The sequence below is a fragment of the Indolivaga capnocytophagoides DSM 22835 genome, from assembly GCF_000426485.1.
GTDB lineage: Bacteria > Bacteroidota > Bacteroidia > Bacteroidales > Dysgonomonadaceae > Dysgonomonas_A > Dysgonomonas_A capnocytophagoides.
This window is the reverse complement of sequence record NZ_AUFL01000021.1, coordinates 1-57,671: the sequence shown is the minus strand read 5'-3', so window position 1 is coordinate 57,671 and position 57,671 is coordinate 1. Positions and strand designations below refer to the sequence as shown.

Genomic DNA, 57,671 nt, shown 5'->3' with positions numbered 1-57,671 from the left:
GAATACTTCCTGATTCCTAACGGATCGAGCAACAATATCAGCTTATCTCTTACTCTGTCAAGAAATTCAATGGACCAACCTATATATACACGCCGTGGATCGCAATTCTCATTAAGCGTACAGGCTACTCCTCCTTACTCTATGTGGGATGGAAAAGACTATAAGGCTTTAGGGAAAAATGCGGATGGAACAGAATCTGGCGAAAAATACCGTTGGGTAGAATATCATAAATGGAAATTCAAATCAAAAACATTCGTTTCTTTGATGCCGTCTGTAACAAAAACACCGGTGCTGATGACCCGTGCCGAATATGGTTTTGTAGGTTATTATAACAAACATAAGAAATCTCCATTCGAAACATTCTATATGGGGGGTGATGGTATGTCGGGATATTCTTCGGGATATGCAACAGAAACAATCGGACTTCGTGGATACGAAAACGGATCTATCGGTTACTACTCGAGTGCTTACTCTCGTTTAGCTCTTGAGCTGAGATATCCGTTGATTCTGGAGCCAAGTTCAACTATATATGTCCTTTCTTTTGTTGAGGCCGGTAATGCTTGGGATGACCTGAAAGACTTTAATCCTTTCGACTTGAAACGTTCTGCCGGAATCGGGGCACGTATCATGCTTCCTATGATCGGATTGATCGGTATCGACTGGGCATACGGATTTGATAAAGTTCATAACAGCCGTCAATACGGAGGCAGCCAGTTCCACTTTATCATCGGACAAGAATTTTAACACTATTTGACTGTGTTATTGTAAACTATTTGAAAGAATAAGCGTCTTTTATGTATAACACACATAAAGAAATTGGAATTATGAAAAAGTTAGTTTTATTATTTAGTCTGTTCATAGCTTTTGCAGCAAGTAGTTATTCTCAGAAGTTTGCATTGATAGACATGGAATATATTTTGAAAAATATAAGCAGCTATGAAACTGCAAACCAACAGCTCGAAGCCGTTTCCAAGAAATGGGAATCGGAAGTGAATACAGCTCAGACAGAAGTTCAGAATATGTATAAGTCTTATCAGTCAGAACAGGTATTTTTATCTGCAGACCAAAAGACTAAAAAAGAGAATGAAATTGTAGAAAAGGAAAAAGCTGCTCAGGAACTGAAACGGAAATACTTCGGTGCTGACGGAGAATTGTTTAAAAGAAGAGAAGCATTGATCAAACCTATTCAGGATGATATCTATAATGCGGTGAAAGAAATATCAGATGCTAAAGGTTATCAGCTTGTTTTAGATAGGGCTTCAGCTAGTAGTGTTATTTTCGCATCGCCGAGAATTGACATAAGTAATGAAGTCTTAGCGAAACTCGGATATTCAAAATAAATTATATACATTTGTGCGTAAAGAATTGAAACTAAAATTATAACAAGAAACACAAGAGATTATGTTAAAGAAACTCGTTATCCTTTTCATCGTTTTGGCTCCGATGGCTGCGTTTGCTCAAGAAAAGCTTGCGTACATCAACACTCAGGAAGTGTTTACTCAGATGCCGGAAATCAAAGACGTTGAAACTAAGCTTGGTACTAAGCAAGAGGAAATTAAAAAGAACCTTTCTGCAATTCAGGCTGAGTACGATAAAAAAATTGAAGAATTTAAAGCTGCCGGTCAGGCTACAGATGCTGTTGCTCAGGATCAGGCTAAACAATTGCAACAAATACAAGAAAGATACGAAACTTATCTTCAAAACAGCGATAAGGAATTCTCTGATCTTCGTCAACAATTGTTAGCTCCCCTACAACAAAAAATGCAGGCGGCTATCAAAACAGTAGGAGACAAAAACGGATATACTTATATCCTGGAAGTCGGAGCTGCTCCTTATATTTCAACAAGTGCTGTAGATGCCGGTAAACTCGTAAAAGTAGAGTTGGGCATCAAGTAAGTAATATTGATATAATAATCTTACTATAATAAATAATAAGGGTGGCCTATGCAGATAGCCATCCTTTTTTTTCTAATCGTATATTACAATTATGAGTTTAAAGAAAATTCTATTCACGTTATTAGTTGCGGTAACTGTGTTTTCTTCGTGTAATCAGTCTTCTGATCTGAGTAATGCGATTCCGGCCGATGCAAGTTATGTTGTGCATATAAATACTAAATCTCTAATCGAAAAATCACAGTACGATATTTTCAGTAATCCTACTGTGAAACAAGGTATAAATATGTACAAGGTTATGCTTAAGGATGACTCTAAAATAAAGTTTCTGGATGATTTTCTGAAAGACGCCAATTCTTTAGGTCTAAATCTGAAGAATGAAACCTATATTTTTACGAATTATAAAGTATATGGTGTGGTTCTGGGGGTTAATGATGCAAAAAAAGTAAAAGATGCAATCTCAAATCTGGCTTCTGTTAAAGAAGAAACTATTGTAAAAGATGGTGATTTTTATCTGATATCTCCCGAGTCGGAAGTTTGTATTGCATGGAATAATTCTAAATTGATCTTACTTGCGGATATCCGTAAAACATATAACGATCCGGGTAAAGAGTCTCTGGATGTAGTCCAGATGTCGAAAGATTTATTGGTGCAAAGTGCCGATAAAAGTATCAACTCGAATAAATCGTATGTTGAATTTGCCAAAGACCAGAAAGATTTTTCTGCATTTATTACAATGCAGGGGCTTGATGAATTGGAATCGTTGAGCAGTTATCTTCCATATGGCGGATATATGGCTTTGAATCCTTTGAAAAAGGCGTTGTCGCAATTTGAAGGGGTATCTACCGGTGTGACTGCATCTTTTGAAAAAGGAGAACTGGTATTTAATAGCAAATATTACTTCACTACTCCCGAAGTAGAACAGAAGTTCAAAGAGTTTGCTTCAAAAATGTCAGGAACTATTAAAGGAGATCACTTAAAATATCTTGCAGCTGATCCTGTTATGTTATTTTCAACAAATATCAAAGGAGCCGGTATATACAGTTATATAGAAGAGTTGGGGCTGCTGAATAAGCTTGAATCTACAACCGAAGATATTTTGACTAAAGAGCAACTTGGTTCTTTGATTAAAGGATGTAATGGTGATGTGACTTTTGCTCTGACTTCTTTCAAAAAAGGACAGAATTCAACGAATGATACGGAAATTGATGAATTTGAAGTAAGCCAAAATACAACACCCGAATGTTTCTTTATGATGGATATTGAAAAACCGTCTGATGTTACGGATCTCATCAAAAAACAAATTACTGAAGGTGGACTCCAATGTGCTGATTTGGGTGATGGTAAATACTCAACTAAGATAGATGACAAAGTTACTTTGTATTTTGGTGTGAATAAGAATACATTTTTTGTAACTAATATCGAATCGGTATTTGCTTCTCTTAGTAACAGCAATCAGACTAACAGATATGCTGACCTGATTAAGGCTAAATCGGCTGTCCTTTATGGAGATTTGGGATTAATTAAAGATGCTCTTGGAGATACTCCCGATATGGCTGCTTATAAAAATATGCTTTCATTCCTGAGTAAATACGAATATACTGTTGATAATTCAAATTTTACAGGAAAAGGTAAACTTGAATTTGCTGATAAATCTCAAAACAGTTTGGCGGTTATCTGCAAGCAAATAGATGCGGCTATATCTCAATTGGGATCAATGTTTCAATAACCGGAATGGACAAGATCTATCTAAATAACACACTTCCTGATATTTTTTTATCGGATAATAAAATTTGTTCCGAAATCTGGAAACAGGATATCTGTTTTGAGCGTGGGCAATATTATCTGATTGAAGCTAATTCGGGAACAGGAAAAAGTTCTCTCTGTAGCTATTTGTATGGCTACAGAGACGACTATTCCGGCACTATCCAGTTCGACGACAGCAGTATCCGCAACAGGAAAGCGTCTTTTTGGGATGAAATAAGATGCAGACATCTGAGCCTTCTTTTTCAGGAACTCTGTTTATTTCCCGAACTGACAGCGATGGAGAATGTTCTGCTTAAGAACAACCTCACTCATCATAAGTCCGAGGCCGAAATAAATTATATGTTCGAACAATTGGGCGTCAGTGAAAAGAAAAATGCATTGGTAGGGAAAATGTCATGGGGGCAACAGCAAAGAGTCGCTCTGATACGTTCGTTGTGCCAGCCATTTGATTTTATTATACTCGATGAGCCCATTAGTCACCTCGATGATAAAAATGCCCGTATAATGGCTGATTTGCTCTCGAAAGAGGCACGGCTTCGCGATGCAGGTATTATCGCAACATCTATAGGTAAGCATTTACCTCTTGATTACACAAAAACTCTATCCTTATGAAATTAGTCTGGAAGCTGCTTCGTGAAAATATAAGCAAGGCTCAATTGATCGGTTTTGGTATAGCCAATCTGATAGGACTTATTATTGTGTTGCTGGCCATTCAGTTTTATTTAGATATCAGCCCTGTTTTTACCGAGAAGGATAAGTTGTTTAAGCGTGATTATGTGACGGTATCTAAACAAGTAGGACTTATAACCGGATTAACTGCTAAATCGAATGGATTTAACAGTGCAGAGATAGAAGACCTGAAGAAGCAGCCATTTGTAAAAGATGTAGGAGCATTTACTCCTTCTCAGTACAGTGTTTTCGCAGGCTTCAATAATCAGAATATGGGAGTAGGTTTTAATACCGAAATGTTTTTTGAAGCTGTTCCCGATAATTTTATTGATGTTAAATCGGAAGATTGGAAGTTTTCTCCGCTCGACACGAGTATTCCCATAATTCTGCCTAAAAATTACCTTGATCTGTATAATTTCGGCTTTGCAGAATCGAAATCAATGCCTAAGCTGACCGAAGGTCTTATAGGCATGATAAACCTTGATATTACTATTTTTACCAAACATAAAGAACCCAAAGAGATGAAAGGGCGTATTGTCGGTTTCTCGAACCGGATCAATACTATATTAGTCCCCGAATCTTTCATGAGTTGGGCGAATGAACACTATGGCAATAATACACAGGTACAGCCTGCCCGCCTGATCGTAGAGATCAGTAATGTGGCAGATCCTAATCTGGCTAATTATTTCAAAACAAAAGGTTATGAGATAAGCGGTGATAATACAACTGCCAGTAAAATGGCTTTCTTTCTGAAAATAATAGTAGGTATAGTTGTATCGGTAGGTATTGTTATATGTTTGTTGTCGTTTTTTGTTCTTGTTCTGAGTATATTTTTACTGCTTGAGAAGAATATGGGCAAATTAAAAACTCTCCGTTTGATAGGCTATACAAAATCGTATGTGGTGCGTCCTTATGAACTCTTAACAGTGATACTAAATGGCGTGATATTGGTTATATCATTGCTGATAGTGCTTGTTCTCAGAGGAAAGTACCTTGATGCCGTAAATAAAGTCTTATCGATTGGGGAAACTGTTTCCGCAGTATATATCGTAGGTTTGGGTATTCTGATCTTCGTCTTACTGTCTCTTCTGAATATATTTATTATCCGTCGTAAAGTTAAATAGGTCTTATATCTTTAAATGGTACCTGTTAAATGATTTACAGCCACTTCTTTCGCTTAAAATAGAAGAGGATAACGGCAACGGCAAATACCATGAGTCCTATCGAAAACTCATAACCAAACTTCCATGACAGTTCGGGCATAGAATCACCGAAGTTCATACCGTAGATACTGGCTATCAAAGTAGGCGGCATAAAGATTACGGAAATTACCGTAAACATTTTGATTATCTTATTTTGTTCGATATTAACAAAACCCAGAAAAGTATCCTGTAAGTAGTCCAGACGGTCGAAGCTGAAACGGATATGTTCAAGCAGCGAATTAATATCTTTAACAACAATAGTCAGTTTACTGTGTAACTCGTAAGGAATAAGCTCACTTTTCAGCATGTTAGATACAGCACGTTGTTTTTCTATTATATTTTCCCGAAGGAGCATAGTCTTTTCCTGTAAGTCTTTTATTTCCATCAGAAGCTCGGCATCAGCTGCTTCGTCCATGGTAAGGCTATTACTCAAAGTGGTTATTTTCTGAGTCATTTCCTCTATCATATCGGCATCTACTTCTACGCGGGTTTCAAGCAGGGCAACAAATACATGGTATCCGGTGGGATAATTCTTCGGACTTGCAGATATCTTCTTTACAGTCTCCTGAAAAGAGGTCAGATCTTCGTCACGAACAGTTATCAGTATATTGTTTTTCAGAATAAACGAGACGGGTTCACGCTCAAAATTAAGACGAAGGAAATTGAAGTTTACTACAAGCGAATCGCTCGTTTCCATATAACGAGACGACATCTCGATCTCGATCATCTCTTCCTCTTCCTGTATATATATCTTCAGGTAGTCTTCGAGCTCGTTTTCGATTTCTTCATCCACATTATTTAAGTCGATCCATAAGAAATTCTTGATCGGATTCGTTTTCAAGAATTCTATACTGCGGCTTATACGAATCACATTGTCTTTGTGATAAAATAGTCTCACTTCTGACATAACGCTCTGTTTTTCTTCGTTATTTTATTCCTTTCTTCTTATCCCTGCGTTTTCAGAACCGGTAGGCATGTGCTTTTGCGTAAGGTTGGTAAGATATACAAACTCTTCCACCGATAATTGTTCGGGTCTTTTATCGAATATTGAGTCAGAGTATACTTCATTATCTTTACCCAGCATAGGTTTCATCGAATTACGCAACGTTTTTCTCCGTTGGTTGAATGATGTTTTTATAACTGTTTTAAACAGCTTTTCATCACAATCGAGCGAAGTCCTGCTGTTTCTTACCAGTTTTATGACAGCCGATTTCACTTTCGGAGGCGGATTGAATACAGTTTCACTTACTGTAAACAAATACTCAATATCATACCAAGCTTGTAAAAGGACACTGAGTATTCCGTATGCCTTTTTTCCCGGTTTTGACGCAATCCGTTCTGCTACTTCTTTTTGGAGCATTCCGGAACAGCATGGAATATGATCTTTATAATCAAGTACCTTGAAAAATATCTGAGAAGATATATTGTAAGGATAGTTACCTATTACAGTGAACTTATCAGGACATATATCGGTAAGGTTTAATTTCAGAAAATCGCCTTCGATAATCTTTCTGTTCAGACCCGGAAAATGTTCTTGCAGATAAGGCACAGATTCGCGGTCAAGTTCAACGACTGTGAGGTCGATGTTTTTTTCCAGAATAAATTGAGTGAGCACACCCATGCCCGGACCGACCTCGATTGCAGGAATCTCGCTGAAATCATCTAACGTATCAGCAATTCGCTTAGCAATTTGTAAGTCTGTCAAGAAATGTTGACCAAGAAATTTTTTCGGTGTTACTGCTCCCATTTACTATTAATTAAAATATCGTTATCTTTGTGCGGTGCAAAGTTAATCAATTTATCCTATAGATAAGTGAAATAAGGTATTCGACACAGTATTTTTTGAGTAGCCTTAGAGTATTGCGTTTTGTATAACAAAAGAGTTTTCTTATTCTAAAATAACAGTAGATGGATAATAATACCATTCAGACGGAAGAGACGGAAAAAAAACAATCACTGATATCTCAGATTCTTAAAATAATCATACCCTTGGCTCTAGGCGTACTTATCCTTTGGTTTTTATATAGGGATACTGATTTCGATAAGATGTGGGTAACTATAAAGGATGCTAATTGGGGGATACTTGCCCTTTCTTTGATATTCGGACCTTTGGGTAATATAATACGGGGTGTACGCTGGAAGATGCTGATAGAACCCTTAGGTTATAATCCGTCAAAACGGAGTCTTATTTATTCCGTTCTCGGAAGTTATGCGGTAAATATCGCTATTCCCCGTGGAGGAGAAGTCTGGAGATGTGCCATGGTTGCTAAAGGAGAGAAAATTCCTTTTACCAAATTGATCGGTTCGATGTTGCTCGACCGTGTATCCGATACCTGTACTGTAGCATGCATTATTTTACTGGCATGTTGTTTCAATGTGGATGTTTTTCTGTCTTATATCAGAGATAATCAGGCATTATCGGCTACTATTCAGAATTTGTATTCTTCTCCTTGGATAATAGGAGGAGTTATTGTTGCTGCCATCTTTATCGGACTGATATTTACGGTATTCAAAGAGAATAAGATTGTGAAAAAGGTTCTGAGTATTATTCTCGGATTGTTGAATGACATGAAAACCATTTTCAAGATGAAGCATAAAGGTCGTTTCCTGTTATATACTATTGGAATCTGGGTTTCTTATTTTCTGTATTTTTATATTACATTCTACGCATTTGATTTTACCCGTCATTTGGGTATAACTGCAGCCTTGATTGCTTTTGCTCTGAGTAGTTTGAGTATGGCCATTCCTACTAATGGCGGGATAGGAGTCTGGCATGCGGCTGTGGTGTTATCATTGGGCTTGTATGGTGTGACCAAAGAATCGGGAGAAGCATTTGCATTTGTAGTATTTGCCGTACAAAATCTGTGGATTGTGATTATCGGGCTGTTCAGTATGTTTGCTTTGTCGTTAAAGCCTTCTACAAAATAAGGCTTATTTACCCAATAATCCTTTCGTTACGTTCCATCTGAATTGCAGCAGTCTGAATCCTTTTGATGGCTGTAAGCCTAAAGTATAACCAGCGAATAAGACTACCGATGCTCCCCATTTGATGCCTTCGGATAATAAACGGTTCCGAAATTCTTTTTCTGAGACAGCCTTTGTGCGTATACGCTCGCTTTTTCCTATCGAATAGGTGAGTTTATGGAAAAACTCATCGGTCATTTTATTTGGCGGTATGTGATGATATATGGGTATATCGGGTAGATAATAACAGACAATATTGTTATTCTTGAGTCGATTGAACATATCTTTATCTTCGGCTCCGATCAATGATGTGCCTTTGCGCCCCAACTCGGTATTATAGTTCCCATACCGTTCATATAATTCTTTCTTTATAATTGTATGTCCTGTTCCCGGATAATTTTTAGCTTCGAGAATCTTAACCTCTTTTCCCTGATCAAAATAACCGCCTATCAGTCTTTGTGTAAAACGAGACATCCATTTAGGTTCGGGTATTTCATAAACGGGAATAACGGGAGTTCCGCATAATACAGCTTCGGGATAAGTTCTTAGGTGATTATCGAGCCTTTCGAGATGTTCGGGGATAATTGTTTCATCATCATCGACAAAGATCAGATATTCTCCCTGAGCTTCTTTAATCCCCCTGTTCAGGGCAAACGATAGTCCCTGATTCATTTCTTTGAAATACCTGAAATTTTTGTTTGGGTATTCTGCTCTGAATTCTTTACAGATACTAGCGGTATTATCCGTGCTGTTATTATCTATGACGATGATTTCGTAATTATTATCAGGATATTTCTGATCGCAGACCGATTGTAAGGTCTGTCCGATATATTTGTCCCGGTTGTATGTACAGGTAATAAATGAAAATCTCATTAGTATGATATTCCTTAATTACTTAATTCTGTCTTTTCTGATAAAAGCAGATGCAATTCCTCCAATCAATAACAACAGCAATGCCGCAGTACTTATTGAAGCCACAGTACGAGCTGTATTGTATTTGTGAGGAACGAATTTGAATTCTATCTCATGTTCTCCTGCCGGAACACGTATTGCTCTTAATGTCCAGTCGGCACAGTATACGGGGGTTTCTTTTCCATCTACATAAGCTTCCCAACCATTTTGGTAATATATCTCCGACATAACGGCCAGTTGCTCGGTTTTAGCCGAAGATTTGTATTTAAGCAGGTTTGGCTTGTATTCAGTCAGCTCGATACGTGCAGTAGAGTCCGGCACTATTTTAAAGCCCGACAAATCAGCCTCGAATTTTTTATTCAGCACAGCTGTTTTCAGGGGATCAATCGTGTTGATAGATTCGATTTCTTTGTCTGCATTATCAACGAATGTATAATCTTCGACAAACCAAGCATTTCCCATTGCATACGGATTTTGTAATGGTGGTTGTTCCGGATGGAAGATAATATATTTAGCATTCAGCATATTCAAAGCTGTGTTCGCTTTAAAAGTACTGGTGATGCTGTCGATATTCTGAGAATCGAAAGACTTAATGATACGGTTGATCTCCGGTTGAAGGCGGTAATCTATCAACTCCTGATAACGTTTCAGTTTTGCCGCATGGTATCCTCCGATCGACTTATGGTAATATGATGTTTTGGTTTCGTTAAACGGATTATTCAGATTCAACACACGGTATGATACACTTTTGTCTTGTAATATCGCATGATCTACCGCTGTTTGCGGAAAAGGCTGATTGGTATTATAAGCCAGTTTGCTTTGGAATTTATCGTTATCCAGATATCTTTTGTCTACATTCCATAAGTCTATCAGAACTAATACGATAAGGCCTAGTGTAGCATAAAAAGCAACTTGTTGTTTATTACCCTTCATTTTAAGAGTAGCCAATAGAGTTGCGCCTGCTAATAAGATAAAGAAGAATGATCGTATGGCATCCGACGATAACAAGTCTTTACGATCGGCTATCAAGGCTGTGTAATACCAGTCCGGAACCTGAGTCATCCATTGCTGGTCGTTTTCAGAAGAGAATGATAGCCCGAAAATTCCGGGAGCAATCCAGAGCAGTAGGCTTATTCCGGCTGTAATACCAAATGAAATACATAACGATTGCTGTAATTTTTTCTTCTCCTCCGTTTCTTCCAGAAACTCTTTGAGTCCCCATACCGCAACGATTATCATAGTGAGAGCCGGTATGACTAATGCCGTTGAAACAGCCCTGAACTTGTTGTACATAGGGAAATGGTAAAAGAACCAATCGTTGAAGCCTTCGAAATTATGTCCCCATGACAAGAATATGAAAAATATGGTTGAAGCAAGCAGTACCCATTTGATTGGGCTTTTGATAACGAACATACCTAATACGAATAAGAAGCATATGATGGCTCCGAAATACACAGGACCCGATGTAAAAGGTTGGTCTCCCCAGTATGTCTGAGCCTGAATTCCTTTTGCTTCTAATTGAGCTTGAGGTGCGTTGGTTTGGATGGCTTTATATAGATTAGAATTTGGAGATAACCATCCTCCCGAAGCTCCGCCGTTTATATCCGGAACGAGCAATGATAGAGTTTCTGCTTTTCCATAACTCCACGCAAAAGCATAATCCTTATCGAGACCCGATGATTGTTTTTCGCTGTTTGTAGGCTTCGATAATTCCGATTGCCCGCGGGTACTCTCTTTCGACATCTCATAATTTGCATAGATATTTCCCAGATTACATAAGACAGCAATGATAACACCTGCCGCCAAAGCTCCTGTGGCTTTTGCAAACCCTGCCAAGTTCTTTTTTATAATATCATTAATCAATAATCCGATATATAAAAAGGCACAGAGAATTGCTGTATAGTATGTCACTTGCAGGTGATTATTTTTGATTTGCAGAGCAAGTCCAAGCCCCATCAAAAGACCATTCAGCAAGTACTTCCTTTTGAATGCCGCAGCCATGCCCGCAATAACCAATGGCATATAAGCTATACACCAGGCTTTGGTAACGTGTCCTGCATCGAGTATAATAATATTGTAAGATGAAAGAGAATATGCTATTGCTCCTAAAACCGCAGGTAAGAAACCAACGCCCATGATACAAAAGAGGATGTAAGCCATCAGCATACCTGTAAATACAGCTCCTGCACTACTGCTGCCTAAGGCTTTGACCGGCATTTCCAGATAATCCAGAAAGTTAGGAGATCCGCCCCAGACCCCGATTTGATACGCCGGCATCCCGGAAAACATCGATCCTGTCCATGCTGATGACTCGCCTTCGTTATAGTAGTAGTCACTCAGTTCTTTAGACATTCCTTTGTATTGCTGAACATCACTTTGAGGTAGGACTTTACCTTCGAGCATAGGACTGAAATAGACAAATGTTACAGCTAAAAAGCACACGATTGCAAATACATGAGGCAATATTTGCTGCATAGCCGTTTTCTTTTGTTGTATCATATTTTTCCGGAGTTATGGTTTTATTAAGGTCTCAGACCTATTAAATATCTTCTTACATTAATTATTTCTTCTTCAGGATATAAACAAGAGAACTGTTTTTATTCAAATTAAACAGGCTTTGCAGAAAGAACCACCCACCTTTAAACAGTCCCGAAATTGAAGAAGTCTTCGATCCGTTGTTCTTTTCGCTTAACATCGAAATGTAGAATGGATCAAATGGCATGCCTTTAGTTCTTATCAATTCGAAGTTATGTTTGTTTGCGAAAAGTTCAAAATCCGCAGGCGAGAAGTGCCATAAATGGCGGGGAACATCGTATGCAGCCCAATTCTCTTTATAATAGCAAGCATCCGCAGACTCTTTGTTCGGAAGGGCAATAAATAAGGTTCCGTTATCTTTGAGTATACGGTGGAGGCTCTCCATTGTTTCATTCAGCTTTTCGAGATGTTCCAATACATGCCAAAGGGTGATAACGTCTTTGGTGTTTGCTGGTATATCGAAGAGATAATCCGAATCCTGAATGTTCAGACCGAATTTATCATGAGCATAAATACGTGTCTGTTCCGATTTTTCGATTCCGGTTACGACCCATTTCTTTTGGCGCATCGCATTCAGGAAATATCCTGTTCCGCAGCCTATATCTAGCAGGGTTCCTGTGGATGCCGGAGCATACTTGGATACAAATCCGGTCTTAGACCGCAGAGCTATCTTTCTTGCCTGATGATATAATGAATTGATTATGCCCTTATGTGAATCGGTATGTGATATGTATTCGGGAGCATCGTAGTAGATTCCTATTTCGGATTCGGCCGGGAAATCCTGAGTAAAAGCAAATCCGCATTCGGGGCATTTAAATACTGAAAATACCTCATTTGTTGCCAAATGATCTTTACATTCAAACATCCCGGAACATTTTCTGTTCGCACAAACCGGACAAAACTCAATATGTATTGTGTTCATCAGCTACAGGTAAAATAAACTCTTCAAAAAACGTGTAATAATCGGATAGACAGTCTATCCATCTCTATTGTATTTATGTATCCCGCAAAGGTACTAAAATACCGTAACAAAACAATTTGTGCTTAAGAGAATAGGGTGTGCGTTAAATATTTTTCAGATAGTATAAATCGCAAGTCCTGTTTTTTTTCTGCATTTGTCTCTGTTCCTTTTGCCTTCTTGCGGGTATCATATCCTTTATTAGTTAGTTTTTCGTTTTTTTTGCTTTTCCTTTATCATTAAATGCTTAGTTTTGCAAGTTGAATGCATAAGGCTGTTTCATTTTTAAGGTCTCAGGCCTATTTGTTAACTTGCCAAGCATAAAAGCAACAGTTAGTTATCATTTTAGAAATGTGTCATCAAATGCGTGCTGTTATTTATTAATGAAGAAGGTTCATTTCTGTATATACACATTTGTTTTTCTGTTATTTTCATCACCATTTTGGGGTTCCCAATTGTCTAGAAGTGCTGGAAACAATAGGAGCGGTTTGCTCTTATCTGACTCTGTTGTTGCTGATTCTGCAAAAAAACAGTTGACTCCTGTCGGCAATGTAAAGGCAGATTCTTTAGCTCAGGACTCAACCGCTCAGGATTCTGTTCCCAAGAAAGCGGCTTTGGATGCTCCGGTTGATTATACGGCAAATGACTCTATCGTGTTCTCATCGGGCAATATGGGATATTTGTATGGAGACAGTAAGGTCGATTATCAGACCATGTCTATCAAAGCCGAAAATATTTCGATGAGCATGGACAGCAGTATTGTACATGCAACATATGGACTTGATTCTATCGGTAAGGAGTTCGGTTATCCTGTTTTCTCTGATAACGGTACCGAATACGAAATGAAAAACGTAAGCTATAATTTCAAATCGAAGAAAGGATATATCCGTCATGTAATCACGCAGCAGGGCGAAGGATATATCGTAGCGGACAAAGCAAAGAAAAATCCCGATGACACATTTTTTATGTGTGACGGAAAATATACTACTTGTGACGATCATGAGCATCCTCACTTTTATATGATGCTCACCAAAGCTAAGGTTCGTCCAAAGAAGAATGTTATTACCGGACCCGCTTATCTAGTGATAGAGGATCTGCCGTTGCCGTTGGCAATCCCTTTCGGGTTCTTCCCTTTCTCTGAAAAGTATTCATCGGGTATTATCATGCCTTCTTATGGTGATGATATGGACAGGGGTTTTAACCTGAGGGACGGAGGATACTATTTTGCTATAAATGATAATTATGATCTGGCTCTTACCGGAGAAGTTTATACCAAAGGCTCATGGGGTATTTCGGCTCGTTCGAACTACAAATACCGATATCGTAGAAGCGGCTCTTTTAACTTGAGCTACCTGTACACAAAGATCGGAGACAAGGATATACCCGAATCATTTAGTGAATCAAAAGATTTAAGCCTGAACTGGACACATTCTCAGGATCCTAAAGCTAATATGTACCGGACATTGTCGGCTAGTGTAAGTTATCAGACTTCGACGTATAGCCGTAATAGTCTGAATCAGATTGCTAATATGGAAACCAACTCGACGCGGAGTTCAACTGTAACCCTTACTCAGACTTTCCCTGATTCGCCTTTCTCTATATCGCTCAATGCTACAGCAAACCAAAATGCACAAGATTCTTCGGTGTCTCTGACATTACCTGATTTGACAGTTACTATGTCTCGTATATACCCATTTAAACGGAAGATGGCAGCGGGTGCAGAGAAATGGTATGAAAAAGTTTCTTTGGATTATTCGTTCCAATTCAAAAACAGTATTTCTACAAAAGATGATAAGCTGCTGAAATCGAATCTGGTCAAAGACTGGCAGAATGCAGCTAAACACAGGGTGAGCGCAGGGGCAACATTTAACTTGTTCAATTATTTGAATATTTCTCCTAATTTGACGTATAACGAGCGATGGTATACCCGAAAGGTGTCGAAAGCATGGGATCCTGCATCGAATAAAATGGTTGCTGCTGATACCACGTATGGTTTTAACCGTGTATATGATTTCAGCTACTCGATAAGCCTTCAAACAAAATTGTATGGTTTTTATGAACCGGTTTTTAAAATAGGAAAATTACAAAAGATCAGACACGTGTTTACACCGTCTATCAGTTATAGCGGTAGTCCCGATTTTAGTCAGTCTCGTTACGGAGCCTACGTGGGATATAGTTATTACAATGCGGACGGAGAGCTTGTTCAAAATAAATATTCTCCATACGAAGGCGGAATATTCGGATATCCTTCTTCCGGAAAACAGGGGAATATTAACTTCAGTTTCGATAATAATATCGAAATGAAAGTGGCTACAGATAACGATTCTACTAAAATAATCAGTCTTATCGATAATTTGGGAATCAGCTTTAGTTATAATATGGCTGCCGATAAGTATAAGTGGAGCGATATCGTCACTAATACCCGTTTGAAACTCAGTAAAAATCTTACAGTAAATATTAACGCGGTATTTGACCCGTATGTATATGGGTTGGATTCTAAAAATACTCCGGTAAAACTTGATCAGCTGCGTATTTCGAAATATGGAACGATAGGACGCTTGAAAAGTACAGGATATTCAATCTCTCCTTCGATAAATCAGGACACATTTAAAAAATGGTTTGGAAAGGGAGGCGATAAAGATTCTAAAGGAAAAAAAGAACCTCGTCCGGGAGATGAAAATCTGGATGAGAACACAGAAGATACGGAAGAAACAGGACCAAGACAAAGCCTGTTCAGCAAGAAAAAAGAATCCGGAACTTATGATGATGACGGTTATCAGAGAAATGAAATCAAATGGAACCTGTCATTCAGCTACAGTATGAATTATGGTTATGGTGATTTTGACTATGAGAAACTTGAATATAAAGGAAAAATCAGACAAAATCTGAGTTTTAACGGTTCTATACAGCCAACCAAGAACTGGAACTTCTCATTTACATCGGCATATGATTTCGATGCAAAAAAGGTAACTTATATGAACTGTAACATCAGTCGTAACTTACACTGTTGGAATATATCGGCATCATTAGTTCCTTTCGGGGATTACACATCTTATTTTGTAACACTGAGAGTAAATTCTTCTATGTTGCAGGATCTTAAATACGAAAAAAGAGGACGTAAAACAAGTTATGATCCCGCATGGGATTGATAAAAGGGGATTAGATATTTCAAATCTGAGGTCTTATGCTTAGGCGATAAAACGACCAAGGACTGTTATAAACAAAAGTATATCATTAAATACTTTCTTTTACTTAGAACCATTCATGAAGATTTTATTGCTGGGTGAATATAGCGGATTGCATTTGACTTTAGCAGAGGCTCTTAAGATTCTGGGACACGAAGTGGTTCTGGCATCTGATGGAGATGGTTTTAAAAACTATTACAGGGATATTGATTTGTATCGGCGGAGTTCGGGCTTATTCGATACAGCTGATAGTTTTGGGCGTGTTGTGGCTAACCTTCTCAATTTCAGAGGATATGACATTGTTCAGTTGATCAATCCTTGTTTTACTACACAGAATATTCATGTCAATATACACTTATACCGATATCTGAAACGCAATAACGGAAAGGTCTTTTTAGGAGCTTTCGGAGATGATTACTTTTGGTTGAAGGCGTGTCTCGATAAAAAGTTCCGGTATTCGGAATTTAATATCGGAAACAAAGAAAATGATCTGGACTATAATCGTAAAGTTAAATACAACTGGCTGCATACTAAACGCAAAGAAGCGAATATAGAAATGGCCGAAACGTCGGATGGTATTGTGGCGTGTCTATACGAATATTTCGCCGCCTATGAGGACGAATATGCGGATAAACTTGCTTACATACCATTACCTGTAAATACCGGCTCTATCAAATACAGCAGCATTGATATACAGGATAAAATAAACTTCTTTATAGGTATAAATAAAGCCCGAAGCGAATTTAAGGGTACAGATTTATTGTCAGAAGCTTTGACGCACCTGCAACGTACATATCCCGATGATGTAGCGATATTTAAAGCCGAATCTGTTACTTATTCCCGTTATCTGGAGCTGATAAATAATGCTCATGTGGTGCTCGACCAGATATATTCGTATTCGCCTGCAGTAAATGGATTATTGACTATGGGTTTGGGTAAGGTGCTAGTCAGTGGGGGTGAACCCGAAATGTACAGATTGCTGAATGAAACGGACAACTATCCCATTGTAAATATATATCCTACGGAAGATAGTATTTACGGCAATCTCGAATCTTTGATACTGAATAAATCAACCTTATCGGACAGGGGGATGGCAAGCCGTTCTTTTGTAGAAAAGCATCACGATTATATCAAAGTAGCCCGTCAGTATCTTGATTTTTGGAACAGCAAGTAATATGCTAGGGTTGCATACCAATTGGTTCTATGTGGTAACCCATGAGGCTTAATTTGTTTAGCAAGCCGTCTTCTCCTACCAGATGCAAACAGCCAACAGCTATAAAGGAGGTTTTGTCTTCCATGATTCTAGGTAATTTCTCCAGCCAGTCGTCGTTTCTGTTTTTGTATATTATTTCTCTTTCTTCGGGACCTGAAGAACAATCGGAATCTTCATTCATTAATCGTTCCAGATCAATAAGGTCTCCGTTTTGATAGCTTTGGTCTAATTCTTTCATTTCTTTTTCAATCGTCTGACTCGAAATAACGCATAGTAGTTCGTTTATCTGATCATTAAGTGATTTGGAGTAGAAAAGATATTGTATTTGTTGGTCAAGAGTTTCCAGAGCAACAACCTCTTTGCTATTTGTACGTGCATACTCCTGAAAGTAATTATCCATATTTTCCGAATATGAGCCTCCATCCGATATTTTATTGTAGAGGTTTACGGTGTACATTGTCAGGATTGTAACAGGGCTGATATTTTCGACCTGAGAGATCCTTATTTTTAGGTCTTGTTGTAAGACAGAGTCCAGCTTATTGTAATCAGTTTTATCAAGAAGTTGGCTATAGGTTTTTCCTTCAGGCAGTAAAGATGCTTTGCGGACGGCCGATAGATCAAGAGTAGCTTCATTCATATCTATTTCGCCGACAACTTGTTGACATGAATTGAGAATGTCGTCCAGTCCGTCTATTCTGCTAAGAAAGGCTTTAGATAAAATATGATTTGTTCCGAATATATATGAACTTTCGGTCAACCCGTTTCCTGATACCTTCCAGAGTACACTGCCTGTAAACTGATGGGTTTGTGCGAACATGCACGAACATGATCCTATAAGATAAAGGGCAAGTATTATTTGTATTTGTCTGAATTGTTTCATGGGGGATCAATTATCTTTTTCAAAATCTTGTATTTCCATTATCGATTCTTCGATCTTTCTGATTTGTTTCCTGTAGAATTTTTTGTAAACAAGCCACATTAAAGCCAGCATTATAACAAACCAGACGCTTACAATAATATATATAAGGTATCTTTTTTCATCGGGGATAGAGCCCGACAACGGATAAAAGAAGGAGATCATAAATACAGAGATAAAAAGAAGTGAGACAAAGACCTCAATATTTATACATAGCTTATACCTGCAAATGTACTTATAACTCATAATGATAGAATTGTTTTTGAGGTCTACCTTTTTCAGTATCAGTATTTTGTATAATTGCCATAGAAAACCCAGTATACAGAAAGACATTAGGAAATACTGCGAAAACTTCGAATATTGAAAAAGAATGAAAAATTTATTATGTATAAATGGAGTTATTATCAGCGGAAGAAAGATAATTGCTCCTATCAGTTCCCATATATATAGCTTGTAGAGAGCAGTCTTACCCTTACCTTTTAGTATAGAGAGTATCTTATCATCGGATACCGATGGTAATTCTATCTGATTCTCATTCCATACTTTTTTTAAATTATCCAGATCCATAAAAATGGTATTTTTTGGTAAAATGCTATAGCACTATTCGTTTGACATTTTTTTTAGTTTATCCTTTATACGGTTCAGCTTTGTAGCCACATTGGTCACGGTAAGACCGGTAATTTCGGCGATCTCTCTATACGGTTTCTCATCCAGATAAAGTAGAACCAGAGCCTTTTCTATCTTTCCCAGCTTGTTTATCAGTCTGTATAATTCTTTGATATTGTCATCTTCGTCGGGAATATCCGAAATATCGATAACCAGATCGGTATAAGAAATAGAACGTTTGCTTCTGCGGAAAAACGTAATACATGTGTTCAAAGAGATCCTGTATATCCAGGTCGAGACTTTGCTTTCTCCTCTGAATGAAGGATAGGCTTTCCATAGATTCAGAACAACCTCCTGATACAGATCGCTGACACTCTGGTCGATATCCGCATAAAAGGAGACGACTTTGTAGATGATACGCTCGTTATGTCGTACCATATCCATAAAGTCCTTTTCCAAATCCTGATTGTACATTTCCTATTGTAAGGTCTGAGACCTTTTTTATTGGCTATTGTTTTTAAACTGTGATATTACTTACTCTTGTATAATAAGTCGTAGAGTTGTGTTTATAAGTCACACTTTGTAGTCAAAAATAATAATATTTTATAAATAAAATAGCTGAAAATACATTGATGGCAGGTATTGGCCTATATTTAATGTATTTGTTTACAGTATATTGGAAATAATGTATATCTTTGTCGGCGTTCAGTATAGCAACTCTCCCTTATGGATATGCCTAATCCATCCAAATAATGAGTTTTCATAAAAAATGCTAGTTATTTGTTTTTTTAAGGAAAAAAAAAGCTATATATTTGCAGTCCAAAAAATTAGTAATTAACAATAAAAGGAAATACAAAAATGACAAAAGCAGATATCGTTAACGAAATCGCAAAAAACACAGGTATTGACAAAGCAACCGTGTTAACAGCTGTAGAATCTTTCATGGAAGTAGTAAAGGATTCTCTTAGCAAAAGCGAAAACGTTTACCTTAGAGGTTTTGGTAGCTTCGTGGTGAAAAAACGTGCACAAAAAACAGCTCGTAACATTTCAAAAAATACGACAATCATCATTCCAGAGCACAACATTCCTTCTTTCAAGCCCGCTAAAGTTTTTGTCAATCAAGTTAAGAAATAACTGAGTATTAATTTATAAAAACTATAGATCATGCCAAGTGGTAAGAAAAGAAAAAGACATAAAATGTCTACGCATAAGCGTAAAAAAAGATTAAGAAAGAATAGACATAAAAAGAAAAAATAAATTCTTCTGAATCTTATTTAAAGAATTACAAGAACAAACTTAAAGGTTATAGAATGGTTTAAGTTTGTTCTTTGTGCATCTGATAGGAATAACTCCTATGACAGGAGTTGTTGGAAACACAAATACACAGTAGTATAAAATGAATAGCGAACTTGTAGTTGATGTTCAGCCGCAAGAAATCTCTATTGCTGTACTGGAGGATAAGAAATTAGTAGAACTTCAGAAAGAAGCAAGAGATGTTTCGTATGCGGTTGGCAACATTTATGCCGGCAGGGTTAAAAAACTGATGCCGGGGTTGAATGCTGCATTTATAGATATCGGATACAAGAAGGATGCTTTTCTTCACTACTTAGACCTGGGACCTCAGTTCAGATCTGTAGATAAATTCTACAAGCAGGCATTGGGGGATAAAAAGAAATTTCCGCAAGTGTCGAAGATGACACTGGAAAAAGATATCGATAAAGACGGAAGTATAAGCGATATACTGAAAGTGGGACAGGAAATATTGGTGCAGGTGGCTAAAGAGCCGATCTCGACCAAAGGTCCCCGGCTTACATCCGAATTATCATTTGCAGGACGGTTTCTCGTGGTAATACCGTTTAATGATAAAGTATCGATATCGCAAAAAATAAAATCGAAAGAAGAGAGAGCGCGTCTCCGCCAGTTAATTCAAAGTATAAAGCCAAAAAACTTTGGGGTAATAGTCCGCACCGTTGCAGAGGGGAAGAAAGTCGTTGAATTGGATAACGAACTGAAAACTCTGGTAAAACGCTGGGAAGAGAATTTACCCAAAATACAAAAAGACAAACTGCCTACTCTGGTTTATGAAGAGACAGGCCGTATCGTAGGGCTATTGCGAGATGTATTTAATTCATCGTTTCATGATATCCACGTAAACGATAAAGAGGTTTGCAGCCAAATTAAGGACTATATAAGTATTATAGCTCCTGAAAAGAAAGATATTGTAAAGCTTTATACAGGCGATCTTCCTACATTCGATCATTTTGCTGTCACTAAACAAATGAAAGCTCTTTTCGGTAAAACCGTTACTTTCCGTAACGGGGCTTATCTGATTATAGAGCATACCGAGGCTTTACATGTTATTGATGTCAATAGCGGAAACCGAGCCAAAGTAAAAGAAGCCGGACAGGAAAACAATGCATTCGAAGTAAATTCGGCAGCCGCCGAAGAGATTGCAAGGCAACTGCGCCTGCGTGATCTGGGAGGAATTATCGTAATCGATTTTATAGATATGTCGGAAGGTGAACACCGCAGCAAGCTGGTGGCACGAATGCAGGAGCTGATGGCCAGCGACAGAGCCAAACACAATATATTGCCGTTGAGCAAATTCGGGTTGATGCAGATTACCCGTCAACGGGTACGTCCCGAGATGGTGGTTGATACCACTGAAACATGCCCGACATGTTTCGGAAAAGGAGAAATCAAACCATCTATCCTGTTTACCGACTCACTCAGATCTAAAATCAGCTATTTGGTAAATAAGCTGGAAGTGAAAAAATTTACCCTTCATGTACATCCGTATATCGCAGCATATATTAACCAGGGATTCCCATCCCAAAAATGGAAATGGAAATGGCGGTACGGATTCGGTTTTAAAATAATTCCTGATCAAAGCCTGGCTTTTCTCGAGGCTCATTTTTATGGAGCAGATAAGGAAGAGATAGACTTGAAGCAGGAAATCGAATTGAAATAATAGAAAAACGGATGTAATTTTAATATTGCATCCGTTTTTTAGGTCTCAGGACTTTTTGTTGTAGGGCAAACACATGAAATTAGAACTGATTATTTGAGGCCTGTAGGGCCTTTTTTTCTATTATTACCCATTGACTGCCGAGTGTTTTTATCTATACTTAAAAAACACATTCGATTATGGCAAAGTACACAGAAGATTTAGGAAAGAAGATTGCTGATGCAATCGAACAAGACGAGTATACATTGGGGGAAATCTGCATGATGCACAACATCAGCCGTAAAACATTTTATCAGTGGGCACGGAATCATTCCGATTTTAAGGAAATGATAGATGATGCCCGTGCGGGACGTGACGAACGTTTGGCTCAAAAAGCACGAAAAATACTCAAGCAGAGATTAGAGCATGGCTATACCGTAACTACAACCCGATATAAATATGCCGTAGATGATTACGGCGAAATATACCTGACCGGAAAAACAGTGACGATGAAAGAATATTCCGCAGACGAAAAAACGCTGAAAATGGCAATGGCAAAAGAAGGTGAAATAGAAGAAAAAGTAGAGAATATGCCGAGCCCCTGGGAGATCACAGTACTTAACCCGGAAACAGCGGATCAGATTGAATTACTCCGTTTCTCCGGAACCGAAGAAGAAAAAAGAGAAAGGTGCCAGCAAATCGAGCGGAAGTATGCAGCAGCAGGACAGAAATCGGCTACTGATGCTTATGATCCCTCATTGGACAGTCGATATAATGAGGTAATAAAATGACAATGAAAAATATGCAGATTCGGTGTGACCTTTGTTACCTTTTATGATCGGTTGTTTTCTGTTCACTGATTTTTAAGCACTCACAAACTTTATCAACAGGAAATATTGTTTTAAGACTTTTTCGGAGGGTTATTTTAAACAAAATCTCTTTCTTTGTACATCATGAATGATGCTGTATTAGAGAAACTTAAAGTTTTAGCAGAGTCGGCTAAATACGATGTTTCGTGCTCCTCCAGTGGTACCGTCCGTAAGAATAAGGCGGGTACTTTGGGTAACACGGTAGGGGGCATGGGTATTTGTCATAGCTTTACAGAAGACGGACGTTGCGTTTCGCTGCTAAAGATTATGTTGACTAATAACTGTATCTATGACTGCGCATACTGTATAAACCGCAGGAGCAACGATATACGACGGGCGACTTTTACGGTAAATGAGTTGGTGGAACTGACTATCGAGTTTTACCGCCGTAATTATATCGAAGGGTTGTTTCTCAGCTCCGGTGTTATCAGTAATCCCGATTATACCATGGAGCGTATGGTGCGTGCTATAAAGGAATTGAGGGTTGTTCATCGCTTCAATGGCTACATCCACATGAAAAGTATCCCCGGAGCCAGTCAGGAACTGGTAAACGAGGCGGGATTGTATGCCGATCGTATGAGTGTAAACCTCGAAATACCTACCGAGCAGAATCTGAAACTGCTTGCTCCGGAGAAAGACCACATCAGTGTTTTTCAACCGATGAGGTTTATACAGCAGGGAATGCTTCAGAGTATTGAAGACCGCAAACGGATGAGATCTGCACCCCGATTTGTTCCTGCCGGACAAAGTACACAGATGATTGTAGGAGCCACCAGCGAAACGGATAAGGATATTCTCCGTCTGTCGTCGCTTTTGTACAAACGGCCAAGTATGCGGCGTGTGTATTATTCGGGATTTATACCTGTCAATAGTTACGATAAACGGCTTCCTGTATTGACGAGTGCTCCTTTGGTGAGGGAGAATCGTCTGTATCAGGCCGATTGGCTGATGCGTTTTTATGAATTTAGGGCTGATGAGATTGTTGATGACCGTTTTCCTAATCTTGATCTTGAAATTGACCCGAAGCTGGCATGGGCATTACGGCATCCCGAAATGTTTCCTGTAGATATTAATCGTGCGGACTATTCGATGATTCTGCGTGTGCCGGGCATAGGGGTTAAATCCGCAAAATTGATTGTTACATCACGCAAATACGGAAGGTTGAATTCATCACAACTCAAAAAGATGGGAATAGTAATGAAAAAGGCTCAATACTTTATCACTTGCAACGAGTTGCCGATGTATACGGTGAATGAGGCCACACCCGATTATATTCGAAAAATATTGACTGAGCCTAAAAAACGAAAAGGGGAGGATGACCGTCAGATGAAGATCATTTTTCCCGAATAAGTAAAAATCAATGCTTGTATTCTTTTACGATAAAACATTTGAGGGATTGCTGACTGCCGTATTCGATGCGTATAGCCGCAAGACTTTTCCTGATCGGTTATTGGGAGAAGGAGACATTCCCCCGTTGTTTATGGAAGACAGTTATACGGTATTGACTCAGGAGGATAAGTCGATGAGGGTATGGACAGCCCTCGAAAAGAAATTATCGAAACAGGCTTGCAATATGATTACTTATGCATGGCTGTCGGAAGAGGAAGGCTGCGATGACTTGTTGTTCCGCTACATGCGTAAAACAATAGACAGTAAGGTTTCCATTGAAACTAATTTTGGAGATAAAGATGTGTTGGAATTACATCAGATTGCTCGTAAGGTGAGTCACGAAGGTCATTATCTTGAGATGTTTGTTCGTTTTCAGAAGGCTGCCGACGATATATTCTTTGCTCCCGTTGCTCCTGTTTATAATGCGCTGCCTATTGTGATCAACCATTTTTCTGATCGTTTTTCCGATCAGAAGTGGGTTATATACGATACAAAGCGCAGATACGGGTATTTCTATGACTTGCATACTGCATCTGAAATAACACTCGAAGATGATAATCATCTGCTGAACGGAAAACTTGACGAGAGCCTTATGGCTGAGGATGAGAAACTCTTTCAGGAACTATGGAAGGGTTATTTTAAGGCAATGACCATCAAAGAACGGATCAACCTGAGATTGCAGCGGCAGCATATGCCGAAACGTTTCTGGAAATATTTGACGGAGAAACAATGATTAGTAACAGTAAGTGTTTGGTCTTTCTTTCGGTAAAGCTTAGAAGTTCTGATTATTGATATATTGAATCGCTTTTCTATATACTTTATCTATATTTGCCCCGTCAACTCAAACTATGTTATGAAAAAGAAGAGGAAGAATAAATTAGCTACCATATTTGTAGTGCTTGTTATCGTACTTGCGGCTGCATTCGTATTCAGAGGAACCCTTTACAGAGGAGTCACCGGTTATAAAGAAGACGGGGGAAGGAAGAATTATAAAGTGAAGGATAAGAATCTGGCTGTATTTATCGAAAACAATATTGATAACCCGGCTGATGATATAGAATCTATCATCGATCTGTCGCTCAAAATTACGGGGCGAGCTTTGGATTATTCGACCGAAGCGACCGAGAATGATCCGAATAAGACTGTCTTGCTTCGTCGGGCAAGTAATGCCGGATATGCTGCATTTACGGCATCTGCGGGAAATTACCTTATCGATAAGTATAAACTGTCAAAAATATGGGAGGCACAACCGGTAAAAGGTAAGCTTTTTGTATTTGGACAGGATATGCAGAAGAGAACAAAGAACAAGTCGTTTAAAGATTACGATTTTGTTATATTCCGCAATAAGATCACTAAACGAGAGATATGTGTTGATCCTGCTGCCTATGATAAATTTGGAATTAAACGTATCTCCAAGTATTGAGTGCTGAAATATCATATAGCGATAAAATAAAGGAGCATGCCCTCAGTCTCGGATTTGATGCATGCGGAGTTTGTCGTGCCGAACCAATCGGAAATGAAGAAAAAGTCCGTCTGGAAAGGTGGATAGCGGATGGATATCAGGCTGATATGGATTATCTGGCACGTAATACCGAAAAGAGGATCGATCCGACAAAACTTGTAGAAGGAGCCCGTTCGATAATCAGTCTTGCTCTCAATTATTATCCACAAGAACGTCAAGCGGAAGATGCTCCGCAGTTTGCCTTTTATGCTTATGGTAAGGATTACCATGAAGTAATGAAGGAAAAACTCAATCAGTTATTCGACTTTATTAAAACGTTGGTTCCTGATGTTCAGGGTAGGGTATTTTCAGACACAGCACCTGTGATGGAACGGTATTGGGCAGTAAAGGCCGGACTAGGGTTTATCGGTAAGAATACACTACTAATTATCCCGAAAAAAGGATCGTATTTCTTTCTCGGAGAGATTATGATAGATCGGGAACTCGATTATGACAGTCCTTTAAGTCTTTCGTGCGGGAAATGCACAAGATGCCTTGATGCTTGTCCTACAAATGCGCTTGAAAAACCTCATTTGTTGAATGCTAATAAGTGTATATCGTATCAGACTATTGAGAATAAAGGAGAGATTGCAGAGAGTATTAAGCCGTTGTTGAATAACAGAATGTACGGATGTGACATTTGTCAGCTGGTATGTCCTTGGAACAGATATGCTAGACCTCACAGGACAGAAGAATTTAATCCGAAAGCCGAATTCTTGTCTCTGGATTATGATTCGATGGCTAACATGCAGGTCGAAGATTACCAACGGATATTTAAAGGGTCAGCTGTAAAACGTGCAAAATACAGCGGACTTATGCGAAATATAAAAGCATTGGCGGACAATAAGAAATTGTAGTGCAGAATGCTGTCTTAGATGTAATATTCCGAAACATCTACAATTCCTGCCCGCATAGCGTATTTGGTCGCTTCGTGAACGTTGTTGACTTCCAATTTGCGGAAGATGTTTTTGCGGTGGGTTATTACAGTATGGAAACTGAGATTGCGGTCTGCCGCTATTTCTTTGGTCGTTTTGCCTAAGGCTATTTCTTTTAATATCTCTTTCTCTGTTGCAGTAAGATGGTTGTCGGACAGATCACTTAGAGATCGGGTTAATGTTTTGATATGATTGTCGACCCGTTTGCAGAAAAACTGATCACCTAATGAGGTTGAGATAATGGCATCCTTTATTTCGTCTAATGTATTCGATTTAAGGGCAATGCTGAAAGGTAAGCTGTAAGTGACCATTTCTCGCAGAAAAGTATCGCTCAGCTCATCCGAAAAGAGCAGCCATGTAACGAGAGGGTATCTTTCGTGCAGAATCTGGAGCTCATTGATGGAGGCGAAGTCTGATAATGTATAATCTAAAATGACCATACAGCCGTTGTTCTCCGAAAGCATATTGAGTAATTGAGGTTTATTTGAGGCGTCAAGTACAACTCCAATTTCTTTAATCTGGCTTACGAGCGATTTTAATCCCTGTCGGGTTATATCCTGGGCATCGGCTATAATTAAGTCTTTCATTTTTTTATCGGAATAAGGATTCAAACCTTTTGCATATCAATTATCAACACGTTAAGTGTTTTCTGTTACTAAATTACAAATCTAATAAAATTTAAATAGACTTATTCGTGTTTTTGCCAATTAAGGTTTTAGACTTATTTATTGCCTGGGGAGCAAATTGTATTTAAGATGCTAATGTGATATGCGTTTTAACAGTTGGAGACTATTGATCTTTGCTGGAGTTTTATCTGTATTCTGTGTGTTAGAGGGTTCTCTTTCAGAAGTAAGCGAAATTATTACTTGTATTTTATCTATATAGAAAGGCGATGAGGCAATATTGAAATAGCAGATATTTTAATAAAATCATGTTGAATCTCGAAAGGAAAAATAACTGATATAAGATGAGAAGTAGAAGAAATATTTCTTGTGAAATATGATTGTTTTCTCATCTTTTTCTAATTGTGAATTTTGATTTTTTTAGCCCTAAAATATTCTATAAAACATGTTTTTTTTAGTGTAACTATTTGTTTTATTGTTAATTGTATGGCGATAATACAGAAAAGACCTTAAAAATAGTTAAGTATGTGAACTGTTCAAAAACATGTTTCTTTGACAATTTGATTATGTTTTTATAAATCAAACGTTTAGCGATGTGTCAAATTTTGAGACATTGTTAAATACATGAAAACAACCACATTTACACTTGTTATTAACAAAATAATTGTGTTATCTTTGAATATTTCACATCTCAGAGAGAAACAGTATTTTTTATAAACGTAGTATCACTTTATGGAGAAGACCCTTGTTATATTAAAGCCTTCTGCGATGCAGAGAGGACTGATAGGAGAAGTAACCTCACGGTTCGAGCGCAAAGGTTTAATACTGGCAGGGACGAAGATGATACAGCTGGACGATGCGATTCTGAATGAACATTATGCGCATCTGAAGGATAAACCGTTTTTCCAAAGAGTAAAAAATTCCATGATGGCATCGCCGGTTATAGTACAATGCTGGGAAGGTATTGACGCTGTATCGGTAGTAAGGGCTCTGGTTGGAAAAACAAATGGACGGGAAGCAGCAGCAGGCACTATCAGGGGAGATTACTCAATCTCTTTCCAGGAAAATATTGTGCATGCATCCGATTCGGTCGAAGCGGCAGAAGTTGAGCTTTCCAGATTCTTTGAAGAAAATGAAATCTTTGCATATAAGAAGGCTGTATTATCATTCTTATATTCAAATGATGAAGTATAATTCAGTATATAATCAAAAAGTTATTTAACGTGAGTTTGAAAACAATCAAAGTCTGTACTTTAGCTACAATGCTATTTATCCCTTTGTGCTCTTTTGCGCAGACCAAAGAACACAAAGACGATGCAGCAAGAGTGGAGCTAAACTACAAACAAAGGCACAGCAAACCGTCGAATGACCTCTACGCGGACGGTATAAAAATTAAGCGAGATTTATCACTAATCAAAGAGGCGCAAGAAGAACGTATTATGGATGCAGATGAAATCCCATCTGATGACCTATACGGCAGTATCTGGAATAACCGTTATGTGAATATATACGGTTCATTAGACGACATCCCCTCGACGTACACAGTCGACCTTTCAAACTTCACAATGCCCACAATGGGTTATACCACTTCAAATTACGGACACAGAGGCAGAAGAATGCACCATGGAATTGACCTGAAAGTTCAGATCGGCGATACAATCTATGCTGCTTTCGACGGAAAGATACGTGTTTGTGAGTACGAAAGAAGAGGATATGGTAATTATGTCGTAATCCGTCATCCAAATGGATTGGAAACGGTTTACGGTCACCTTTCGAAATTTTTGGTTTCGGATAATGATGTCGTTAAATCGGGAGATCCTATCGCTTTGGGTGGTAACACTGGGCGTTCAACCGGATCGCATCTTCACTTTGAACTGCGTTTCTTAGGTCGTTCTATCGATCCGATAGATGTAATAGACTTTGAAAATAAAACCTGCCATAAGGATAAATATCTGGTCGTTACTAATTCGTTGGGAAGACCCGGACGTAACTTCAAAGCAGCGAATACAAGCCGTTCCTCTGCGAACAGCACAAACAAATACGCAACAGGAACAGTTTCGTATTATCGGATAAAGAAAGGAGATACACTTGGTAAGATTGCCAGACAGCATGGTTTATCTATCAGTAAGTTGTGTTCTCTGAATAATATGTCGAAAACAGAGACTCTTCGTTTAGGCAAAACATTGCGCGTTTCGTGATACATCGAAAATACTAACATACAGAAAAGCATAGGGTTTTCCTTATGCTTTTTGTTTTTTTTCATACCTTTGCATAGAAGGAAAGACCTCCAGGCTTTTGTTTGATTGGTCAAATGTGACAACAGCAGATAGTTGCTATTTTGAATAGAGTATCAAATGCTTTCTGCTGATTAAGACATGGTTTCAATTAATTTATCTATATAGAAAAGATGCCAAATACCGAACAACAATTTGAACACATTATCTCGATATGCAGGGACTTATTCAAAAAGAAACTGACTGATTACGGAGCATCGTGGAGAATACTTCGCCCGCAATCGGTAACTGACCAGATTCTTATAAAAGCAAAAAGAATCAGGAGTATCGAAGAAAAAGGTGTGACTAAAGTAGATGAAGGTATTGCTTCCGAATTTATAGGTATTGTAAATTATGGAATTGTAGCATTGATCCAACTCGAATTAGGGCATAACGATGGGATTGATATCACAACCGATCGGGCAATGGAGTTGTATGATAAGCATATGTTGCAGACTAAAAATCTGATGTTTGCTAAAAATCATGATTATGGAGAGGCTTGGAGAAGTATGCGTATCAGCTCGTATACTGATCTTATCTTGGTGAAGTTGTTCAGAACAAAACAAATAGAGAATAACGAAGGACAAACTATTGTGTCTGAAGGTGTAGATGCCAATTATATGGATATGATTAATTATTCGATATTTGGGCTTATCAAACTAAATTATCCGGAAGACGAAGAATAATTATTCGATATTTTGCAGGTATTGATGGGTAAGACTAAATCACTTATAGAGAAAATTTTAGTAGAGATAGCTCGGGTTTTGCTTGGGGCTACCTTTATATTTTCGGGTTTTGTCAAGTCGATAGATCCTTTGGGAACAGCCTATAAAGTACAGGATTATCTTACTTCATTCGGCTTTTCGGATCTGTTGTACTTATCGTTACCCATATCTATTATTTTGTGTGCAGGCGAATTGTGTCTCGGCATATTTATGCTCTTTGGACTCTATCGCAAATGGACATCACGTCTGTTGTTTCTCGTGATGCTTTTTATGACCCCTTTGACTTTGTATCTGGCAATAGCTAATCCTGTAAAAGATTGCGGGTGTTTTGGAGATGCCCTGATTATTACCAATTGGGAAACATTTTTCAAGAATATTGTTTTGATGGCATGTTCTGTAGCCACTCTTTTGTGGTATGAAAGAATTACTAATCTATTTACCGGCAAATTCTATTGGCTTGTATCATTGTATATTATTATTTGCGGGATCGTTTTTTGTATATACAATACAAGCAATGAGCCGATGATCGATTTTCGTCCCTATAAGATCGGAGCGGATATTCCTAAGCTGATGACTGTGGAAGGAGATAAAGCTCCTGTTTATGAGAATACTTTTATCTATGAAAAAGACGGGGTGAAGAAAGAATTCACAGAAGATAATTATCCGTGGGAGGATTCTACCTGGGTGTTTGTAGATCGTTATAATAAAGTCATAAAAGAAGGAGAAGAACCTGTTATTCATGATTTTTCGATAAACAGGCTTTATCTGAATAGGCAGAAGACAAAGATAGAAGCCGAAGAAGATATAACCAACGAGGTATTGACCGATACAAACTATACCTTTCTGATGATTGCGTATTCTTTGCCTGAAATGAGAATTAATAATCTGGGTAATTTTGAAGATGTCAATAATTATGCGAAAGATTACGGTTATAAATTCTATTGTCTGACATCATCTCCACGTGATACTATTCTAAGCCAGGAAAATAAGAATATTACCAATTTTGATTATTGCCTGACTGATGAACGTACGCTCAAAACGATAACGAGATCAAATCCGGGACTTTTATTAATAAAGAATGGAGTTATCATAAACAAATGGGGAGATAAAGATGTGCCCGAAGAAAGAATGCTGAACAAACCGATTGAAAAATTGTCAGTAGGTCATCCCGAAAAAGATAATTTTCCTAATACCCGGGATATAACAAAGATAATCCTCTTGTTCTTTGTACCTTTGGTTATAGTTAAGATTCTGGATGCGTTATTGTACCATAGGAAAAGTGTAGCTCCTACAGAGATAAAGGAGCCGGAGGAAAATAAGAATTGAGAATATTGTTAAATTTTTTATATTATATAATATCATACCATTATGAGAAAGAATATCGTTGCCGGAAACTGGAAGATGAATAAAACTCTTCAAGAAGGTTTAGCTTTAGTAGATGCACTTAAAGTAGCTCTAGCTGATAGAGATAAAGTAAATTGCGATGTGGTACTAGGTACTCCGTTTATACATTTGGTTAATGCAGTAGCTTCTATCGGTGATAAAAAAATCGGTGTTGCAGCTCAAAACTGTGCAGATAAAGTATCTGGAGCTTATACCGGAGAAGTTTCGGCTGCAATGATAGCATCGACAGGTGCTAAATATGTGATTCTTGGTCACTCAGAACGTCGTACTTATTATGGAGAAACTGATGCTACTCTCAAAGAAAAAGTAGTTTTGGCTTTGGCTAACGGACTTACTCCGATCTTCTGTATAGGTGAAGTATTGGAAGAAAGAGAATCTAACAAACAAGAAGTTGTTGTAAAATCTCAAATCGAGAATGCTTTGTTTGCGCTATCTGCCGAAGATTTTTCTAAGATCGTATTAGCTTATGAGCCTGTTTGGGCTATCGGTACAGGTAAAACTGCAACTTCTGCTCAGGCTCAGGAAATGCATGCATTTATCCGTAAAACTATCGTTGATAAATATGGTAAAGAAGTGGCTGACGGTATCTCTATCCTTTACGGCGGTAGCTGTAATGCATCAAATGCAAAAGAATTGTTTGCAAATCCTGATGTAGACGGTGGTCTTATCGGTGGAGCTTCTCTTGAAGTTGATAAATTTATGCCTATTATCGACGCATTCTAAGAAATAATATGAGTAATACGGAGTTGGAGTATACTCTCTCTCCGTATTATCTTTAGATAAGATAGCAGAATCTATTATTTAGCAAAAACAGGTCTGTCGACCTTAGTAAATTATGAATAAACTTACTTGCATATTTTTTATATTGTTAAGCTGCAGCCTTTCGGTTATAGCGCAGAATAAGTCTATTACAGATGATTTGAATACAACTAAAGCAGGACAGGGTAAAGTTGTTATTTATCAGGATGATGCTATAAAAAACATGGTGGGTTCTACAGTCAGAACCAGTGCTTCGACATCGGGAACGACTGATGTCGAGTCTCAGTTATCGGTAGTTTCCGATAATAACTCTACCAAAACTTTTGTAAAGGCAAAAGGTTATCGTATTCAGGTATATAGCGGGAGTGATCAGAAACGCTCTAAAAATGAAGCTCAGTATCGTAAGGATGCTGTGCAATCTGCATATCCTAATATGGATGCGACTATATCATATGCATCTCCGGTATGGAGAGTGAGAGTCGGTAATTTTAAAACACATGAACAAGCTCAGCAGGCTTTGTCGGAAATGAAAGATAAATTACCTTCATTCGGACGAGAAATGCGAATTGTGGAAGATGTAATAAAAGTAGCCGTAGACTAAGCAAGTCTGAGTCCTTAAACGTGTAATAAACAGCCGTTTCAGATATTCTGATCCGGTATAATTATAAGAAAAAGAAATGCCGTCAACAGATAGCAAAGATCAGAAGACATCGATATTAGCAGAAAACTATAAGGGTATTATCAGCCTGTTGGGAGAAGATGTAAGCAGAGAAGGTTTATTGGATACTCCGGAGCGTGTAGCCAAGGCCATGCAGTTTCTTACAAGCGGATATACTGAAGACCCTCAGGAGGTGCTTCGTAAGGCTCTTTTCAAAGAAGATTATAAACAAATGGTTATAGTGAAAGATATAGACTTCTATTCACTCTGCGAACATCATATGCTGCCTTTTTGGGGTAAAGCACATGTCGCATATATTCCTAATGGATATATAACCGGATTAAGCAAAATACCGCGTATTGTTGATATATTTTCGAGACGTTTACAGGTGCAGGAAAGATTAACTACGCAAATAAAAGATTGTCTTCAGGAAACCCTGAATCCTTTGGGGGTAATGGTGGTGATAGAAGCTCAGCATATGTGTATGCAAATGCGTGGGGTACAGAAACAAAATTCAACTACTACGACTTCGGACTTTACCGGAGCATTTAATCAGGCAAAAACCCGTGAGGAGTTCATCAATCTTATCAAATAGTCTGTTTTATATTGAGGAGTAAAATTCGAGAATTGATTTAGAGAAGGACTTCCATGAGAGTCTTTGTTTTTCGAGGATTATATTCTTTGTATATATTGCTTTATTAGCAGCCTCTTTTTCGAAATATTGAACGATTGAATTTGCTAATTCCTCTGGTGTCGCATTGTTTACAACCATACCTGTAGATCCTTTTCTGACTGTCTCTCCTAATGCTCCTACATTCGTTGCGATAAGAGGTGTTTCCATCTGGTAAGCGACAGCTACTACACCGCTTTGTGTTGCATCTCTGTAGGGGAGAACAAGTATGTCTGATGCTGAAAATAAGGTCGAAACCATTTCATCCGGAATATACTCTTCAAGTACTTTGATGTTGGTCTTATTGTGCAGGGTATCTATAATGTCCTGATACTTTTTGAAGTCTCCATAGCATTCGCCTGCAATGATAAGCTGATATTGATCATTTAACAGATTCATTGCTTTCAGCAGGATATCCAAGCCTTTATATTCTCGGATCAAACCGAAAAACAAGAGTGTCTTTTTGGTCCTATCCGTTCCAAGTTTTAAAGCTGCTTCATTTTTGCTTGTCTTAAGGCTGTAGTGGTCATATATCGGATGAGGGCTTACAAGTATCGGTTTGTTCTGGATAATAGCCTTCAGATCGTCTCTAACCGGATCGCTTAGAGCAATAAATCCATCGCATGCAGAAAAGAAATATTTTGCTAATGGTTTATCAAAGAAACGCTTTTCATGAGGTATTGCATTGTGAATCAATCCTATAATTTTAGTCTTTTTGTTGATAAGACGGCAAACGCTGCCCAGAGCCGGAGACAGAAAAGACATCCAGTATGGAACAATCAGTATATCCGGTTTAAAGCGGTTTATCTGCGAAGCTGTCTTATAATAAGATAACGGGTTGATGCTGTTGAGTGCTCTTTCGGAATGTATGATCTGAGCGGAATCACCTTCAGTTATATATTGTGTTTTTCCCGGAAAGAGAAAGGACGGATAAAGCATGGAAAAGTTAAAGGCTTGCACTTCATGATCAATCTTTAACTCTTCATACAATCGGCCGCTGAATTGAGCCATCCCTCCTCTGTAAGGGTAGAAAGGTGATAATATTACTATTTTCATTGTTCTATCTCATTCAAGCCATGTTCATGTAAAACATTCATGACTCTTTTCAAAACTTCGTTTTCCGGTATCTCATTCAGACAGGCAAGATCATTTCTGAAACATGGTTTATCGCCAAAGACAGAGCAAGGACGGCATTCCAATTCTGTTTGAATGGCATTTTTTATATCCTGCTTAAATCCATAGAAGCCTAAGCTTGGGTGTGTGGCTCCCCAAATAGAAACAACCGGAGTTTCTACCAACGAGGCAAGGTGCATGTTTGCAGAATCCATAGAGATCATTATATCCAGATAAGAGATAAGCAATAGCTCATTAATCAGGTTTATTTTACCCGAAGCACATATTACATTCTCGTATTTGTTTTCCCAGCTATCAAGGATTTCTCGTTCTTGAGTTCCCGATCCGAATAAGAATATTTTTATAGGCGATTTTTCGTTTAAACTCTTTACGACATTCTCCATTTTATCTAGAGGATATACTTTTTCAGCATGTTTTGCGAATGGAGCAATTCCAATCCAGGTACAGTCTTTCTCTGTGACTATTGCCCGGAGGGGATATAACGATCTTTCTTTAAACTCAAAGAAGTTTTTGAAAACCATTTCTGATGGAAATCCGATTTTATCGAAAACCTCCATGTATCTTTCGTAAGTTGGCTTCAGAGGCGGATATAGTTCTTTCGATGTAATCATCTGCTTCTTTTCGCTTCTGCCCTTTTCTATGTGTGCCGTTTTCTTAAAGAGCATAGACATACAGCCTCTTATCAGCTTGGTACGAAGCACATCATGCACATCTGCTACATGTGAATAATTGTATTTGATCACACTGATCAAAAGCTTGAATGTACCCAATAATCCCTTATGACGTTTAGACGGATCAAATGTTACAGCGTTAATATTGAATCCCAGGTTTTCAAACAGTGGAGCAAACGACTTTCTGGTCAGTACAATGAAGCGATCCTGTGGATAGCGAGCTGCCACAGAGAATACTACAGGTACTAACATAGCCACGTCTCCAAATGAAGATAACCTGGTTATTAAAATTCTAGCCATTGTTGTTGTTTGTTTTCGTGTATTTTTTTTGGCCGATTTTCAAGTTAGACAAAGGTTGAAAAAACTACTTCTTTTTCTCGTATAGAACAGGATTTAAGTCAGGATCATTATACATTTTCATTTGTTTATAAACCTTCATGTATTTTCTTCCGGCTCCTATATCTTCCAATAAATCGCTTATAGCCGAGGATAAGTCTTTTCGTTGTTCCAGAAGAATGTTCAACTTGTTCTGGCATTGTTCTTTATGTGAAGCATCAGCATCTTCACGAGTAGCTTCCTGATGCATGTGATAAATCTTAAGGGCGAGGATAGACAGGCGGTCTATAGCCCAAGCCGGACTCTCTGTGTTTATTTTAGCATTAGGACTTGGTTTGACATCTTTGTACTTATCAAGAAAATAGCTGTCGATTAATTCTACCAAATCTGTCCTGTCCTGATTCGATTTGTCGATTCTTCTTTTAATACATAAAGCTTTCACAGGATCTATATTCGGATCACGAATGATATCTTCCAGATGCCATTGTACGGTGTCAATCCAGTTTTTAAGGTATAGATAGTATTCTATAGTTTTTAGCTCGAAAGGATTAGATAATGCTGTATCTACATCATCTGTTTTGTGATAATCCTCAATTACTCTATCAAAGATGGAATTACTTAAGTCTGTAAATTTCATAAATCTATTTTACTGTATTAATAAACAAAGAGATATAATCACTCATATACACGATTCTCACCTTGCAAACAAGTAATAACATCTCCCTCATTAATATATAATGTTGACAAATATAATTAAAAGCTTTTCAAGAACCTATTTATTCGCCCAGTTTTCGCGATCGAGATTTCTATAGTTAATAGCTTCAGCCAGATGGTTGGATTTAATATCCGGAGATCCGTCCAGATCCGCTATCGTACGAGATACCTTGAGTATGCGGTCGTAAGCTCTGGCCGACAAATTAAACATATCCATTGCTTGTTTCAGAAGCGAAAGCCCTGTTTCGTCAGGAGTTGCATACTTGCGCATCAGCTTAGAGGTCATCTGGGCATTACAATGCGTCTTTTCTTCATCTTTAAATCTTTCTGCTTGTATTTCTCTGGCTTTAATGACTCGTTTACGTATAGACTCGCTGTTCTCGGATGTCCCGGCACTTGATATTTTATCAAAGGGAACCGGTACTATCTCTATCTGAATATCAATTCGATCGAGTAATGGCCCTGATATCTTGTTCAGGTACTTCTGCACCATCCCTTGTGAACAAACACATGGTTTTTCGGGGTGGTTGTAGTATCCGCATGGACAAGGGTTCATAGATGATATCAGCATAAAACTTGCCGGATATTCAACCGAGAATTTTGCCCGTGATATACAGATATTACGGTCTTCGAGTGGTTGTCTTAATACTTCGAGTACACTTTTGTTAAATTCGGGCAGTTCATCCAGAAAAAGAACTCCGTTGTGGGCCAGACTGATCTCTCCGGGTTGAGGGTAAACACCTCCTCCAACCATTGCCACATCTGATATAGTGTGGTGTGGAGATCTGAATGGACGTACCGACATTAATGAGGTGTCAGTGTTCATCCGACCTGCAACACTGTGTATTTTTGTTGTTTCGAGGGCTTCCTGTAAAGAAAAGGGAGGTAATATGGTCGGTATACGTTTTGCCATCATTGATTTCCCTGCTCCGGGAGGTCCTATCATTATGATATTATGACCACCGGCAGCAGCAACTTCTATTGCCCTTTTGACATTTTCCTGTCCTTTTACATCTGAAAAATCAAATTCAAAATCGAATTGTTTCTTCAAAAATTCTTCCCGTGTATTGATCTCCGTTCTTTGAAGAGATCCTTTTCCGTTAAAGAAGTCTACTACTTCTGTCAATTTTTCGACACCATATACATTCAGATTGTTAACGACGGCAGCCTCTTTGGCATTTTTCAAGGGAACTATTAATCCCTTAAATCCTAATTCCCTGGCTTTTATAGCGATTGGCAGAACTCCTTTTACAGGAAGGATTGTTCCGTCTAAAGATAATTCACCCATTAACATATAATTTTCAAGGTCATCAGATTCCAAGCTATCTGAAGCTGCCATTATGCCGATTGCTAAAGGCAGGTCATAAGAAGAACCTTCTTTCTTGATGTCAGCCGGGGACATGTTTATGATGACTTGTTGTCGTGGAAACTTGTAGCCATTTACCTGTAATGCAGATATGATACGTTCGTGACTCTCTTTTACAGATGCATCAGGTAACCCAACCAGCATAAATTTTATGCCTTTTGAGCAATTAACTTCTATCGTAATTAGTGTGGCGTCAATCCCTTGTACGGCAGCTCCGAATACTTTTACCAGCATGTTTGCGTAGAATAAATGTTGTTCAGAGACAAATATAAAGGAAATATAGGACTTTAGCGAGTCTTATCTACTGCTTTTTCGTCTTTTTTATCCTTGTTTTCGTATCTTGACAGTAGGGAAGTTATGTTTACATCCCTTTCAAGAATGATTCCGTCTGCCGATACCAAAATCATATAGGGTGCAGATGTTACATTGTATTTCTTTACTACTTTGGAACTCCATTTTCTGCCGTCAAGTAAAACAGTCCAGTCTAGAGAATTGGCTATCTCTACGGTTTGAGAATCCGGCGATTTCCCTTCAACATCAATAACTATTGCCAGAAAGCTAACTTTGTCTTTTAACTTTTTCTGAGTCTCTTTCAATTCGTCAAAGTACTTGATGTTCAACGGAGCTTCTTTTATATCGAAGATCAGTAAAACATCTTTTCCTCTAAAATCTTTCAGGCTTACATCTTTACCTTTCGAACTTATCAACGTGAAGTCCGGAGCTACAGAGCCTACAGCAGATATTCGTACCCTGTCATAATAGTTCTTTAAAGATGTTGTGAGGTAAAAATTGGCAGCATCTCCTTTCAACGAGTTTATATCATTTCCTAATAGTTCCGGTGATATATTGTTGACCGAATAGTCATTCATTAAAACTACACTGGCTATTTTTCCGGGGTTCTTTTCCACATATTCACGAACACATCTGGCAAGCTGAAAGTTTATATTCTTTAGTTCGGCAGGATCCATATTTTGGTGTTTGCTCAGAATACGACATCGAGTCTGAAGTAGATTGAGGTTTTCTGTTTTAAAAGCCATTAGGTCGTCATTAACCTTTCCCCCTTTCAGTTCAGCCAAACCAAAATCCGAAGCGTCTGCTTTCAGGTTAAGATCATATCCGGGTTCTAAAAAGAATGTGATCTGAGCTTTGTCGTCTCCGCAATATAAGTTGACCAAAGTTGGCTCGTTCACGATCCCTTTATAAGTAAATTCACCTCTTTTATTTACCTCGATTGTGTCGATAATAACAGAGTCACCTGATACTTCCCTAACGGCATATAGATTCGAGACTGTCAGGTTTTCAAGTTTTCCCTGAACTTTAAAATTGGTGTTATCCTTTTTTCCGCAAGATGCGAATAAGAGGATAAAGGTACTGATAATAAGTAAAGACCTTAGATTCAGGAGCGACATAACCTTTCTATATTAATATTATTACAGAGACTAGTAAGCAACATAAAGTATTTAATGACATATTCTAAAGCAATAACCTGCTCTTGTTGTCATACTTGCAAAGTCAACAAATAGGTCTGAGACCTTAAAAGTACAAATATTATGCCTAAAAGGCGGATAATACTTGTTTTATTATTTTCAATCTACAAAGATAGGAATTTATCTTAATTAATTATTGCATATTTTTCATCTTTTTAACAATCGTCTTAAGCTAATGTCGTTTAAATATGACGAATAAACATTGGCTGTGAGCTATAAAGTGTATCTTTGTTTATAAAAAAACGTGTAATTATATGAGATTGTTTAAAAGTTTTCTTTTTACTGTCATTTTATCATCTTCATTTTCAGCAATGGCACAAAATAGTCTGGTTCCGCTTTCTCTCGAAGATCTTATTCCCGGAGGAAGTACGTTTTCAAAGTACAGAGTGCAATTTCCTTCTCAACTGCAGTGGTGGAATGACTCGCCGGTTCAGGTAAAAGGCGATTCTATTGTTTCTATTCCTGTTATAGATAAAAAAGCTGTTCAGGTAATCACCACAAAAGAGCTGATCAACCAAAGCCTTACGGCAGAGGGAAAAGAAAAGTTGAAGTCGTTCCGTTTTGTCGGTTTTCCTTATGCAGATCAATCTGTCGTAATGCTTACCAATGGCAGTGATACTTATTTGTATAATTTCAAAGAAAATAAGGTTGAAGTCACTTATACTTTTCCGAAAGAAACCTCGAATTTCGATTTCACTAAAGAGGGTAGGGCTTTTGCTTATACCAAAGACAATAATCTTTACATCTTAGATTCCGACTCGAAAGAAACAGCTATAACATCCGACTCGGATAAAGGCATTGTAAATGGGCAATCGGTTCACCGGAACGAATTCGGGATAACAAAAGGCACATTCTGGTCTCCATCGGGAAATCTGCTTGCTTTTTACAGAATGGACGAAACTATGGTAACCGATTATCCTCTAGTCGATATATCTGCACGGGTTGCCGAATTGAAAGACATAAAATACCCGATGGCAGGGATGAAAAGTCATCAAGTGACTATCGGTATATTTAACCGTTCGACACAACAGACTGTTTTCCTGAAAACAGGTACTCCTAAAGAAAAATACCTGACAAATATTGCATGGAGTCCCGATGATAAGTACATCTACCTTGCTGAACTAAACAGGGGGCAAGATACTTGTAAAGTTGCCAGATATGATGCTAATTCGGGAAAACTTGATGCTACTCTGTTCGTAGAAACTCACCCGAAGTATGTAGAACCGGAGCATCCTGTTTTGTTCTTGAAGAATGATCCGAACAGTTTTATCTGGCAGAGCAAACGAGATGGATACAATCACCTATATCTGTATGATATAAACGGCAAGGTGAAAAAGCAGTTAACCACCGGGACTTGGGATGTTACCGAAGTTTTAGGCTTTGATGCAGCTGGTGCAAATCTTTATTATGTATCTACCGAAGCGACTCCGCTCGAACGTCATATCTATCAGTTGAATCTAAAAAACGGCAAGAAAGTTCGTCTGTCAAAAGAAGAAGGTGTGCATTCAGGTTTATTGAGTGAATCGGGCAAATACATTATCGACCGTTATACTTCTCAATATAATGCAGGCAAAGCTGATATTACAGATACAAAAACTGCTAAGACTTATAACATATTCTCGGCTAAAGACCCTTATAAAGGTATAACCTTACCCGAAATCTCACTGGGAGAGTTAAAAGCAAACGATGGAAAAACAAGCTTATATTACAGGCTTATAAAACCGTTGAACTTCGATCCTGATAAGAAATACCCAACCATCATCTATGTGTATGGAGGACCTCATTCTCAGCTGGTAGACAACTCATGGATGGCACAAGCCAGAGGGTGGGATATATACATGGCTGAAAAAGGTTATGTTGTCTTTACGTTGGATAACAGAGGTACTTCTAACAGGGGAATAGACTTCGAGAATATTACTCACCGTCATCTGGGTGTGGTGGAGACCGAAGATCAAATGACCGGTGTAGATTATCTCAAATCATTGCCTTATGTAGACGCTGACCGTATTGGTGTGCATGGCTGGAGCTTCGGCGGGTTTATGACATTGAATCTGATGCTCCGCCATCCTGAGACATTCAAAGTGGGTGTTGCCGGAGGTCCTGTAACAGACTGGAAATACTATGAAATAATGTATGGCGAACGTTATATGGACTCACCTAAAGAAAATCCCGAAGGTTATGCCGGTTCAAGCATGGTCGATAGGGCGGGAGATCTTAAAGGCCGTCTGATGATTATACATGGCGATGAAGATCCGACGGTAGTTATGCAGCACAGCTTGCAATTCCTTAAATCGGCAATTAAGAGCGGAACTCATCCCGACTTTTTCGTATACCCCGGACATGGGCATAATATGATAGGTAAAGACCGTGTTCACTTACATGAACATATCACTCGTTACTTTGACGATTTCTTAAAGTAAGCTTGAGTAATCTTATACAATACAAAAGCGGGAAGAAGTTTTATTTCTTCCCGCTTTGTTGTTTTCTGAAAATATATGCCAAGGCAACTATGGCTATCACATTACCTGCGATAATCAGCAGAAAGCTACCCATATCCCCTTTACTGTTGTAATAAGGAAAGATAGCCGCTGATATAATGATCAGGTAGATAATTGATATTGCCAGAAATAAAGCTGTCTTTGGCATATATAATCTCTTATTTCAATTCCGACAAGATAGCTGTCAGATAATGATAGAAACGTTCAACTGTATCGATTTCTACAAATTCATCCGGAGAGTGAGGATTCATAATAGTAGGACCGAACGAAACAATGTCTAAGCCCGGAGTACTGCCTAATATGATACCGCATTCGAGACCGGCATGTACAACCTGTACCTGAGGTTCTCTTCCGAATTGAGAAACGAATAGCGATTTCATTACTTCCAATACTTTCGAATGTGCATTCGGCTGCCATCCCGGATATCCGTTTACGGCTTCCACTTTAGCATCTGCCAAAGAGAATACACTTTCGATCATAGAATCTAAAGCCTCTTTTTTAGATTCCGACGAACTGCGTGTCAGGAATTTGATTTCGACTTTGCCTTCTCCCGATTTTACGGATGCAATGTTGGTCGAAGATTCCACTATACCGGGAAATGATTGGAGCATACTGATAACCCCGTTAGGGCAAGCGACAACTGCATTGATTACATCGTCCTGTATTTCTTCAGGAAGTACAGTTTTAGGTAAATCTACTTTTTCTGCTTTCAGTGTCAGGTTTGTTTCTATCTCTGCAAACTCTTCGCAGTATAAGTCGTTGTAGTCATCAACTAAATCCATCAAAGCATCTGCGTTTTCTGGAAGGACGGTTAATACTGCAAATGCTTCACGAGGAATGGCATTACGCAGCGAACCTCCCTCTACCGATGCCAAACGGGCATCCAATGAGCGTACAGCTTCTTTCAGAAAACGGAACATCAACTTATTGGCATTAGCTCTGCCTAAATGTATTTCACCACCGGAGTGACCGCCTTTCAATCCTTTCAGGCTTACTTTTACGGCAACATCACCAGCCGGAGCTTCTACGTCTTTATACTGCCACGATACATTTTCGTCTATACCGCCTGCGCAGCCGATACATAATTCACCTTCTTCTTCTGTATCCAGATTGAGGAGAATGCTTCCGGTAAGGAATCCCGGCTCGAGCCCGAATGCTCCTACCATGCCTTCTTCTTCGTCTATGGTGAAAAGACCTTCTATTTTGCCGTGAACAAGGCTGTCGTCTTCCATCACCGCTAATATCGCAGCAGCTCCGATACCGTTATCTGCTCCTAGAGTGGTTGACTTGGCTTTTACGATGTTTCCGTCGATTACGGTTTCGATCGGGTCTTTCAAAAAGTCATGTTGAACATCCGAGTTTTTTTGCGGAACCATATCCAAATGTGATTGAAGAATCACAGTCGGAGCATTCTCCATTCCTTTCGAAGCCGGTTTGGTAATTAAAACGTTGCCGACTTTATCTTGCTTTACATCCAGATTTAATCCTTTTGCAAAGTCTACAACATATTTTTCAACAGCCTTTGTATGTCCTGTGGGACGAGGTATTTGTGTTAACTCATAAAAATGTTTCCAAACATTTTCGGGTTTCAGTTTTAAAATTTCTTTTGACATAATATAATATTACGTTAGTAGGTCCGAGACCTTAATTGGTTTTTTATTACTACAAAAGTAAACAAAAGTTGCACGAAAACATCATGTTGAATCTCCTTTGTTTATATCCTAAAATGGTTGACTTAAAAAGGTTAAGGACTAAAAGGTTACGAAGGTTACAACAAAAATGCACACTTTCTATTGTCTCCTTACTGGCACATTTTCAAATTTTCTCATTAAATCCCGGCTATTCAAAGAACTCACTTTATAGATAAAAATAATATAAGTATCGCTGTTGGGTTGCTAAACAGAGTCATTAAATACTTATTATTCATTATTATTTCTTATAACTTAGTATATTTGTACCTCTTTTGAAAAAAGTAAAGGCGGTTAAGTAACTGCCTTCCTCTATACGATCTTGATTATGAGTAAGAAATTTAACAGAACGCTGGTCACATCTGCACTTCCTTATGCTAATGGACCTGTGCATATAGGTCACTTGGCAGGAGTATATATTCCTGCAGATATTTATGTCAGATATTTACGTCTTAAGGGCGAAGAAGTATTATTTATCGGAGGTTCCGACGAACATGGTGTGCCCATAACTATCAGGGCAAAAAAAGAAGGTGTTACACCTCAGGATATTGTGGATAAATACCATGGCATAATCAAGAAATCATTTGAAGAATTTGGTATCACGTTCGATATATATTCACGTACCAGTTCTGAAATACATAAAAAGACAGCATCGGATTTCTTTCTCGAATTATATAATAAGGGAGAGTTCGAAGAAAAAACAAGCGAGCAGTATTACGATGAGGAAGCTAAAATGTTCCTCGCCGACCGCTATATTATGGGAGAATGTCCCCACTGTGGTAATCCAAATGCTTATGGAGACCAGTGCGAATCGTGCGGAACATCACTAAGCCCTACCGATTTGAAAAATCCAAGATCAACGATATCAGGTAAAACTCCGGTGATGAGAGAAACTAAACACTGGTATTTACCTCTTGATAAGCACGAAAGCTGGTTGAGGCAATGGATATTGGAAGACCATAAAGAGTGGAAAACCAACGTGTATGGTCAATGCAAATCGTGGTTGGATATGGGGTTGCAGCCCCGTGCTGTAAGCCGTGACCTCGATTGGGGTGTGCCAATACCGCTGCCGGGAGCCGAAGGTAAGGTTCTTTATGTTTGGTTTGACGCACCTATCGGTTACATCTCCAATACAAAAGAGTTGTTACCCGATAGTTGGGAGAAATGGTGGAAGCATGAGGATACAAAACTCCTTCATTTTATCGGAAAAGATAATATTGTATTCCACTGTATTGTATTTCCTGCCATGCTGAAGGCCGAAGGATCCTATATTCTGCCCGAAAATGTTCCTGCAAATGAATTCCTGAATCTCGAAGGAGATAAAATTTCTACTTCCCGTAATTGGGCGGTATGGTTACACGAATATCTAGAAGATTTTCCCGGACAACAGGATGTCTTACGCTATGTGCTGACAGCCAATGCTCCCGAAACAAAAGACAACGACTTTACATGGAAAGACTTTCAGGCTCGAAACAACAACGAATTGGTTGCCATCTTTGGCAACTTCGTTAACAGGGCGATGGTGCTTACTCATAAATATTTCGATGGAAAAGTTCCTGCTTGCCACGAATTGACAGATTATGATAGAGATACTCTGGCAGAATTTAAAGATGTAAAAGGTGAAGTTGAAAAATACCTTGATACATACCGTTTCCGTGATGCTCTGAAAGAGGCGATGAATCTGGCTCGTATCGGAAACAAGTATCTTGCAGATACAGAACCTTGGAAAACAGCCAAAACAGATATGCCACGTACCGAGACTATTTTGAATATCTCGTTGCAGATAGCTGCTAATCTGGCGATTGCTTTTGAGCCGTTCCTTCCGTTCAGTACTGCAAAACTAAAACAGATGCTGAATGTAACAGATTTAGCATGGACTCAGTTAGGACAGGTAGATATACTTTCGGTTGGGCATCAATTGAATCAGGCGGATCTGTTGTTTGCCAAAATCGAAGATGAAACCATCGAGAAACAAGTGCAAAAATTACTTGATACGAAAAAAGCCAATGAGGCTTCGGAATACAAAGCCGCTCCGATTAAACCGTCTATACAGTTCCCTGAATTCGAAAAAATAGATATTCGTGTCGGAACGATATTGGAGTGCATAAAAGTGCCTAAAGCCGATAAGTTATTGCAATTCCTTATTGATGATGGTATTTCTAAGCGTACCATTATTTCGGGTATTGCTCAATGGTATAAACCGGAAGAATTGGTTGGACGTCAGGTATGTTTCATCGCAAATCTCGAACCTCGTAAATTAAGAGGAATAGAATCATGCGGTATGCTTTTATCTGCCGAAAATGCAGACGGAAGCTTATCATTGATACAGCCATCGGCATTAATAACACCCGGAAGTAAAGTGGGCTGATAAAAACCAATTACCGATATAAAAAGAAACGGAAACTATATCTTTTATAGCTTCCGTTTCTTTTTAAGTGACTAAAAGTATTTAATTATTTACTTTTGGTTTATAACAGTCTTTGGTTGTTTTACCTACTAAAGTAATAAATAGGTCTGAGACCTTAATGATTACAAACTTTACTGATATCTACGGTAAAACCATCTTCCTGAGACGGCATAAATTTTCCTTTCATTTTCAGGAACTCGATTAACATAGGTATATCCATATCTTCCGCAGAACAAGCATAAAAACGCTGATCTTCACCGAAACGGTCTTTGATGGCTTGGGCTAATGATTCTTCGTTATAGCTATTGCCTTCCATCATATGTAAAACTTCGTGAGCATGTAATTGTTCCATAACCTTATAGTTTTTATCAATTTATGAAACAAAAATATATCATTTGATGGTTAATAACTGTAACATATGATACAATAGAGCAAAAAATAGACCTATATAGCTTGTTTTAACCTTTCGATTGTATCGTTTCCTAATTGGGTTTTTACTTTAATGTGTTCGAGTACAGCTTCTACAAAAGCATTCTTCTCGAATACACCACGTACACGTTCGAAATCGATTTTCTGGTCTCTTTTGTTTCCGTCCAATCCGAAGCTGATACGTGTCGGTAAAGAGAATTCTTTTCTCGCGTCGTCGTATATCATATTATCGAGCGAAACGACAGCTTCCTTCCACTTTTCGACAATCTCTATGATATCTTTTGCCGTAATAGTCTCTAGACTGAGTTCAAAATACTGTTGTATTTTATCCCATGCCCATGTCCATTCCAGTTCGTAATAGTTAGCATGCAGACCTGCAAATACTTGATTTACATCTTCCAATGTGTTCAGTTTTCCGGCTTCTATATCATCAATCAGATCATCTATTTTAGTACTTGGTGCAAGAAGTCCGGCCAAATCCCTCCATTGGAATAATCCGTCTGTCGTCTTCGGATTGAGAGCCTCTCTTATTTCTTCATTATTCCGGCATGGGCAGTCCTTTAAGCGGGAGATAATAGAATTCCCCAGAAATTTAGTAATGGCAATATTATAAAACTTAATACCTCTTTTTAAAGAAGAACCGTTAATACGGCAGCTTTGGTAAGTATAAGCATCGGAACTTTCACCGCAAGTTTCCTGTAGACCCTTCAGGACATCTATTCCTTGAAACATTTTTTGTACTGTATATGGGCTGAGCAGGTTAAAGTTAAGATGATCCAGCTTATCGGGATCTTTACGTTTATCTCTTTTGGGAAATTTCTGCGCATCACGTATAGTTCCTACACTTCTCAGGTTAATGCCCGGAACAAGTACCGTTTCGTCATTACTTTCGATCAGGTATGAGAAAGGCATTTTTGATGTGTCCGAATTACGGTAGTGACGACCCATTACCAGTGAGAATGCTCCTATTCGGGCCGGCCACAGGATGTATGAATCACTGGTGGTTTTGCCACCTCGTTCCATTACTCCTTGGTGTATAGGACCCAGTTTATACATGTGGTTACTTTGATTTGAGCCCGATCCCGCATTCATAAAAGAATACATTCCTGAAATCAGCAAAGTCGATTTGTGATGAGTGACCGTATAAGGCCCCGCAAATATAGCGCAAGCTTCGCCGTTCTCACCTTGGCAATTACTGAAGAATAACGAGTCACTGGCCGAATAAGTATGCCCCAGTTCACAGGATTGTCCTATAAAACATCTGGCTAGCATAGTTCCGTCTTCAACACGAGAACCGGAAGAGATAATGAAATCTTTCGCCATCACATTGTATCCAATATGTATGGGGTCAAAAGCATTGCTGTTTATACTGCCGTTTTCGAGAATGCGAGCTCCTTCAATAACGGCATTGTCTCCGATTTTAACATTTTTGATTGTACCTGTATTTACAATCTTTACATTGTTACCTATTGTTCCGGTTTCAGAACTTACTTCATCCGTATATCGTTGTACGATTTCCTGCATTTTCTGAACAAGAATTGGACGATGGCGGTAAAATGATTGTATATAAGCGAAGTGAGCACTCAATTTGTCATTGATGCCGACTTCACGTCCTCCTGTTTCATTCAGAACCGAAGCCTGTACTCCGTTACCGAATGAGGATTTCCCTTCTACATACATTAGTTCCAGATTCTGTATAATGGTATTGTCTCCGATACGGTAGTTGGCTATATAGTTTTGTACATTTTCTATGAGTACATTATTTCCCAATGAGCAATTGTGTAAGCTTACATTTCTTAGACCCGAATGTCTCTTGATTCCTCCAGGGAATACAAAATCGGATTCGAAGTAACCGATCCGGATATCCCCCGAAAAATTTACCTGATGAATATAATCGGGAGTGAAATTTTCATGGACGGAAACTGTTTCCCAATTACAGGCAGTGCAAGCCTGATTTTGTAGTTTTTCGATTTCGGGAGTGGTTAGCTTTCTGTATATCATATATATGTTGTTATAACGATGATAGGCTTGTTACTTGACTATCTTATCTGTAACGTAAAAATACTTCAAATATTTTTGAGTTCTGCCATTTTTTGTACCTTAGGAGCAATAAAACAACGCAACACTCGACATTATGGAACAAATACTGCACTATGTGTGGAAGCACAAACTCTTTCAGAAACATTTGGAAATGACTGACGGAGTCTCATTTGAAGTGCTTGATACCGGTCAGCATAATACCCATCAGGGACCTGATTTTTTCAATGCAAAGATAAAAGTCAAAGGTGAAGTTTGGGCAGGAAATGTAGAGATACATAAATCTTCGGATGACTGGTTTCGGCACGGACACGATAAAGATGTAGTTTATAATTCTGTGATTCTGCATATTGTCCAAAATATTACTTGTGAAGTGACGGACCAGACGGGCAGAATTATTCCACAGTGTGAGATTAAATATCCGAGTCATATACTTGAAAATATCGATTTTTTGTTGAGTGCCGATGTTGCTATTCCTTGTTGCAATTATTTACGAGATATTCCCTCATTGCATACAGCTTCGTGGCTCAATTCTCTTTTATTGGAACGATTGGAGCGTAAATGTAATGATATATCGTTGTTGTTTGAGCGGTTAGACGGATCGTGGGCAGACGTATTTTATGTGGTGTTGTCCCGCTCGATGGGATTCGGGCTTAACTCGGAAGCTTTTGAACGGCTGGCATTGAGCCTGCCACTTAAATATATACTGAAACAGTCCGATAGCCTTTTACAGATTGAAGCATTATTATTCGGTCAGGCAGGATTATTACAAGACTTGTCCTGCATGGATGATTATACGAGGAAATTGAAACAGGAATACGATTTCCTAAAGAACAAGTATTCTTTGATCCCTTTAAACAGGGATATTTTTCGAAATTTAAGAGTGCGTCCTACAAGCTCTCCGGTCTTAAGGTTGGCTCAATTAGCCGTGTTATTACAAAATATACAGGGAGTTTGCGCTAAAGTACTATCCGCAAAAGATGTTGGTCAGATACGTTTGCTGTTTCATGTCAATGCTTCTGAATATTGGCAGACACATTATCTGTTTGGAGAAGAGTCTTCCAAAAAACACAAATACATAGGAGATTCTTCATTGGATGTGATGATTATAAATGCAGTTGTTCCCTTGGTCTTCTCTTATGGCAGGCGTATCAATGACGAATCATATATAGAGAGGGCTATTGGCTTCCTTGAAACAATAAAACCCGAATCGAACTCCATCGTGAAGCAATTTGCTGGTTATGGACTTATTAGCAGGAGTGCATACGATACACAGGCTGTCATTCAGTTGAAACGGGAGTATTGCGAGAAACGAAAATGCCTTTATTGCCGAATCGGGTATCAGGTGTTATCGGGTAAATAGGTACTGAGACCTTCAATGCTTTCTTTCGCTAATTGATGCTGATTTAAAAACAAAAAAACTTACTTTTGCAAATCCTTGAACTGTAAGGAGATTCAATTATTAGAAATTAGGAATGGCGGTAGAATGTGTTCCTGAAGAACAATAAAGCATATAGATGAAAGCGAAATCGCTGTTTAGGAGAAAAGATATTAGTAAAGGTGGTCATGGCGATGAAGTCACAGACTATGGATTGAAAAGAGTTTTAGGAGTAAAAGACCTTACCTTGTTTGGTATTGCCGCTATTATAGGTGCGGGAATATTCAGTACTATCGGACGAGCCGCTTTTAACGGAGGGCCTGCAGTATCACTCTTATTTGTGTTTGTGGCCGTGGCTTGTATATTCACAGCCCTTTGTTATGCTCAGTTTGCCTCAATGATATCCACTAGTGGAAGTGCTTATACATACACTTATGCGACATTGGGAGAAGTGTTTGCATGGGCTATAGGATGGGCTCTTATTCTCGAATATGCTGTTTCGAATATGGTGATAGCTATTTCGTGGTCTGGCTATTTTACAACTATGCTGGAAGGATTCGGTGTTCATTGGCCGCATTATTTATCTATCGGTTATCTGTCGGCTTATGAGGCTTTTCAGAAAGTAATGTCAGGAGAATCTCATTTACCTGCCAATATTTTGCAGGCTGCCGAAACTTACCGTACAGCACCTGAGTTTATGGGGATGAAAGTATTGGTAAATGTTCCGGCCGGGGCAGTAATAGCTGTGTTGAGTGCTTTGGTATTTGTCGGAATCAAAGAATCCCGTTTCGTAAATAATCTTCTGGTCTTCCTTAAAATAGGTATCATACTATTGGTGATAGGAGCAGGATGTTTCTTTGTAAGACCCGAAAACTGGTCGCCTTTTGCTCCTAATGGAGCTCAGGGTATTCTGGGAGGTGTTGCCGCTGTATTCTTTTCTTTTATAGGATTCGATTCTATATCTACAACAGCCGAAGAATGTAAAAACCCGCAACGGGATATGCCCCGTGCCATGCTTTATTGCCTTGGTATTTGTACGGTATTATATATAGCGATCACTCTTGTGTTGACCGGTATGGTCAATTATAAAGAATTGGGTGTAGATGATCCTCTGGCATATGTCTTCCAGAAAGTGGATATGGATTTTATAGCCGGTATTGTTTCTGTCAGTGCTGTTATTGCCATAACCAGTGCTATATTGGTATTTCAGATAGGACAGCCCCGCATCTGGATGACTATGAGCAGGGATGGACTGCTTTGGCCTCGCTTTGGAAAAATTCACCCTAAATACAAAACGCCAACCTTCGCAACTCTTATTGCTGGCATTATAGTTTGTGTTCCTTCGTTGTTTCTTGATATGCAGTTTGTTGTCGACCTGACGAGTGTCGGTACTTTCTTTGCTTTTATTTTGGTTTGTTCCGGAATACTTTATCTTGATTATAAGGGATATAGTAAGAAAGCGAAATTTAAGGTTCCGTATATCAACGGAAAATACATTGTCGGTGTTTTATTCCTTATAACAGCTGTGCTTTTTATTACTAAACTCGATTATAAAGAGATTATCTCCGAAAAACCTTTACTTATTATATTTTGGGCTACCTGGCTGTGCATGTCTTTTGCTGCCTATAAATTCCGCTTTTCGCTATTGCCTACAATCGGGATACTTATCAATCTGTATCTGATGACTGAACTCGGATGGTCAAACTGGTATATGTTCCTGATATGGCTTGCCATAGGTTTGATTATTTATTTTCTTTATGGATATAAAAAGAGTAAATTGGCCCAGATAAATAAATAAACGAATATACAATGATACCATTCTTAGATTTGAAAGAAACCAATATGCCCTATCAATCGGAGATTGAGGAGGCTGTATTGAGTGTTGTTCGTTCGGGATGGTACATTTTAGGAGATCAGGTCAAATCTTTCGAGAGGGCTTATGCTCAGTATTGTGGTACTGCAAATTGTATTGGAGTAGGAAATGGGTTGGACGCTATTTCTTTGATCCTGAAATCATATAAAGAATTAGGTGTTTTGAAAGATGGGGATGAGGTTCTCGTTCCCGCTAATACATATATTGCTTCCATATTGGCTGTAAGCAGCAGTGGTTTAGTTCCAGTTTTGGTAGAGCCGGACATAAATACCTATAATATCGATCCCGAGAAGATAGGGGATAAGGTTACCTCTAGAACAAAAGCTATCCTTGCTGTTCATCTGTATGGGTTGGTATCCCCAATGAATGAGTTGAAAGAGATTGCCAGAAAGCACAACCTGAAGTTGATAGACGATGCGGCTCAGGCTCATGGAGCAGCTTATCATGAGCAGAAAGTCGGTAGCTTATGTGATGCAACGGCTTTCAGTTTTTATCCCACTAAGAATCTCGGAGCTTTGGGTGATGCGGGTGCTGTAACAACCGATGATTCGGAGTTGGCTGCTATTGTCAGAGCATTGGCAAATTATGGAACGACATCCAAATATATAAATAAGTATAAAGGTGAAAACTCAAGGTTGGATGAAATACAAGCGGCTGTATTAGCTGTTAAGTTGAAATATCTGGATAAAGAGGTGCAAGCGAGACAAAATATAGCATCCTTTTATCTCCGAAATATTCAGAATGAATTAATAGCTTTACCACGGGTTGAACAAATTGAACAACACGCTTTTCATCTTTTTGTGGTACGGTGTCATGAAAGAGATCGGTTGCAGCAATATTTGTCGGATAAAGGTATCCGTACGGAAATACATTATCCGTTGCCGCCACATAAGCAGGAGGCATACAAAGAGTGGAACAGTTTATCATATCCCGTTTCGGAAAAGATAGCGGATCAGATAATTAGCCTGCCTTTACATATATCGTTGAAAAACGAAGAAGTGATACGCATATGCTCTGCTTTGAATGAGTTTCGATAATGTATAAATCAGCTATCCCGGCTTTTTAATACAAGAAGTGTATTATCCTCATAAAAAAGGACTAATTTTGACCGGATTTCGAGGGCATAGACTCTTTCGAATTAATTATAGAAGTTAAGAGAGCAGAACAATATACTGCATTTGTGGATGATTATTAAATATTTGCTTTTATTCAGCATGTATGGGAACAAATAAGAAGCATAGAGTTCCATTTGGTCCGATAGGGATTATTATGGCTATCGGGGTAGTGTATGGAGACATTGGTACATCGCCGCTCTATGTGATGAAATCTATACTTGAGGCGTTGCCCGATAATCAGTTATCGAGACCCGATTACATAATCGGAGCCGTATCATGTGTGATATGGACTTTGACTATCCAGACTACGCTTAAGTATGTAATATTGACCCTTAGAGCCGATAATAACGGCGAAGGTGGTATTTTGGCGTTATATGCACTTATCAGGCAAAAATTCCGTTGGGCATATATTATAGCCGCATTAGGTGCTGCAACATTGCTTGCAGATGGTATTATCACTCCTGCCATGACTGTGATTACTTCTATGGAAGGGTTGAATAATATAGTACCCGAAATTCCTATTGTTCCTGCTACACTGATTATTGTTATCGGATTATTCCTTATACAGCCATTGGGTACAGGTTCGCTCGGAAAGTATTTTGGAACGATGATGCTTGCATGGTTTATCATGATGGGAATAGTGGGTGCAAGTCATCTGGTTCATGAACTTACCGTATTCAAGGCGTTTAATCCTGTTTATGCTATTAAGTTTTTGGTACATGCTCCTCATACGATGTTTATCCTCGGCGCTGTATTTCTTTGTACAACAGGCGCGGAGGCTTTGTATTCCGATTTAGGGCATTGCGGACTGAAAAATATACGGATATCATGGATCTTTGTAAAATCGATGCTTATTGTCAATTATCTGGGGCAGGCTGCGTGGATTATCGATAATCCGTCCATTGTGCAACATGGTATCAATCCGTTTTTTGCCATGATGCCTTCGTGGTTCAGCTTTATCGGGGTATTAATGGCTACAGCAGCATCTATAGTTGCCAGTCAGGCATTGATAAGCGGCTCTTATACAGTTATCAGTGAGGCTATCTCTTTGAACTTATGGCCTAATGTAAAGATAAAATACCCGACCAATATAAAAGGGCAGATGTATATCCCCTCTGTAAACTTCACAATGATGATCTTATGTATTATCATTATCCTTATGTTTGAATCCTCGTCACGATTAGAAGCTGCTTACGGTTTGGCTATCACGCTCAGTATGTTGATGACTACTTTGCTGCTCTTCCTGTATTTCAGGGAAACGAGGAAGCCATTGTGGTTTAGTATTCCCGTATCGGTATTCTTCTTTATTATGGAGTTCAGTTTCTTTGTGGCTAATATGCAGAAGTTTGCCCATGGAGGTTTTGCTTCGATATTGATCGCCGGATTGATATTCTTCATGATGTATTCTTGGTTTAACGGGCGGCGTATCAAAAGGCATTATACAACTTACGATCAGATAAATGACTCATACCTGAACCGGATCAATGAAATAAGCGATGATTCATCCATTCCGAAGAGTGCGACAAACCTTGTTTACATTACCAGTGCTAACAATAAGAATGCCTTGGAGAGTAAGATAACTTATTCGCTATTCAACAAATTTCCGAAACGAGCCGATACATATTGGTTTGTTCGAATAAGACGTTCCGATAGTCCGTATGAATTTGAGTATGATGTCAAGACTTTTATTCCCGGAAAAGTATTTCGTATCGACCTCCGTATAGGTTTTAAAGTGGGGATACACGCCGACCGTTATGTGAGGCTGATCTGTTATAATATGGAGAAAGAAAATCTGGTGGATCTTGCATCGCGTTATCCTTCGATGCATGGAGCAAGAGGTGATTTTGCTTTCTATGTGGTTGATCGTATATTCCGTAATATCGAATTGAGTGCCGGACAGCAGATAATACTGGCTCTGTATAATCTGGTGAAAAGGCTGAGTACATCAGATACTCAGATGCTCGATCTCGATCCTTCGTTTGCTGTCGTGGAAACTGTACCTCTGGTAAATGTCCATCATACAGACGATATCTTATCGAAACTGCTTCATAAATCCGAAAGAGCAGAGGAAGAATCGGCTGATTAAGGATTCTCTGTCTCATTGGTCTTAAATGATTTTATCTCATGAAACCGGCAGTAATCTCTATTTAGCCAGTTGTCACGATCAGAGGGTATTTCTATCAACTCTTTAAATAATTGGAGCTGAGGTATTTTTTTGTCGGCAACTAATTCCAGATCATGTTTGTTTTGATTTGAACTGATAACTTTCTCTCTCTCGGAGAGTATCGTTGACACCTTATTTAATTCTATAACGGCTTGAGTATATGTTACAAGGTAATAACAAAGCAGACAAGCTGCTATTATAAATTGTGCTAGTATCATTTGTCGGTTTTCTAATTCGATTATCCGTAATAGGGCAATAATCATGAAAACAATAATACCGATCCATACTCTGGTTGGAAATACAGGCGAAAAACTCATTGCACTAAAAGCAATAAGTCCCAAAATAAGAAATAGCAACGATGTAAAAATCTGGCGTTTTTGTTTAGTTGAATTATTGAATGTAGTGTATGTTATAAATAAGAGAACGAAAATACATAAGATAGGAAATATCTTTTCGAAGAATAATTGTACTAGTACAAGTATTTTATCCCAAGAGCCTGAGCCAGGATTAAGATTCCAGCCAACAGAAAGTATTATTTGGTACCTGATATAATTTCCGGGAGCCGCAACCATGAATATGTATCCGAATAAAGCTCCGATTATTCCCCCTATAGCCCAATATGGAATATTTTGTTTTGAGATTTTGATCCATATTAAGATTGATATGCAGCCTATAATCATTGCTAAAACTGTATTCTCATTTGTCCATCCGGCTATACCTCCATATATAAAAAACAGAATAGCTTTGAGTATATTATTATCTTGTATCTTGTTCTTATTAAAAATCAGTTTGCAATAAGGGTATAAGAACAGTAAGATGAGAAGGGTTCCCCATAGATAGTTAGCACTCCCTGTTATCCATAAGAAATCTTCACCAAATGCCGGAAGTAAAAACCAGAGTAGTAATTGTATGAGAATAAATAGTAGAGGAGATTCTTTTGTTTCTCCGATTCGTACGATTTTATATATTACAAAGGTGAAAACAATGTAAGCGATGCTATTTATTGTATCTGCGATCCAAGGAGGGATAAAAAGCAAGAATTGAGCAATCAGGTGAACAATGGTTCTTCCTCCCCACATGAAATAATGCCTATATTGAGATATGAAAATATCTTTGATATTTTTTACTCTCTCATTTCCGCCATATACAAAAGAGTATGACCAGTCATCAGCAAAGAGGGGATACAATCTATTTAAAATAAAGATTAGTATAAAGAATACTATTATAAAAGCATATAAGCATATTTTAGAATACTTCTCAGATTGAAGCAACTTCTCTGTTTTGTTGAAAAAAATGTTTAATGTTTGTATTATATCCCTTTGCATAAGTACATTGTATTTGTTTTAGAGGTTGTTAGTCTGACCTGTTCATATAATTAAACCATCCAAAAGTTTAGTATAATACTCAATAGCTTCCCTTATTTCATCAAGAACAATGTATTCATCCGCTGTATGTGAGCGCGCAGAATTTCCCGGACCCATTTTTACCGAAGGGAAATTCATTAAAGCCTGATCTGACAGGGTGGGAGATCCGTAAGGTTCTAACCCGATAATGATGGCTCTTTGTATAAACGGGTTTTCCAAAGCTATTTTCGATGAATTGAGCCTGAATGATCGTGGTTTTACATCACATTCGGTATGCTTATCTATGATTTCGTATAATTGCTGATTGCTGTAGCACTCGTTGCTTCTGACATCTACAACAAATGAGCAGATATCGGGTACAACATTGTGCTGTGTTCCCGAATTAATCATAGTTACGGTCATTTTCACAGGGCCAAGCAGATCACTGCTGTCGGCAAACTGAAATGTACGAAACCATTCAATGTCCTTCATTGCCTTGTAAATGGCATTTATTCCTTCGTTACGGGCTGCGTGACCCGATTCTCCATGAGATTGGCAATCGAGTACCATTAAGCCTTTCTCGGCGATGGCAGGATTCATTCCGGTAGGTTCTCCTACAATGGCAAAAGCAGGGGTAGGAATTGATTGAAGAGCCAGTTCAATTCCATTTTTTCCGGAGACTTCTTCTTCGCACGAAGCCAAAAATATCAGATTATAATCCTGTAGTTTATCAGTCAGCCAGAAAAAAGCATGCATCAGGCTCACAACGCTTGCTCCGGCGTCGTTACTCCCCAATCCGAATAACTTATTGTCTTCTATCACAGGATCAAAAGGTTCTTTTGACCATGCCGATACAGGTTTCACCGTATCTATGTGTGAATTAAGAAGGATTGTCGGCTTTTGATCTGAAAATCCGGGCGATTTTATCCATATATTATTTCCTGTACGTTCCGGTTTATACCCTTTTGATCCGATGTATGATTCTATCATATCAGCAACGTCTTTTTCTTCCCTGCTGAAAGATTGAATACTTATCATTCTTTTTAGGAGATCTACAGCCTCGTAGTATAATTCGTCTATATCTTTTGTCATAATTTACTTAAAAGGTTACAAAAGTAACAAAGTCAATGAATAGCTATCAATAAAAAATAATCAGTAACCATTCTTATATTTATGCAAATCAGTCGTTGAAAAATGTTCTTTTAAATTATGCTATTTACTACGCGCAATCAGAGATTGCTTGCGGCAGCCTACAAAAGGGTCTGTGCCCCCTCGTCCGTCAGGTTTTCGACCTCGGTGGAAGCCCGGGGTATCCGCTGCATGAAGAAAGCGTTAAAAGACAAATAGATATCAGCGATAATCATTTTTATTTGTCTTAGCTTTCGAGAGCTGAGCGGGTCGGGTTGGAGACGCAGTCTTGATCTTTTGTTTCGTTTTGCATCAAGGCAAAATGAAAAA

The 57,671-nt window shown here is 38.5% G+C and carries 50 protein-coding genes (1 of these 50 running past the window's edge); 29 read left to right on the top strand and 21 right to left on the bottom strand.

The annotated features are described in order from the left end of the window. From K322_RS0112175 to K322_RS0112150, 6 genes are all read left to right on the top strand, one after another. Positions 1–744, top strand: partial view of a BamA/OMP85 family outer membrane protein gene (locus K322_RS0112175; RefSeq protein WP_026627146.1) — the 3' portion only. It extends 1,923 nt beyond the left edge of the window; 744 of the gene's 2,667 nt are visible here — the last part of the coding sequence; its start codon lies beyond the left edge, outside the window; the stop codon is at positions 742–744. Between the two features lie 80 nt (positions 745–824). Further along, positions 825–1,340 (top strand): OmpH family outer membrane protein, encoded by a 516-nt coding sequence (locus K322_RS0112170; protein WP_026627145.1) that lies wholly within the window; start codon positions 825–827, stop codon positions 1,338–1,340. Positions 1,341–1,401: 61 nt separating this feature from the next. Next, positions 1,402–1,896 carry an OmpH family outer membrane protein gene (locus tag K322_RS0112165; protein WP_026627144.1) on the top strand — a complete coding sequence of 165 codons (495 nt, stop codon included), beginning with the start codon at positions 1,402–1,404 and terminating at the stop codon, positions 1,894–1,896. Positions 1,897–1,987: 91 nt separating this feature from the next. Beyond that, positions 1,988–3,622: a DUF4836 family protein gene (locus tag K322_RS0112160; protein ID WP_026627143.1), complete on the top strand. Its 1,635-nt coding sequence runs from the start codon at positions 1,988–1,990 to the stop codon at positions 3,620–3,622. Positions 3,623–3,627: 5 nt separating this feature from the next. Further along, the gene (locus K322_RS0112155) at positions 3,628–4,272 is read left to right on the top strand and encodes an ATP-binding cassette domain-containing protein (protein WP_026627142.1); all 645 of its coding nucleotides are present in this window, start codon (positions 3,628–3,630) and stop codon (positions 4,270–4,272) included. Then, positions 4,269–5,453: an FtsX-like permease family protein gene (locus tag K322_RS0112150; RefSeq protein ID WP_026627141.1), complete on the top strand. Its 1,185-nt coding sequence runs from the start codon at positions 4,269–4,271 to the stop codon at positions 5,451–5,453. Before K322_RS0112155 ends, K322_RS0112150 begins: the two co-directional genes overlap by 4 nt. A 34-nt stretch (positions 5,454–5,487) precedes the next feature. On the opposite strand, the gene corA is transcribed toward K322_RS0112150, so the two are convergent. Together corA and rsmA are read right to left on the bottom strand one after the other, a co-directional pair. Next, a complete protein-coding gene (gene corA / locus K322_RS0112145; RefSeq protein WP_026627140.1) occupies positions 5,488–6,438 on the bottom strand; it encodes a magnesium/cobalt transporter CorA in 951 nt (316 codons plus the stop codon). A gap of 24 nt (positions 6,439–6,462) precedes the next feature. Then, complete coding sequence (gene rsmA, locus K322_RS0112140) at positions 6,463–7,278, bottom strand: 16S rRNA (adenine(1518)-N(6)/adenine(1519)-N(6))-dimethyltransferase RsmA (RefSeq protein WP_026627139.1); 816 nt, start codon at positions 7,276–7,278, stop codon at positions 6,463–6,465. Between the two features lie 161 nt (positions 7,279–7,439). Between rsmA and K322_RS0112135 the strand changes: the two genes are divergently transcribed. Further along, positions 7,440–8,459: a lysylphosphatidylglycerol synthase transmembrane domain-containing protein gene (locus K322_RS0112135; RefSeq protein WP_051290775.1), complete on the top strand. Its 1,020-nt coding sequence runs from the start codon at positions 7,440–7,442 to the stop codon at positions 8,457–8,459. 3 nt (positions 8,460–8,462) lie between these two features. Here the strand turns inward: K322_RS0112135 and K322_RS0112130 are convergent, their stop codons facing one another. The 3 genes from K322_RS0112130 to K322_RS0112120 form a co-directional block, all read right to left on the bottom strand. Further along, positions 8,463–9,368 (bottom strand): glycosyltransferase family 2 protein, encoded by a 906-nt coding sequence (locus K322_RS0112130; RefSeq protein WP_026627137.1) that lies wholly within the window; start codon positions 9,366–9,368, stop codon positions 8,463–8,465. A gap of 18 nt (positions 9,369–9,386) precedes the next feature. Continuing rightward, entirely contained in the window at positions 9,387–11,906 is a 2,520-nt protein-coding gene (locus tag K322_RS0112125; RefSeq protein ID WP_026627136.1) for a YfhO family protein, read from the bottom strand. 61 nt (positions 11,907–11,967) lie between these two features. Continuing rightward, on the bottom strand, positions 11,968–12,807 hold the full coding sequence (locus K322_RS0112120; RefSeq protein WP_260203822.1) for a class I SAM-dependent methyltransferase: 840 nt from the start codon (positions 12,805–12,807) through the stop codon (positions 11,968–11,970). A gap of 581 nt (positions 12,808–13,388) precedes the next feature. Between K322_RS0112120 and K322_RS0112115 the strand changes: the two genes are divergently transcribed. After that, on the top strand, positions 13,389–16,049 hold the full coding sequence (locus K322_RS0112115; protein ID WP_260203821.1) for a putative LPS assembly protein LptD: 2,661 nt from the start codon (positions 13,389–13,391) through the stop codon (positions 16,047–16,049). Between the two features lie 115 nt (positions 16,050–16,164). After that, complete coding sequence (locus tag K322_RS0112110; RefSeq protein ID WP_026627133.1) at positions 16,165–17,259, top strand: glycosyltransferase family protein; 1,095 nt, start codon at positions 16,165–16,167, stop codon at positions 17,257–17,259. A 4-nt stretch (positions 17,260–17,263) separates the two neighbouring features. On the opposite strand, the gene K322_RS0112105 is transcribed toward K322_RS0112110, so the two are convergent. Genes K322_RS0112105 through K322_RS0112095 form a run of 3 tightly spaced genes read right to left on the bottom strand, consistent with a single transcriptional unit; the run spans position 17,264 to position 19,264 of the window. Continuing rightward, a complete protein-coding gene (locus K322_RS0112105) occupies positions 17,264–18,178 on the bottom strand; it encodes a TraB/GumN family protein (RefSeq protein WP_084158575.1) in 915 nt (304 codons plus the stop codon). Positions 18,179–18,184: 6 nt separating this feature from the next. Further along, positions 18,185–18,781 carry a hypothetical protein gene (locus K322_RS0112100; RefSeq protein ID WP_026627131.1) on the bottom strand — a complete coding sequence of 199 codons (597 nt, stop codon included), beginning with the start codon at positions 18,779–18,781 and terminating at the stop codon, positions 18,185–18,187. Positions 18,782–18,814: 33 nt separating this feature from the next. Then, the gene (locus K322_RS0112095; protein ID WP_260203819.1) at positions 18,815–19,264 is read right to left on the bottom strand and encodes an RNA polymerase sigma factor; all 450 of its coding nucleotides are present in this window, start codon (positions 19,262–19,264) and stop codon (positions 18,815–18,817) included. 414 nt (positions 19,265–19,678) lie between these two features. Here K322_RS0112095 and K322_RS0112090 point away from each other — a divergent pair, with 414 nt between their 5' ends. The 7 genes from K322_RS0112090 (at position 19,679) to queG (ending at position 26,383) form a co-directional block, all read left to right on the top strand. Next, positions 19,679–19,954 carry an HU family DNA-binding protein gene (locus K322_RS0112090; RefSeq protein ID WP_026627129.1) on the top strand — a complete coding sequence of 92 codons (276 nt, stop codon included), beginning with the start codon at positions 19,679–19,681 and terminating at the stop codon, positions 19,952–19,954. 262 nt (positions 19,955–20,216) lie between these two features. Then, a complete protein-coding gene (locus K322_RS0112085; RefSeq protein WP_026627128.1) occupies positions 20,217–21,791 on the top strand; it encodes an Rne/Rng family ribonuclease in 1,575 nt (524 codons plus the stop codon). A 176-nt stretch (positions 21,792–21,967) separates the two neighbouring features. Beyond that, complete coding sequence (locus K322_RS19315; RefSeq protein ID WP_035332005.1) at positions 21,968–22,558, top strand: terminase small subunit-like protein; 591 nt, start codon at positions 21,968–21,970, stop codon at positions 22,556–22,558. Positions 22,559–22,720: 162 nt separating this feature from the next. Beyond that, positions 22,721–23,986, top strand: a complete 1,266-nt coding sequence (locus tag K322_RS0112075) for a putative DNA modification/repair radical SAM protein (RefSeq protein WP_026627127.1) — start codon at positions 22,721–22,723, stop codon at positions 23,984–23,986. Between the two features lie 10 nt (positions 23,987–23,996). Beyond that, on the top strand, positions 23,997–24,758 hold the full coding sequence (locus K322_RS0112070; protein ID WP_026627126.1) for a TIGR03915 family putative DNA repair protein: 762 nt from the start codon (positions 23,997–23,999) through the stop codon (positions 24,756–24,758). 120 nt (positions 24,759–24,878) lie between these two features. Beyond that, entirely contained in the window at positions 24,879–25,448 is a 570-nt protein-coding gene (locus tag K322_RS0112065) for a hypothetical protein (RefSeq protein WP_026627125.1), read from the top strand. After that, positions 25,445–26,383: a tRNA epoxyqueuosine(34) reductase QueG gene (queG, locus tag K322_RS0112060; RefSeq protein ID WP_026627124.1), complete on the top strand. Its 939-nt coding sequence runs from the start codon at positions 25,445–25,447 to the stop codon at positions 26,381–26,383. The genes K322_RS0112065 and queG overlap by 4 nt, the downstream gene beginning before the upstream one ends. A gap of 14 nt (positions 26,384–26,397) precedes the next feature. On the opposite strand, the gene K322_RS0112055 is transcribed toward queG, so the two are convergent. Then, complete coding sequence (locus K322_RS0112055; RefSeq protein ID WP_026627123.1) at positions 26,398–27,048, bottom strand: response regulator transcription factor; 651 nt, start codon at positions 27,046–27,048, stop codon at positions 26,398–26,400. Between the two features lie 768 nt (positions 27,049–27,816). On the opposite strand from K322_RS0112055, the gene ndk reads away from it, so the two are divergent. From ndk to folE, 7 genes are all read left to right on the top strand, one after another. Next, a complete protein-coding gene (ndk, locus tag K322_RS0112050; protein WP_026627122.1) occupies positions 27,817–28,278 on the top strand; it encodes a nucleoside-diphosphate kinase in 462 nt (153 codons plus the stop codon). A gap of 29 nt (positions 28,279–28,307) precedes the next feature. Further along, the gene (locus tag K322_RS0112045; protein ID WP_026627121.1) at positions 28,308–29,282 is read left to right on the top strand and encodes a M23 family metallopeptidase; all 975 of its coding nucleotides are present in this window, start codon (positions 28,308–28,310) and stop codon (positions 29,280–29,282) included. Positions 29,283–29,491: 209 nt separating this feature from the next. Next, positions 29,492–30,043: a DUF1599 domain-containing protein gene (locus K322_RS0112040; RefSeq protein WP_026627120.1), complete on the top strand. Its 552-nt coding sequence runs from the start codon at positions 29,492–29,494 to the stop codon at positions 30,041–30,043. A 24-nt stretch (positions 30,044–30,067) separates the two neighbouring features. Next, complete coding sequence (locus tag K322_RS21235; RefSeq protein ID WP_026627119.1) at positions 30,068–31,408, top strand: BT_3928 family protein; 1,341 nt, start codon at positions 30,068–30,070, stop codon at positions 31,406–31,408. Positions 31,409–31,450: 42 nt separating this feature from the next. After that, complete coding sequence (gene tpiA, locus K322_RS21230) at positions 31,451–32,209, top strand: triose-phosphate isomerase (RefSeq protein WP_026627118.1); 759 nt, start codon at positions 31,451–31,453, stop codon at positions 32,207–32,209. A 112-nt stretch (positions 32,210–32,321) separates the two neighbouring features. After that, the gene (locus K322_RS0112025) at positions 32,322–32,846 is read left to right on the top strand and encodes an SPOR domain-containing protein (RefSeq protein ID WP_026627117.1); all 525 of its coding nucleotides are present in this window, start codon (positions 32,322–32,324) and stop codon (positions 32,844–32,846) included. A gap of 76 nt (positions 32,847–32,922) precedes the next feature. Continuing rightward, positions 32,923–33,498 (top strand): GTP cyclohydrolase I FolE, encoded by a 576-nt coding sequence (gene folE, locus K322_RS0112020; protein WP_026627116.1) that lies wholly within the window; start codon positions 32,923–32,925, stop codon positions 33,496–33,498. 6 nt (positions 33,499–33,504) lie between these two features. Here folE and K322_RS0112015 read toward each other — a convergent pair whose 3' ends face one another. From K322_RS0112015 to K322_RS0111995, 5 genes are all read right to left on the bottom strand, one after another. Beyond that, on the bottom strand, positions 33,505–34,629 hold the full coding sequence (locus K322_RS0112015; protein WP_026627115.1) for a glycosyltransferase: 1,125 nt from the start codon (positions 34,627–34,629) through the stop codon (positions 33,505–33,507). Beyond that, entirely contained in the window at positions 34,626–35,678 is a 1,053-nt protein-coding gene (locus K322_RS0112010; RefSeq protein WP_026627114.1) for a glycosyltransferase family 9 protein, read from the bottom strand. Before K322_RS0112010 ends, K322_RS0112015 begins: the two co-directional genes overlap by 4 nt. A 64-nt stretch (positions 35,679–35,742) precedes the next feature. Continuing rightward, the gene (locus K322_RS0112005; protein ID WP_026627113.1) at positions 35,743–36,351 is read right to left on the bottom strand and encodes a DUF4254 domain-containing protein; all 609 of its coding nucleotides are present in this window, start codon (positions 36,349–36,351) and stop codon (positions 35,743–35,745) included. A gap of 135 nt (positions 36,352–36,486) precedes the next feature. Further along, a complete protein-coding gene (locus K322_RS0112000; protein ID WP_026627112.1) occupies positions 36,487–38,028 on the bottom strand; it encodes a YifB family Mg chelatase-like AAA ATPase in 1,542 nt (513 codons plus the stop codon). A 53-nt stretch (positions 38,029–38,081) separates the two neighbouring features. Further along, positions 38,082–39,203, bottom strand: coding sequence for a DUF4369 domain-containing protein (locus tag K322_RS0111995; protein WP_026627111.1), 1,122 nt, complete (start codon positions 39,201–39,203; stop codon positions 38,082–38,084). A gap of 332 nt (positions 39,204–39,535) precedes the next feature. On the opposite strand from K322_RS0111995, the gene K322_RS0111990 reads away from it, so the two are divergent. Beyond that, the gene (locus K322_RS0111990) at positions 39,536–41,701 is read left to right on the top strand and encodes a S9 family peptidase (protein ID WP_026627110.1); all 2,166 of its coding nucleotides are present in this window, start codon (positions 39,536–39,538) and stop codon (positions 41,699–41,701) included. Between the two features lie 40 nt (positions 41,702–41,741). On the opposite strand, the gene K322_RS0111985 is transcribed toward K322_RS0111990, so the two are convergent. Together K322_RS0111985 and K322_RS0111980 are read right to left on the bottom strand one after the other, a co-directional pair. Then, complete coding sequence (locus K322_RS0111985) at positions 41,742–41,927, bottom strand: hypothetical protein (protein WP_026627109.1); 186 nt, start codon at positions 41,925–41,927, stop codon at positions 41,742–41,744. A 10-nt stretch (positions 41,928–41,937) separates the two neighbouring features. Further along, positions 41,938–43,392: an aminoacyl-histidine dipeptidase gene (locus K322_RS0111980; protein WP_026627108.1), complete on the bottom strand. Its 1,455-nt coding sequence runs from the start codon at positions 43,390–43,392 to the stop codon at positions 41,938–41,940. Between the two features lie 403 nt (positions 43,393–43,795). Here K322_RS0111980 and metG point away from each other — a divergent pair, with 403 nt between their 5' ends. After that, on the top strand, positions 43,796–45,835 hold the full coding sequence (gene metG, locus K322_RS0111975) for a methionine--tRNA ligase (RefSeq protein ID WP_026627107.1): 2,040 nt from the start codon (positions 43,796–43,798) through the stop codon (positions 45,833–45,835). 154 nt (positions 45,836–45,989) lie between these two features. Here metG and K322_RS0111970 read toward each other — a convergent pair whose 3' ends face one another. Both K322_RS0111970 and K322_RS0111965 read right to left on the bottom strand, forming a co-directional pair. Then, the gene (locus K322_RS0111970) at positions 45,990–46,226 is read right to left on the bottom strand and encodes a YecH family metal-binding protein (protein WP_026627106.1); all 237 of its coding nucleotides are present in this window, start codon (positions 46,224–46,226) and stop codon (positions 45,990–45,992) included. A gap of 92 nt (positions 46,227–46,318) precedes the next feature. Then, on the bottom strand, positions 46,319–48,304 hold the full coding sequence (locus K322_RS0111965; RefSeq protein WP_026627105.1) for a DUF4954 family protein: 1,986 nt from the start codon (positions 48,302–48,304) through the stop codon (positions 46,319–46,321). Positions 48,305–48,437: 133 nt separating this feature from the next. Here K322_RS0111965 and K322_RS0111960 point away from each other — a divergent pair, with 133 nt between their 5' ends. The 4 genes from K322_RS0111960 to K322_RS0111945 all read left to right on the top strand — a co-directional run bounded on the left by K322_RS0111960 (position 48,438) and on the right by K322_RS0111945 (position 54,792). Further along, complete coding sequence (locus K322_RS0111960) at positions 48,438–49,703, top strand: DUF2851 family protein (RefSeq protein ID WP_026627104.1); 1,266 nt, start codon at positions 48,438–48,440, stop codon at positions 49,701–49,703. A gap of 154 nt (positions 49,704–49,857) precedes the next feature. Further along, positions 49,858–51,516 (top strand): APC family permease, encoded by a 1,659-nt coding sequence (locus tag K322_RS0111955; RefSeq protein ID WP_026627103.1) that lies wholly within the window; start codon positions 49,858–49,860, stop codon positions 51,514–51,516. A gap of 11 nt (positions 51,517–51,527) precedes the next feature. Further along, positions 51,528–52,628, top strand: a complete 1,101-nt coding sequence (locus K322_RS0111950; RefSeq protein ID WP_026627102.1) for a DegT/DnrJ/EryC1/StrS family aminotransferase — start codon at positions 51,528–51,530, stop codon at positions 52,626–52,628. A gap of 181 nt (positions 52,629–52,809) precedes the next feature. Continuing rightward, complete coding sequence (locus tag K322_RS0111945) at positions 52,810–54,792, top strand: KUP/HAK/KT family potassium transporter (protein WP_026627101.1); 1,983 nt, start codon at positions 52,810–52,812, stop codon at positions 54,790–54,792. On the opposite strand, the gene K322_RS19310 is transcribed toward K322_RS0111945, so the two are convergent. The 3 genes from K322_RS19310 to K322_RS21085 all read right to left on the bottom strand — a co-directional run. Continuing rightward, a complete protein-coding gene (locus tag K322_RS19310) occupies positions 54,789–56,195 on the bottom strand; it encodes a DUF3329 domain-containing protein (protein WP_051290773.1) in 1,407 nt (468 codons plus the stop codon). The genes K322_RS0111945 and K322_RS19310 overlap by 4 nt on opposite strands. Positions 56,196–56,237: 42 nt before the next feature. Further along, positions 56,238–57,305 carry a M20 family metallo-hydrolase gene (locus K322_RS0111935; protein ID WP_026627100.1) on the bottom strand — a complete coding sequence of 356 codons (1,068 nt, stop codon included), beginning with the start codon at positions 57,303–57,305 and terminating at the stop codon, positions 56,238–56,240. 158 nt (positions 57,306–57,463) lie between these two features. Then, positions 57,464–57,671: hypothetical protein (locus K322_RS21085; RefSeq protein WP_035332000.1), on the bottom strand; the 208-nt coding region annotated here is incomplete at its 5' end.

Excerpts from the sequence above, each read along its gene's own strand:
- K322_RS0112170 (WP_026627145.1), top strand. The coding sequence starts at position 825 with ATGAAAAAGTTAGTTTTATTATTTAGTCTGTTCATAGCTTTTGCAGCA.
- K322_RS0112165 (WP_026627144.1), top strand. The coding sequence starts at position 1,402 with ATGTTAAAGAAACTCGTTATCCTTTTCATCGTTTTGGCTCCGATGGCT.
- K322_RS0112160 (WP_026627143.1), top strand. The coding sequence starts at position 1,988 with ATGAGTTTAAAGAAAATTCTATTCACGTTATTAGTTGCGGTAACTGTG.
- K322_RS0112155 (WP_026627142.1), top strand. The coding sequence starts at position 3,628 with ATGGACAAGATCTATCTAAATAACACACTTCCTGATATTTTTTTATCG.
- K322_RS0112150 (WP_026627141.1), top strand. The coding sequence starts at position 4,269 with ATGAAATTAGTCTGGAAGCTGCTTCGTGAAAATATAAGCAAGGCTCAA.
- corA (WP_026627140.1), bottom strand. The coding sequence starts at position 6,438 with ATGTCAGAAGTGAGACTATTTTATCACAAAGACAATGTGATTCGTATA.
- rsmA (WP_026627139.1), bottom strand. The coding sequence starts at position 7,278 with ATGGGAGCAGTAACACCGAAAAAATTTCTTGGTCAACATTTCTTGACA.
- K322_RS0112135 (WP_051290775.1), top strand. The coding sequence starts at position 7,440 with ATGGATAATAATACCATTCAGACGGAAGAGACGGAAAAAAAACAATCA.
- K322_RS0112130 (WP_026627137.1), bottom strand. The coding sequence starts at position 9,368 with ATGAGATTTTCATTTATTACCTGTACATACAACCGGGACAAATATATC.
- K322_RS0112125 (WP_026627136.1), bottom strand. The coding sequence starts at position 11,906 with ATGATACAACAAAAGAAAACGGCTATGCAGCAAATATTGCCTCATGTA.
- K322_RS0112120 (WP_260203822.1), bottom strand. The coding sequence starts at position 12,807 with ATGTTTGAATGTAAAGATCATTTGGCAACAAATGAGGTATTTTCAGTA.
- K322_RS0112110 (WP_026627133.1), top strand. The coding sequence starts at position 16,165 with ATGAAGATTTTATTGCTGGGTGAATATAGCGGATTGCATTTGACTTTA.
- K322_RS0112105 (WP_084158575.1), bottom strand. The coding sequence starts at position 18,178 with ATGAAACAATTCAGACAAATACAAATAATACTTGCCCTTTATCTTATA.
- K322_RS0112100 (WP_026627131.1), bottom strand. The coding sequence starts at position 18,781 with ATGGATCTGGATAATTTAAAAAAAGTATGGAATGAGAATCAGATAGAA.
- K322_RS0112095 (WP_260203819.1), bottom strand. The coding sequence starts at position 19,264 with ATGGATATGGTACGACATAACGAGCGTATCATCTACAAAGTCGTCTCC.
- K322_RS0112090 (WP_026627129.1), top strand. The coding sequence starts at position 19,679 with ATGACAAAAGCAGATATCGTTAACGAAATCGCAAAAAACACAGGTATT.
- K322_RS0112085 (WP_026627128.1), top strand. The coding sequence starts at position 20,217 with ATGAATAGCGAACTTGTAGTTGATGTTCAGCCGCAAGAAATCTCTATT.
- K322_RS19315 (WP_035332005.1), top strand. The coding sequence starts at position 21,968 with ATGGCAAAGTACACAGAAGATTTAGGAAAGAAGATTGCTGATGCAATC.
- K322_RS0112075 (WP_026627127.1), top strand. The coding sequence starts at position 22,721 with ATGAATGATGCTGTATTAGAGAAACTTAAAGTTTTAGCAGAGTCGGCT.
- K322_RS0112070 (WP_026627126.1), top strand. The coding sequence starts at position 23,997 with ATGCTTGTATTCTTTTACGATAAAACATTTGAGGGATTGCTGACTGCC.
- K322_RS0112065 (WP_026627125.1), top strand. The coding sequence starts at position 24,879 with ATGAAAAAGAAGAGGAAGAATAAATTAGCTACCATATTTGTAGTGCTT.
- K322_RS0112055 (WP_026627123.1), bottom strand. The coding sequence starts at position 27,048 with ATGAAAGACTTAATTATAGCCGATGCCCAGGATATAACCCGACAGGGA.
- ndk (WP_026627122.1), top strand. The coding sequence starts at position 27,817 with ATGGAGAAGACCCTTGTTATATTAAAGCCTTCTGCGATGCAGAGAGGA.
- K322_RS0112040 (WP_026627120.1), top strand. The coding sequence starts at position 29,492 with ATGCCAAATACCGAACAACAATTTGAACACATTATCTCGATATGCAGG.
- K322_RS21235 (WP_026627119.1), top strand. The coding sequence starts at position 30,068 with ATGGGTAAGACTAAATCACTTATAGAGAAAATTTTAGTAGAGATAGCT.
- tpiA (WP_026627118.1), top strand. The coding sequence starts at position 31,451 with ATGAGAAAGAATATCGTTGCCGGAAACTGGAAGATGAATAAAACTCTT.
- K322_RS0112025 (WP_026627117.1), top strand. The coding sequence starts at position 32,322 with ATGAATAAACTTACTTGCATATTTTTTATATTGTTAAGCTGCAGCCTT.
- folE (WP_026627116.1), top strand. The coding sequence starts at position 32,923 with ATGCCGTCAACAGATAGCAAAGATCAGAAGACATCGATATTAGCAGAA.
- K322_RS0112015 (WP_026627115.1), bottom strand. The coding sequence starts at position 34,629 with ATGAAAATAGTAATATTATCACCTTTCTACCCTTACAGAGGAGGGATG.
- K322_RS0112010 (WP_026627114.1), bottom strand. The coding sequence starts at position 35,678 with ATGGCTAGAATTTTAATAACCAGGTTATCTTCATTTGGAGACGTGGCT.
- K322_RS0112005 (WP_026627113.1), bottom strand. The coding sequence starts at position 36,351 with ATGAAATTTACAGACTTAAGTAATTCCATCTTTGATAGAGTAATTGAG.
- K322_RS0112000 (WP_026627112.1), bottom strand. The coding sequence starts at position 38,028 with ATGCTGGTAAAAGTATTCGGAGCTGCCGTACAAGGGATTGACGCCACA.
- K322_RS0111995 (WP_026627111.1), bottom strand. The coding sequence starts at position 39,203 with ATGTCGCTCCTGAATCTAAGGTCTTTACTTATTATCAGTACCTTTATC.
- K322_RS0111990 (WP_026627110.1), top strand. The coding sequence starts at position 39,536 with ATGAGATTGTTTAAAAGTTTTCTTTTTACTGTCATTTTATCATCTTCA.
- K322_RS0111985 (WP_026627109.1), bottom strand. The coding sequence starts at position 41,927 with ATGCCAAAGACAGCTTTATTTCTGGCAATATCAATTATCTACCTGATC.
- K322_RS0111980 (WP_026627108.1), bottom strand. The coding sequence starts at position 43,392 with ATGTCAAAAGAAATTTTAAAACTGAAACCCGAAAATGTTTGGAAACAT.
- metG (WP_026627107.1), top strand. The coding sequence starts at position 43,796 with ATGAGTAAGAAATTTAACAGAACGCTGGTCACATCTGCACTTCCTTAT.
- K322_RS0111970 (WP_026627106.1), bottom strand. The coding sequence starts at position 46,226 with ATGGAACAATTACATGCTCACGAAGTTTTACATATGATGGAAGGCAAT.
- K322_RS0111965 (WP_026627105.1), bottom strand. The coding sequence starts at position 48,304 with ATGATATACAGAAAGCTAACCACTCCCGAAATCGAAAAACTACAAAAT.
- K322_RS0111960 (WP_026627104.1), top strand. The coding sequence starts at position 48,438 with ATGGAACAAATACTGCACTATGTGTGGAAGCACAAACTCTTTCAGAAA.
- K322_RS0111955 (WP_026627103.1), top strand. The coding sequence starts at position 49,858 with ATGAAAGCGAAATCGCTGTTTAGGAGAAAAGATATTAGTAAAGGTGGT.
- K322_RS0111950 (WP_026627102.1), top strand. The coding sequence starts at position 51,528 with ATGATACCATTCTTAGATTTGAAAGAAACCAATATGCCCTATCAATCG.
- K322_RS0111945 (WP_026627101.1), top strand. The coding sequence starts at position 52,810 with ATGGGAACAAATAAGAAGCATAGAGTTCCATTTGGTCCGATAGGGATT.
- K322_RS19310 (WP_051290773.1), bottom strand. The coding sequence starts at position 56,195 with ATGCAAAGGGATATAATACAAACATTAAACATTTTTTTCAACAAAACA.
- K322_RS0111935 (WP_026627100.1), bottom strand. The coding sequence starts at position 57,305 with ATGACAAAAGATATAGACGAATTATACTACGAGGCTGTAGATCTCCTA.